The organism is Streptomyces sp. NPDC051018, from assembly GCF_044456085.1.
GTDB lineage: Bacteria > Actinomycetota > Actinomycetes > Streptomycetales > Streptomycetaceae > Streptomyces.
The window spans coordinates 1-55,977 of the sequence record NZ_JBITFN010000014.1; the positions used below are offsets into that span (position 1 = coordinate 1).

At 70.9% G+C, this 55,977-nt stretch carries 53 protein-coding genes and 1 pseudogene; 10 read left to right on the top strand and 44 right to left on the bottom strand.

The features are described 5' to 3' along the window. Positions 1-95: 95 nt before the first annotated feature. Positions 96-1,367 carry a hypothetical protein gene (locus ACIBCM_RS23155; RefSeq protein ID WP_399246098.1) on the bottom strand — a complete coding sequence of 424 codons (1,272 nt, stop codon included), beginning with the start codon at positions 1,365-1,367 and terminating at the stop codon, positions 96-98. A gap of 196 nt (positions 1,368-1,563) precedes the next feature. Next, positions 1,564-2,076 carry a ribonucleoside-diphosphate reductase gene (locus ACIBCM_RS23160; RefSeq protein ID WP_399246100.1) on the bottom strand — a complete coding sequence of 171 codons (513 nt, stop codon included), beginning with the start codon at positions 2,074-2,076 and terminating at the stop codon, positions 1,564-1,566. Positions 2,077-2,415: 339 nt separating this feature from the next. On the opposite strand from ACIBCM_RS23160, the pseudogene ACIBCM_RS23165 reads away from it, so the two are divergent. The 4 genes and pseudogenes from ACIBCM_RS23165 (at position 2,416) to ACIBCM_RS23180 (ending at position 5,131) form a co-directional block, all read left to right on the top strand. Then, positions 2,416-2,768: pseudogene (locus ACIBCM_RS23165) on the top strand (DUF317 domain-containing protein). A gap of 133 nt (positions 2,769-2,901) precedes the next feature. Continuing rightward, positions 2,902-3,177, top strand: coding sequence for a hypothetical protein (locus ACIBCM_RS23170; RefSeq protein ID WP_399246404.1), 276 nt, complete (start codon positions 2,902-2,904; stop codon positions 3,175-3,177). Positions 3,178-3,206: 29 nt separating this feature from the next. Next, positions 3,207-3,947, top strand: a complete 741-nt coding sequence (locus ACIBCM_RS23175) for a DUF317 domain-containing protein (RefSeq protein WP_399246406.1) — start codon at positions 3,207-3,209, stop codon at positions 3,945-3,947. Between the two features lie 356 nt (positions 3,948-4,303). Further along, positions 4,304-5,131 (top strand): hypothetical protein, encoded by an 828-nt coding sequence (locus ACIBCM_RS23180; protein WP_399246102.1) that lies wholly within the window; start codon positions 4,304-4,306, stop codon positions 5,129-5,131. Here ACIBCM_RS23180 and ACIBCM_RS23185 read toward each other — a convergent pair. The 5 genes from ACIBCM_RS23185 to ACIBCM_RS23205 form a co-directional block, all read right to left on the bottom strand. After that, positions 5,094-6,386: an IS256 family transposase gene (locus ACIBCM_RS23185; protein WP_399246104.1), complete on the bottom strand. Its 1,293-nt coding sequence runs from the start codon at positions 6,384-6,386 to the stop codon at positions 5,094-5,096. The genes ACIBCM_RS23180 and ACIBCM_RS23185 overlap by 38 nt on opposite strands. 137 nt (positions 6,387-6,523) lie before the next feature. Next, positions 6,524-7,237 (bottom strand): hypothetical protein, encoded by a 714-nt coding sequence (locus ACIBCM_RS23190; protein ID WP_399246106.1) that lies wholly within the window; start codon positions 7,235-7,237, stop codon positions 6,524-6,526. 82 nt (positions 7,238-7,319) lie between these two features. Further along, entirely contained in the window at positions 7,320-7,796 is a 477-nt protein-coding gene (locus tag ACIBCM_RS23195; RefSeq protein WP_399246107.1) for a hypothetical protein, read from the bottom strand. Between the two features lie 85 nt (positions 7,797-7,881). Further along, positions 7,882-9,606: a relaxase/mobilization nuclease domain-containing protein gene (locus tag ACIBCM_RS23200; protein ID WP_399246109.1), complete on the bottom strand. Its 1,725-nt coding sequence runs from the start codon at positions 9,604-9,606 to the stop codon at positions 7,882-7,884. Then, on the bottom strand, positions 9,603-10,049 hold the full coding sequence (locus ACIBCM_RS23205; RefSeq protein WP_399246111.1) for a plasmid mobilization protein: 447 nt from the start codon (positions 10,047-10,049) through the stop codon (positions 9,603-9,605). Before ACIBCM_RS23205 ends, ACIBCM_RS23200 begins: the two co-directional genes overlap by 4 nt. 809 nt (positions 10,050-10,858) lie before the next feature. On the opposite strand from ACIBCM_RS23205, the gene ltrA reads away from it, so the two are divergent. Further along, positions 10,859-12,658, top strand: coding sequence for a group II intron reverse transcriptase/maturase (ltrA, locus tag ACIBCM_RS23210; RefSeq protein WP_399246113.1), 1,800 nt, complete (start codon positions 10,859-10,861; stop codon positions 12,656-12,658). A 442-nt stretch (positions 12,659-13,100) separates the two neighbouring features. On the opposite strand, the gene ACIBCM_RS23215 is transcribed toward ltrA, so the two are convergent. The 5 genes from ACIBCM_RS23215 to ACIBCM_RS23235 form a co-directional block, all read right to left on the bottom strand. Continuing rightward, the gene (locus ACIBCM_RS23215) at positions 13,101-13,292 is read right to left on the bottom strand and encodes a hypothetical protein (protein WP_399246115.1); all 192 of its coding nucleotides are present in this window, start codon (positions 13,290-13,292) and stop codon (positions 13,101-13,103) included. Further along, positions 13,289-14,554 carry a DUF2637 domain-containing protein gene (locus tag ACIBCM_RS23220; protein WP_399246117.1) on the bottom strand — a complete coding sequence of 422 codons (1,266 nt, stop codon included), beginning with the start codon at positions 14,552-14,554 and terminating at the stop codon, positions 13,289-13,291. The genes ACIBCM_RS23215 and ACIBCM_RS23220 overlap by 4 nt, the downstream gene beginning before the upstream one ends. Further along, positions 14,551-15,243, bottom strand: coding sequence for a WhiB family transcriptional regulator (locus tag ACIBCM_RS23225; RefSeq protein ID WP_399246119.1), 693 nt, complete (start codon positions 15,241-15,243; stop codon positions 14,551-14,553). Before ACIBCM_RS23225 ends, ACIBCM_RS23220 begins: the two co-directional genes overlap by 4 nt. 124 nt (positions 15,244-15,367) lie before the next feature. After that, the gene (locus ACIBCM_RS23230; protein WP_399246121.1) at positions 15,368-16,126 is read right to left on the bottom strand and encodes an ATP-binding protein; all 759 of its coding nucleotides are present in this window, start codon (positions 16,124-16,126) and stop codon (positions 15,368-15,370) included. Then, positions 16,123-17,142: a hypothetical protein gene (locus ACIBCM_RS23235; RefSeq protein ID WP_399246123.1), complete on the bottom strand. Its 1,020-nt coding sequence runs from the start codon at positions 17,140-17,142 to the stop codon at positions 16,123-16,125. Before ACIBCM_RS23235 ends, ACIBCM_RS23230 begins: the two co-directional genes overlap by 4 nt. A 668-nt stretch (positions 17,143-17,810) precedes the next feature. On the opposite strand from ACIBCM_RS23235, the gene ACIBCM_RS23240 reads away from it, so the two are divergent. Further along, positions 17,811-18,677: a helix-turn-helix transcriptional regulator gene (locus ACIBCM_RS23240; protein ID WP_399246125.1), complete on the top strand. Its 867-nt coding sequence runs from the start codon at positions 17,811-17,813 to the stop codon at positions 18,675-18,677. Between the two features lie 95 nt (positions 18,678-18,772). Here ACIBCM_RS23240 and ACIBCM_RS23245 read toward each other — a convergent pair whose 3' ends face one another. Together ACIBCM_RS23245 and ACIBCM_RS23250 are read right to left on the bottom strand one after the other, a co-directional pair. Further along, a complete protein-coding gene (locus ACIBCM_RS23245; RefSeq protein WP_399246127.1) occupies positions 18,773-19,957 on the bottom strand; it encodes an amidohydrolase family protein in 1,185 nt (394 codons plus the stop codon). A 30-nt stretch (positions 19,958-19,987) separates the two neighbouring features. Then, the gene (locus ACIBCM_RS23250) at positions 19,988-21,106 is read right to left on the bottom strand and encodes an MAB_1171c family putative transporter (RefSeq protein WP_399246129.1); all 1,119 of its coding nucleotides are present in this window, start codon (positions 21,104-21,106) and stop codon (positions 19,988-19,990) included. A gap of 2,440 nt (positions 21,107-23,546) precedes the next feature. Between ACIBCM_RS23250 and ACIBCM_RS23255 the strand changes: the two genes are divergently transcribed. After that, positions 23,547-24,194, top strand: coding sequence for a hypothetical protein (locus ACIBCM_RS23255; RefSeq protein WP_399246131.1), 648 nt, complete (start codon positions 23,547-23,549; stop codon positions 24,192-24,194). Positions 24,195-24,223: 29 nt separating this feature from the next. On the opposite strand, the gene ACIBCM_RS23260 is transcribed toward ACIBCM_RS23255, so the two are convergent. From ACIBCM_RS23260 to ACIBCM_RS23370, 23 genes are all read right to left on the bottom strand, one after another. Continuing rightward, on the bottom strand, positions 24,224-24,991 hold the full coding sequence (locus ACIBCM_RS23260) for a class I SAM-dependent methyltransferase (protein ID WP_399246133.1): 768 nt from the start codon (positions 24,989-24,991) through the stop codon (positions 24,224-24,226). A 200-nt stretch (positions 24,992-25,191) separates the two neighbouring features. Next, entirely contained in the window at positions 25,192-25,842 is a 651-nt protein-coding gene (locus tag ACIBCM_RS23265) for an HAD family hydrolase (RefSeq protein ID WP_399246135.1), read from the bottom strand. Next, complete coding sequence (locus tag ACIBCM_RS23270) at positions 25,839-26,939, bottom strand: DegT/DnrJ/EryC1/StrS family aminotransferase (RefSeq protein ID WP_399246137.1); 1,101 nt, start codon at positions 26,937-26,939, stop codon at positions 25,839-25,841. Before ACIBCM_RS23270 ends, ACIBCM_RS23265 begins: the two co-directional genes overlap by 4 nt. After that, positions 26,936-27,985 (bottom strand): radical SAM protein, encoded by a 1,050-nt coding sequence (locus ACIBCM_RS23275; protein WP_399246139.1) that lies wholly within the window; start codon positions 27,983-27,985, stop codon positions 26,936-26,938. Before ACIBCM_RS23275 ends, ACIBCM_RS23270 begins: the two co-directional genes overlap by 4 nt. A gap of 69 nt (positions 27,986-28,054) precedes the next feature. Further along, positions 28,055-29,011: an aminoglycoside phosphotransferase family protein gene (locus tag ACIBCM_RS23280; protein ID WP_399246141.1), complete on the bottom strand. Its 957-nt coding sequence runs from the start codon at positions 29,009-29,011 to the stop codon at positions 28,055-28,057. 58 nt (positions 29,012-29,069) lie between these two features. Then, positions 29,070-29,747 (bottom strand): dTMP kinase, encoded by a 678-nt coding sequence (locus ACIBCM_RS23285; RefSeq protein ID WP_399246143.1) that lies wholly within the window; start codon positions 29,745-29,747, stop codon positions 29,070-29,072. Continuing rightward, the gene (locus ACIBCM_RS23290; RefSeq protein WP_399246145.1) at positions 29,741-30,571 is read right to left on the bottom strand and encodes an inositol monophosphatase family protein; all 831 of its coding nucleotides are present in this window, start codon (positions 30,569-30,571) and stop codon (positions 29,741-29,743) included. The genes ACIBCM_RS23285 and ACIBCM_RS23290 overlap by 7 nt, the downstream gene beginning before the upstream one ends. After that, the gene (locus ACIBCM_RS23295; RefSeq protein ID WP_399246147.1) at positions 30,568-31,137 is read right to left on the bottom strand and encodes an AAA family ATPase; all 570 of its coding nucleotides are present in this window, start codon (positions 31,135-31,137) and stop codon (positions 30,568-30,570) included. Before ACIBCM_RS23295 ends, ACIBCM_RS23290 begins: the two co-directional genes overlap by 4 nt. Next, positions 31,134-32,033 (bottom strand): nucleotidyltransferase family protein, encoded by a 900-nt coding sequence (locus ACIBCM_RS23300; RefSeq protein ID WP_399246149.1) that lies wholly within the window; start codon positions 32,031-32,033, stop codon positions 31,134-31,136. The genes ACIBCM_RS23295 and ACIBCM_RS23300 overlap by 4 nt, the downstream gene beginning before the upstream one ends. Next, entirely contained in the window at positions 32,030-33,169 is a 1,140-nt protein-coding gene (locus ACIBCM_RS23305) for a hypothetical protein (RefSeq protein WP_399246151.1), read from the bottom strand. Before ACIBCM_RS23305 ends, ACIBCM_RS23300 begins: the two co-directional genes overlap by 4 nt. Beyond that, the gene (locus ACIBCM_RS23310) at positions 33,166-33,996 is read right to left on the bottom strand and encodes a hypothetical protein (RefSeq protein WP_399246153.1); all 831 of its coding nucleotides are present in this window, start codon (positions 33,994-33,996) and stop codon (positions 33,166-33,168) included. Before ACIBCM_RS23310 ends, ACIBCM_RS23305 begins: the two co-directional genes overlap by 4 nt. Next, positions 33,989-34,780 carry an HAD family hydrolase gene (locus ACIBCM_RS23315; RefSeq protein WP_399246155.1) on the bottom strand — a complete coding sequence of 264 codons (792 nt, stop codon included), beginning with the start codon at positions 34,778-34,780 and terminating at the stop codon, positions 33,989-33,991. Before ACIBCM_RS23315 ends, ACIBCM_RS23310 begins: the two co-directional genes overlap by 8 nt. Beyond that, positions 34,777-35,481 carry a ribulose-phosphate 3-epimerase gene (locus ACIBCM_RS23320; protein ID WP_399246157.1) on the bottom strand — a complete coding sequence of 235 codons (705 nt, stop codon included), beginning with the start codon at positions 35,479-35,481 and terminating at the stop codon, positions 34,777-34,779. Before ACIBCM_RS23320 ends, ACIBCM_RS23315 begins: the two co-directional genes overlap by 4 nt. Further along, on the bottom strand, positions 35,469-36,326 hold the full coding sequence (locus ACIBCM_RS23325) for a dTMP kinase (protein WP_399246159.1): 858 nt from the start codon (positions 36,324-36,326) through the stop codon (positions 35,469-35,471). The genes ACIBCM_RS23320 and ACIBCM_RS23325 overlap by 13 nt, the downstream gene beginning before the upstream one ends. Before the next feature lie 43 nt (positions 36,327-36,369). Continuing rightward, entirely contained in the window at positions 36,370-37,197 is an 828-nt protein-coding gene (locus ACIBCM_RS23330; RefSeq protein ID WP_399246161.1) for a hydroxypyruvate isomerase family protein, read from the bottom strand. A gap of 103 nt (positions 37,198-37,300) precedes the next feature. Beyond that, a complete protein-coding gene (locus tag ACIBCM_RS23335; protein WP_399246163.1) occupies positions 37,301-37,996 on the bottom strand; it encodes a 7-cyano-7-deazaguanine synthase in 696 nt (231 codons plus the stop codon). Positions 37,997-38,009: 13 nt separating this feature from the next. Next, complete coding sequence (locus tag ACIBCM_RS23340; protein ID WP_399246165.1) at positions 38,010-38,621, bottom strand: phosphoribosyltransferase; 612 nt, start codon at positions 38,619-38,621, stop codon at positions 38,010-38,012. Then, positions 38,618-40,675, bottom strand: coding sequence for a hypothetical protein (locus tag ACIBCM_RS23345; RefSeq protein WP_399246167.1), 2,058 nt, complete (start codon positions 40,673-40,675; stop codon positions 38,618-38,620). The genes ACIBCM_RS23340 and ACIBCM_RS23345 overlap by 4 nt, the downstream gene beginning before the upstream one ends. Then, complete coding sequence (locus tag ACIBCM_RS23350; RefSeq protein WP_399246169.1) at positions 40,672-41,322, bottom strand: HAD family hydrolase; 651 nt, start codon at positions 41,320-41,322, stop codon at positions 40,672-40,674. Before ACIBCM_RS23350 ends, ACIBCM_RS23345 begins: the two co-directional genes overlap by 4 nt. Then, positions 41,319-43,127 (bottom strand): AMP-binding protein, encoded by a 1,809-nt coding sequence (locus ACIBCM_RS23355; protein WP_399246171.1) that lies wholly within the window; start codon positions 43,125-43,127, stop codon positions 41,319-41,321. The genes ACIBCM_RS23350 and ACIBCM_RS23355 overlap by 4 nt, the downstream gene beginning before the upstream one ends. A 40-nt stretch (positions 43,128-43,167) precedes the next feature. Beyond that, a complete protein-coding gene (gene folE, locus ACIBCM_RS23360) occupies positions 43,168-43,806 on the bottom strand; it encodes a GTP cyclohydrolase I (protein ID WP_399246173.1) in 639 nt (212 codons plus the stop codon). A 52-nt stretch (positions 43,807-43,858) separates the two neighbouring features. Continuing rightward, complete coding sequence (locus ACIBCM_RS23365) at positions 43,859-44,605, bottom strand: 7-carboxy-7-deazaguanine synthase QueE (RefSeq protein ID WP_399246175.1); 747 nt, start codon at positions 44,603-44,605, stop codon at positions 43,859-43,861. Next, entirely contained in the window at positions 44,602-45,012 is a 411-nt protein-coding gene (locus ACIBCM_RS23370) for a 6-pyruvoyl trahydropterin synthase family protein (RefSeq protein ID WP_399246177.1), read from the bottom strand. Before ACIBCM_RS23370 ends, ACIBCM_RS23365 begins: the two co-directional genes overlap by 4 nt. Before the next feature lie 302 nt (positions 45,013-45,314). Between ACIBCM_RS23370 and ACIBCM_RS23375 the strand changes: the two genes are divergently transcribed. After that, positions 45,315-46,724 carry a Twin-arginine translocation pathway signal gene (locus ACIBCM_RS23375; RefSeq protein ID WP_399246179.1) on the top strand — a complete coding sequence of 470 codons (1,410 nt, stop codon included), beginning with the start codon at positions 45,315-45,317 and terminating at the stop codon, positions 46,722-46,724. 626 nt (positions 46,725-47,350) lie between these two features. Here ACIBCM_RS23375 and ACIBCM_RS23380 read toward each other — a convergent pair. From ACIBCM_RS23380 to ACIBCM_RS23410, 7 genes are all read right to left on the bottom strand, one after another. Next, a complete protein-coding gene (locus ACIBCM_RS23380; protein ID WP_399246181.1) occupies positions 47,351-48,208 on the bottom strand; it encodes an SAM-dependent methyltransferase in 858 nt (285 codons plus the stop codon). Between the two features lie 65 nt (positions 48,209-48,273). After that, on the bottom strand, positions 48,274-49,482 hold the full coding sequence (locus ACIBCM_RS23385; RefSeq protein WP_399246183.1) for an acyl-CoA dehydrogenase family protein: 1,209 nt from the start codon (positions 49,480-49,482) through the stop codon (positions 48,274-48,276). A 32-nt stretch (positions 49,483-49,514) separates the two neighbouring features. Further along, positions 49,515-50,018, bottom strand: a complete 504-nt coding sequence (locus ACIBCM_RS23390) for a GAF domain-containing protein (RefSeq protein ID WP_399246185.1) — start codon at positions 50,016-50,018, stop codon at positions 49,515-49,517. Further along, complete coding sequence (locus ACIBCM_RS23395) at positions 50,015-50,632, bottom strand: GTP-binding protein (RefSeq protein WP_399246186.1); 618 nt, start codon at positions 50,630-50,632, stop codon at positions 50,015-50,017. Before ACIBCM_RS23395 ends, ACIBCM_RS23390 begins: the two co-directional genes overlap by 4 nt. Further along, a complete protein-coding gene (locus tag ACIBCM_RS23400) occupies positions 50,598-50,942 on the bottom strand; it encodes a DUF742 domain-containing protein (RefSeq protein WP_399246188.1) in 345 nt (114 codons plus the stop codon). The genes ACIBCM_RS23395 and ACIBCM_RS23400 overlap by 35 nt, the downstream gene beginning before the upstream one ends. A gap of 50 nt (positions 50,943-50,992) precedes the next feature. Then, the gene (locus ACIBCM_RS23405) at positions 50,993-51,430 is read right to left on the bottom strand and encodes a roadblock/LC7 domain-containing protein (protein ID WP_399246190.1); all 438 of its coding nucleotides are present in this window, start codon (positions 51,428-51,430) and stop codon (positions 50,993-50,995) included. A gap of 94 nt (positions 51,431-51,524) precedes the next feature. Then, positions 51,525-53,138, bottom strand: coding sequence for an ATP-binding protein (locus ACIBCM_RS23410; protein WP_399246192.1), 1,614 nt, complete (start codon positions 53,136-53,138; stop codon positions 51,525-51,527). Between the two features lie 308 nt (positions 53,139-53,446). Here ACIBCM_RS23410 and ACIBCM_RS23415 point away from each other — a divergent pair, with 308 nt between their 5' ends. Further along, positions 53,447-54,832, top strand: coding sequence for a hypothetical protein (locus tag ACIBCM_RS23415; protein ID WP_399246194.1), 1,386 nt, complete (start codon positions 53,447-53,449; stop codon positions 54,830-54,832). A gap of 33 nt (positions 54,833-54,865) precedes the next feature. Continuing rightward, positions 54,866-55,771 carry a phosphotransferase family protein gene (locus ACIBCM_RS23420; protein WP_399246196.1) on the top strand — a complete coding sequence of 302 codons (906 nt, stop codon included), beginning with the start codon at positions 54,866-54,868 and terminating at the stop codon, positions 55,769-55,771. The last annotated feature ends 206 nt before the right edge of the window (positions 55,772-55,977 follow it).

The window sequence follows — 55,977 nt, forward strand, 5'->3', positions numbered from 1 at the left end:
GCTTCACCGCCCTGCTGCGACAGGACGGCGGCGACGGTCTCTCACCTCCGCACGAGTTCACAACGCTTCACGGCGCACTGACACCACCCCCCAGGTCATGCCTTCGACAGGGGGACACAGTCATGCCGGGCCCGGAGGCCAGCGGCCCCATTGCAGGACCGCGAAAAAGATAACGGGGGGCGGACGGGGGCTATGGGGCCCAGGGTTGCTTCCGCTCCGGCGAGGGCTTCCTCGTGGGTTCCTGCTGCGAGGACCCGTACCGGGCAGGCACAGTCCCCTTGCCCGGTTTCATGCCCGGTGGTGGGTTCCTGGAGCCCGCGGACGTGGTTGAAGGCGTCGAGAGGGAAGTCGGCGTGCATGGCGTGCCAGACGCCCATGGTCTCCGCGCCGGTGAGGCCGGCCGCGACTTCCGGGCGCATCGGGGGGAGGACCCGGTCCTCGTGGGTGCGAACGATGAAGACCCGGTCGACGTGGTCGGCGGTGTCGCCTTCCGGCTGTTCACGGTCCAGCCAGGCCAGGGCGTGGCCGCGGGTTCCCGGACCCCAGAGGTATTCGGTCGGGTACTGCGTGGTCTCGAACCGGGCGTCGAAGTCCATCCAGTGCGGGTCCTCGGGGCGCTGGCCGGGCAGGGACGCCGTTCGGACGAGCACATGGCTCCAGCCGTCCCTTCCGTCGTCCTCGCGGAGTGTCTCGCCGGCGGCCAGGGAGGTGCGGCCGGTGTCGTCCCAGGAGATCACGGCGACCTCCCGGCGGACCGGTGCCGGATAGCGCCGGCCCCCTGGTGTCGGTCGGCCCCACAGCTGGTTGGTGAACTCGGCCAGGTCGCGCACTGCCTTCGCGGCCTCGACGGGGGTGAAGACGAGGTGCCCGCCGGCGTGCGCGATCTCGTTCCGGTACGGCACCAGCCCCTTCTCGTACCCGCGTGCCCGCTGGCCCCGCAGAAGCCCGGCGGCGCGCGCCCAGCCCATCAGGCCCTTCAGCATCCCGTTGAACTCGATGAGCTCACCGCCGACCCGCAGCTTCCACCGGGACCTCGTGGCCCCGCGGCCCGTGGGGAGCTGCTTCGGGAGGTCGGGAACGTCGTGCGGTGAGGTCACCGGCAGCGCTCGTGGATCCCGCGACCCGGTGACGTCCTCGAAGGTGACCTCGCCTCCGCACCACAGCGCGAACCGTTCCCGCAGAACTCCTTCGAGCATGAGGACCGCCCCGGTGCTCACCTGGGAGTAAACGCCGTAGTCGAAGACGCCGTGGGCGAAGCGGGACCGCAGGGCGTCGAACGGCTGGCGAACCGCCTGGGGGACCTGGTCGGCCAGGTCGCAGTCGGCGATCTGTTCCTGCTGGAAGCGCGCGGCGTCCTCGGGAACCATCTAGCCGCCCAGCCCATACGGGCTGAACGCGAGCGTCAGACGGTCGGGCTCCCGCAGCTCCCGCAGCGACCGGATCTCCATGGGCACACCCCTTCTTTCTGGGAAACACACCAGAATGCCCCAGAGCCGTGCACGACGCAGGCCCTTTACCGGGACGGCCGTTGCTGCCGAACGCCGGCCTCGCCGTAGGGTGCGGTCACTCGTGTCGTGGCCCGGGGACCGCGGCCGTACGGCCCGGGGCGATGGGCCATACGGACGGCTCTCCCGTGGAGCGCTCCTCCTGGGTGAGGACGCCCAGCTCCTGGCGGTGCTCGAAGGGGAGGAAGTCGAACGCGAGGCGACGGGCGACGTAGTCGGGGACGGAGGACGCCTGCCCGATCTGGGGGTCCTCGGTCATCCCGGCGGGCTCGAACCGGGTCCCCAGCAGGTCGCGCAGCAGATCCGGAAGGGGGACGCCGCACGCCAGCCCCCGGGTCAGCGTGGCGGACAGCACGTCGAGTAGCCCGTACAGGGTGGAGCCCTGCTTGGACACCCGGATCTCCACCCGCAGCGGCGCCCCGTCCGCGGTGTGCGAGACGGTCAGCGTCCCGGCCGCCGGGCCGACCGTGAAGCTCCGCGTCAGCGCGTGGAGCCGCCGCCCGCCGGTGCCGCCGACTCCGGCCGGCTTGTGGCCGCTCCGCCCGGTCACGACGCCTGCCTCGATGGTCATGCGGAAAACCCCTTCCCTCCCGGGCGGCGTGCCGCCGTCTCCGGGCCCTTCATGATGCTCACGGAGGGCACCCCAGTACCGGGGCGCCGCGCAGAGCCGTCCGAACGGCATCGTACTCGAACTAATGTTCCCATCTGGAGGGGTGTCGCCCCCTGGCGGGCGGGTGAAGGCCGTCCCGCTCGCGCCCGTCCGCGCCGGTGCGTACCGGGGCAACGCGCCCACCTTTGCGCCAGTTCGCCCCGGGCGGACAGGAGAGATCCCGCAAGGACTGGAAAAAGCGCCAGGAGCATGTCAACGTAGACGACTTCCGCGGAAACCCGCAGGTCAGGAGGTTTTGCCATGGCCGTTGACATCGTCCGGCCCGGATTTTCCACGACCGTCGAGGCCCTGCGGCTGCGCACCTGGCAGCTCGGCTCCGGCCAGCCGACCGCGGTGCTCGATCAGTTCACCGACGCCGACTTCAAGATGGTCGTCGACGACCGCGCCGACGTCCACATCAGCTCTCGCGACGGGCGTTTCTACCTCGGCTGGTTCCCCCACGGCCGCCCCGGCACCGACGGCGAGGGCTGGGGACTTGCCGTCACCGGCACAGCCGAATTCCCGGCTACCACGCCAGCTTCGACACCGAGACGCCGGCGCACATCGTTGCCGCCGCTGTAGCTGCGGTGATCGCCACGTCCCAGCCGCGCTGACCGGCCGACCGGGCCGTCCGCCCGCGGGCGCCGGGCCTCGTTCTTCTCCGGCCCGTACCCTGCCTCCGCACACCCACCCCTGTATATAGAAGGAGAGCCCTCGGTGAATCCGCATACTCCCGACGCCCCCGAGATGACGGTCGGCGCCCTGATCGACCACCTGTCCACCCTCGACCGGACCGCGCCGGTCCGGCTGGCGTTCAACCCGTTCTTCCCCATGGCCCACCGGGCAGGTGAAGTCGTCGAGGCCCGGGACGAGAACGGGAAGCCCGTGGTGTTCCTCGCAGACTCCGGCGATCAGCTCGGCCCGCTGCCCCCGCAGGTCGCGGTCCGGCTGACCTGGCAGGAGCCCACCGTCGCCCCCGCCCGCCCGCGCCGCAGGACCACCCGCCCCAGCACCGGGCAGTAGAAACCCGCCGATCACCAGGAGGCGCGCCCCTGAACCCGCACCACCCCCTCGACCCCTCTCACCCCGACCCGCCGCGCCCGCCCCAGTTCTGGGTCACCCCTCGTCACCTGGCCGGGGACGACGGAACCCTCGCCGAACAGATCGGCGCCACCCTGACCGGTGCCGGGTGGCGGATGTGGCCCACCAGCCGCTGCACCCTCCTCTACACCAGTCCGGACGATCTGTGCGGTGCCGAATGGGTCCGCGCCTCCTATCCGATCGAGCTCGGCGGGTTGCCGGTGGCCTGGCAGATCACCGCCCGCGCTCACCCGGACAGCGCCCTGCGCGAATGGAACGCGTACATCACCGAGGGCGCCCCTCACGAGGCCGTGGCCGACTTCCTTCTCGCCCTGCACGCCCGCACCGAACCCGCCACCGGCTTCACCGGACCCCAGACCGTCCTCGACGCGCTGCTCGCCCAGGGGTGGCTCCTTGACATCGACCACCCCACGACGACGGCCACCGCCCCGGACCTCGCCGCCACGGTCTCCCTCGAAGTGATCCCCGAGCACGTCTTCGACGCCGACCCCCGCCCCGGCCTCGCCGGCTGGCAGGCATGGGCCGACCCGGCCGTCGGCACCGGACTGCTGTGGTGCGCCACCTTCAGCGCCAGCGTCCCCCACGACCTCGTCGCTGCCTTCGCCTCCTCCCTCGCCTCCCCCGCTCCCGTACGGCGCCACATCCTGCCCGCGAGCGCCCGCCACCGGCTCACCGTCATCCCGTCCGGCTGACCCGGCCCGTCTCCCGGCGACCGTCTCCTGCGCAAGCACGCGGGTCGGCCTGATCTTCGACCGGGAACCGGCTCAGCGAGCACCGCGAGCCCAGCCGCCCTCACCGCCACCAACTCCTCACGGGAATGGTCCCCACGACCTCAAGGGACCGAACGCCGAGGCCGCCGAGAACGGCATCCGGACCGCTCGCCGACCCGGCGCGGATCGTCTTCCCCGAAGCGGAGCCTTCGCGCGAGACGCCCCTGCCCGGCCACTCGACAGCATGTGGAGAGAACATCACCCTGCCCGTCCCAGCACCACCACTGCCGACGTTCTGGCTCGGTGCGCATCGCCCGCACTGGCTCAAGCAGACCGACGTGCCGCTGTTCGTATCGAACCGCCAGCTTGCCCCTGTCCAGACGCTCCCACGAGCCCTCGGCCCGTGGGCACTCGACAGCGGCGGCTTCACCGAGATCACCAAGTACGGCGAATGGCGCACCACCCCCCAGCAGTACGTACGGCAGATCCGCAGGTACCGAGATGAGGTGGGCCAACTGGCCTGGGCGAGTCAGCAGGACCTCATGTGTGAGGACGAGGCGCTGCGTATGACCGGCCTGTCCGTCGACCGGCATCAGGACCTCACCGTCGCCAATTTTCTGACCTTGCGCTGGCTGGCCCCGGAGCTTCCGATCATTCCCGTCGTCCAGGGGTGGCTCCGGCCTCACTACGAGCGCTGCGTCGAGAAGTTCGCGGCTGCCGGAGTCGATCTCACGAAGGAGCCCCTGGTCGGCGTGGGCAGCATATGCCGTCGGCCCAGCACATTCACGGCGGGCTGGATCCTTGAGGACCTGCACGCCATGGGCCTGAAACTGCACGCCTTTGGGTACAAGAAGACGGGTCTCGCCACCTCGTGGCCGTACGTGGGCTCCGCCGACAGCATGGCGTGGTCGAAGGGCGGCCGGTACGAGCGCACCTGCGGCACCCACAACAGCGAGGCCAACTGCTTGACCTACGCCCAGGGCTGGCGCCGGGACCTCCTGGACCATCTTGCCGATGTCCGGGACACTACATCGGCCTCGGTGAACGGCGGCCGGTCACGGCCCACACCGTCCTCTGACGGCGGACCGCGGGTCTGTCAAACGAGCGGTGTAACTCGGGTTGTTGGAGTTACTGACGTGCTGCGGAGAGTCGGCCGTCGAAGGTGATGTCGAAGGCGTTGAGTGCGGTCTTCCAGCGCATGGTCCAGCGGGCCTGGCCCTTGCCGGTGGGGTCCAGCGACGTGATCGCCATGTAGACGCACTTCAACGCGGCCTGCTCGGTGGGGAAGTGTCCGCGGGCCTTGACCGCCCGCCGGATCCTGGTGTTCACCGACTCGATCGCGTTCGTGGTGCAGACGATGCGGCGGATCTCGGTGTCGAAGCGGAGGAACGGGGTGAACTCCTCCCACGCGTTCTCCCAGAGCCGCACGATCGCCGGGTATTTCTTGCCCCAGGCGTCGGCGAACTCGGCGAACCGGTCGAGTGCGGCCTCCTCGGTCGCCGCGGTGTAGACGGGCTTGAGGACACGGGCGATCTTGTCCCAGTCCTGGCGGGCGGCATAGCGGAAGGAGTTCCGCAACAGGTGGACCACGCAGGTCTGGACGGTGGTGCGGGGCCAGACGGCCTCGACCGCGTCGGGCAGGCCCCTGAGCCCGTCGCAGACCAGCATGAGGACGTCGTTGACACCGCGATTCTTGATCTCGGTGAGGATGTGCATCCAGTGCTTGGCGCCCTCGCCGCCGTCGCCGGCCCACAGCCCGAGGATGTCCCGACGGCCCTCGACGGTGACCGCCAGGGCCACGTAAACGGGCCTGTTGGCAACCGCCCCGTCGCGGATCTTCACGTGGATGGCGTCAATGAAGATCACGGGATAGACGGCGTCGAGGGGCCGGTTCTGCCATTCGGCCATGCCGTCGAGGACCTTGTCGGTGATCGTGGAGATCGTCTGGCGGGACACCTCGGCTCCATAGACCTCGGCCAGGTGGGCCTGGACCTCGCCGGTCGTCAGGCCCTTCGCCGCGAGCGAGATGACCATCTCGTCCACGCCGGACAGGCGCTTCTGCCGCTTCTTGACGATCCTCGGCTCGAAGCTGCCTTCCCGGTCGCGGGGCACGGCTATCTCGACCGGGCCGACGTCGGTGAGCACGGTCTTGGCGCGGGTGCCGTTGCGTGAGTTGCCGCCGTTCTTCCCGGCCGGATCATGCTTGTCATAGCCGAGGTGGTCGGTGATCTCACCCTCGAGAGCGGACTCCAGGAGGCGCTTGGTCAACTGCTGCAGCAGCCCGCCCTCGCCGGTCAGCTGAAGGCCCTCGGCCTGAGCCCGGCCCACCAGTTCGTCAATCAGCCGGTCGTCCACAGACTTCGCCGGCACCGCCTCAGACGGCTCGACGGGTTCGACCTCGGTCACGTTGTCGCTGGTCATCGATGCATCTTCCATGATCGGGAGTTACACCGCTCGTTTTACAGTCCCAGCTCACGCTCGACGGGGCGAAGTAGGGCCAGCCTCCGAATTCGCCAACAGCGTCGACTCCAGTCCTGCGGGGGCCGACCCGTTCGTGCTCAGGCCGCCGGAGCGGCTTTCGTGAGTGCCTTCTCGATGTGGGTGTCGACGAGGGCGGGGGAGCCGGAGACCACGACGAGCGCGGTCCCGGTGCGGACCGCGGTCTGCTTGACGATACTGTCGCGACCGCCGGTGGTGAATGTCAGCAGGTGCGACCACTGCTCGTCGCCGAGGGCAGGGGCGGGTACCTTCTGCGTGGCGACCTTCACGGGAGTGCTGCCGACGACGACCTGGTAGACGGGGCAGCCTGTCATGGCGTCGAAAATCCGGCCTGTCCCCGCCGACAGCCGGGCCGTGGTGTCGCTGTAGAGCTCGGTGGACAGCTCCGCGTCACGGCTGCCGGTGTAGGTGAAGACGGCCTTCGCGCGGCGGGGGAAGTCGAGCGAACCGCCAGCCCCGGCCTCACCGCCGAGCTGTTCGAGCGCAGGGCAGCCGATCACCGTCACATCGTCCCTGCCGGAACTCTGCCCGGCGTCCCGCTGCGGTTTCGGGACGTAGCCCTCACCGAGGTCCCCCGCGGTCAGCAGCCGCCCCCGCAACTGGTCCGACGAGAGCACGGTCGTGGGCCCGCTCTCCTCGTTCTTCTTGGGCGCCGTGGCCGCCGGGGAGGGACTGCTTCCGGTGGTCGAGGACGTGTTCGTCGAGCAGGCCGACAGGGCGAGCAGGGAAAGAGCGGTCACGGTGAGGACGGCGGAGGTGGAGCGGCGGGGCATGAGTCTCCCAGAGGTGGTACGGCAGGGCTCGGTGTCGACGTGCGGGGCGCGGAGCGAGGCGAGAAGGCGCAGAGCCTGGAGATCAGTGGCCGAGGAAACGGATCCCGTCCTGGTAGCTGGCGTGCTCCTCGGTCATGGGGCCGCTGTTGCGGTTGAACCACGCGGTATCCAGCCCCGTCTCGCGGGTCTCGTGCCCGGCGCGGCACCGCAGCCACACCCGGCCCTGGGCGTGGAGGACGATCCAGTCGCGGTAGCTCTCGCACCCGGAGCAGGTGACGATCTCGCCGTCCACGACCAGAGGCCCGGGCCAGGCCATCATCAGCCCGGCCATCTCCCGCTGCGACGGTGCGACGAAATCCGGCGGCAGGAAGTCGTCCACCACCACGGCGGGTTCCGCGACGGCCGGCTCGGGAACCGCGGCCGTCGCGGCTGCCCGCTCCCGCTCCTCCTCCTGGTCGAACTCCTCCAGAGGGGTCGGGATGCTCTGGAAGTACTCCCACATCTCCCGCCCGGCCCCCTGCAGTTCCCGCCGCTCCCGCGCCTCGCGCCTGCGCCTCAACACCCGTTCCCCTTCCTCAGCCCCTCGTGGACACCAAGAGCGTGCCCCGTGCATGTGTCCTGCTTCAACTCTGAAATCCTTGTACTCATCTCGCCTTCCGCCGTTGGGCAGAGCGCTTGGCGGGCATGTTGACCGGGCTCCGCGACGGCGTGCTCCTGGCGGCTGCCAGGGGAAGCACCGTGGCGTCGGCGGGGAGGCCGGCCATACGGCGCAGCCGCCACACCAGCACATCGGTGACCGAGTCGGCCGTCTCCAGCTCCCGGCGCCTGGTGGCTTCGGCGAGAAGACGGGCGGGGTCGTGGCCGGCGGCCTCGGCGTCGGCGAGAGTCGCGGCCAGCGCGGGCCAGCCCGCCTCGCCGAGAACCCGCACGGCCAGCTCCTGCGGCAGCGCGGACCGCACGACCGCGGCCTGCTGCCGCTGAACCGGCAGCGCAAGCCGACGGCCCCGTTCGTGGAGCACACCCAGCGGGCAGTCGGCGGCCTGGCGGTAGGCAGCGCGCAGGTGCCCAGCGGCCTCGCGGGCGGCGGCAGCCTGCTGCTCGTGCCCCCTCCGGGCATGCCAGTGAGCGGCGGCGGTCACCAGGAAGACGATCATGTCGATCACCATGGCCGTAGTCGCCCCGTCCTCACCCCGCCCCAGCGCCCGCCCGCCGTAGGCGAGCTCCCGGGCAGCCCGCCGCAGCGCCCGGTCATGCCCAGCGGCGGCCCGGACATGGGAGCGGGTCGCCCGCTCGAACGCGAAAGCCGCGTCTCGAAGCCGGCGGCGGGTATGCGCGGCGCTCGTCTTGGCCAGCGCGTCGAGGACTTCCCCGGCGGCGGCCAACTGCGCCGCCACCGCATGGTCGTCGCCCTGGTCCACGACCAGGACCGCCTGCCACACCGCCGACGCCGCCCGGCGCCGGGCCACCGCCGGACCAGAGGCCACCGGCTGGATCTCCACCGATGGCTGCTCCTCCGCGCTCTCCACCGTCGGCTCGACCGGCGCGGTCCAGCGTTCGCGGATCCGGGGGAGGCTGAGGTCGGGGGCCAGCTTGGACCCCGAGTAGAAGACCGGTTCACCCTTCCCGTTGCGGTCGTCGGGCAGGGCGACGGTGTAGCCGAGGAGATCCCCCGACGGCGCGACCCGGCGCCGTACGAGGAGCCCCGAGGCGGCGAGCCGGTCGAAGAACTCCTTCTCGTCCTGGGTGCCGGCCACGGCCCGGCGGACCGTCTCCCGCAGCTCCTCCCGCGGCGTGCGCTCCCTCTTCTCCCTGGTGGCTTTATGCCGTTCGGCGCTGGTCGGCCGTCTGGCCGCGGTTCCGTCACCGGCATTGAGGCGGCGGAGCCCGTATTCGGCTTCGAGGAGACGGGCTTCGGTTTGGGCGCGGGCGGCGTCGTTGTTGAGCCGGGGGGTGCGTCCGTCCTCGCGGGCCAGGGTGGCGATGATGTGGATGTGGTCGTCGGCGTGCCGGACGGCCGCCCAGCGGCAACCGGCCGTGTCGCCTTCAGGGGCGATGCCGGTTGCCGCGACCATCCGGCGGGCGATCTCGCCCCACTGCTCGTCTGTCAGGACCGGGTCCTCGGGCGCGGCCCGGACCGACAGGTGCCAGACGTGTGGCCTCCCGCGCCGGCCGGCTGCCTCGACGGGCTGGTCGAGGAGCTGCTGGAGATCGGCGTACGAGGCGCTGGGGTCGCGGCCGGGGTCGGGGGCGAGGCTGTCCCAGGCCGCAACCAGGTGCGGGTCGACGTGCTCCTCGTGCGTGCCGGGGCCGTACAGGTAGTACAAGAGGCCGATCGTGCGCGTCCCGCGTTTGTGGACCCGGGGGATCATGCCGGGCCCGCTTGCCGTACGCGCTGCTGAGTGAACTCCTCGACCCGCCGGGCCGCCCGGCGGACGGCCTGGAGCACTGCTTCGGTCTGAGGGGCGTCGGCTCCGGAGTTGAGGGTCTTGGCGACCTGGTTCAGGTTGTTGCCGATGTGGCCGAGGTGACGGCGCAGCGCGAAAAGCTCGGTGAGCATCTCGCGTTCTTCAGCGACCTCGGCGGCGCTGCGGGACAGGTCCCGCGCGGCTGCGAGAGCGGCATGGGCGAGGAAGCCGGACGGCGTCATGGAACACGCTTCAGCGGCGGCGAGCAGACGCTTCTTCTCGTCGTCGTTGAAACGGCTGGTGATCAGGTGTACGCGCTTGTCGGAAGGGCGCTTGCGCGCACGATTGCGTCGTGGAGCGGGCGGAGCGCTGTGCGTGCAGTACGGGGCGGGACACGGCTCAGGCATCTCCTCCCTCGGATGCGGTCCGCCCTCGGCCGCATCCGTCCGGACCTGCGCCCCCCGGCGCGGGTCCGGCCCTGTCCCTCCCGGGGCGGGGTACCCATAAGTAGTACTCCCGACGGGAGTACTACTTATGGGATAACTTGCTGTGCGACGTGAGGCCGCATTTTCAGAAGTGAGGTGGTTCTCGTGGAGAGGTTCTGACAAAGGATTTTCCTCCGAATCAGTGTCTGGATTCGTCCCCGCGCTCACATGCGTCGCCGGTGACGGCGGGGTGTGAAGCTGAGCGTTCACGCCCAAGGGCTCCTCGGCCATCGAGAGCCACAGGCAAGGGGAAGGCTGGACGGGCGAACGCGTGTGAACTCCTGGTTGATGCCTCGTGATATCGACCCCTGGGATGGCTGGTTCTCGCAGGGGAGTGGCCCGGTGCTGCAAGGCACCAGCGGCTTCCGGTGCAAGCAACACCGGAAGTAGGACACCGCTGGCCACGGGGTATAGGGAGCGCCCACCCCAGCCGCACCTTCGAGATGCGGAACACGGAAACCCTGTCGGGGTCCGGAATCGTCCGGTAAGCCGACCGTAAGGGAGGTCCAACTCCCCGGCAGGAACAGGATGGTCCAAGAAGCGAACGCCGGTTGGCCGAAAGGCTAGGGGAAACCGGGTGGCGGCCCTCTCCGCCTGCTGCCTGCCATAACCCGCCGGATACGGGCCCTGGGGGCCCGGCCCGAAAGGGCGCCCACGTGGACCAGGTGAGCCTTTGAAGACCAATGCAAAGGCGTCGGAACCAAGGGACAAGTTGGATGCCGGAGGCGCGTATGAGTAGCACAGTGGCGTGGACCGCCCGCACGCCCGAGGTGAACGGACCCGAGGGCTCTTCGCCCACACAAGCCTGGCACAGCGTCGACTGGGCCGGGTGTGAGCGGAATGTACGGCGGCTGAGGCAGCGGATCTTCAAGGCGTCGCGAGACGGGGACCTCAAGAAGGTCCGGAACTTGCAAAAGCTCATGCTGCGAAGCCGCAGTAACACGCTGGTCAGCGTGCGGCGGGTGACGCAGCAGAGCAGTGGTCGCAAGACCGCTGGCATCGACGGAGAGCGCGCCCTGACTCCGGCGGCGCGCGCCAAACTGGCGGCACACAGCCACCGGTCGGGCACTCCGTGGAAGGTCCAGCCGGTCAAGCGCGTGTACATCCCCAAGGCGAACGGGAAGCAGCGCCCGCTCGGCATCCCGGTCATCCGTGACCGGGTGCTCCAGGCCCGCGTGAAGAACGCGCTGGAGCCCGAGTGGGAGGCCCGGTTCGAGGCGAGATCCTATGGTTTCCGCCCCGGACGCGGGTGCCAGGACGCGATCTGTGCCATCCGGGCCTCTGCGCGAGGCCCGAAGGCGAAGCGCCGTTGGGCGCTGGACGCGGACCTGGAAGGGGCCTTCGACCGCATCAGTCACGACCACCTGTTGGCCGTGATCGGGCAGTTTCCCGCCAGGAACCTGCTTCGGGCCTGGCTGCGGGCCGGCGTGATGGAAAACGGCCGTTGGTCGCCGACCGAGGAGGGAACTCCTCAGGGCGGCGTCGTCAGCCCTTTGCTGCTGAACATCGCTTTGCACGGGATGGAAGAGGCCGCGGGATTCCGCTACGAGAACCACAAGGGGCGCGAGTCCCATACGGCTCCCGGAGCGCCCGTCTTGGTCCGTTATGCCGACGACTTCGTGGTGCTGTGCCACAACGAGGAGGAGGCGTATCGGGTCAAGGAGGATTTGATGGCCTGGCTTGCTCCCAGGGGTCTGCGCTTCAACGAGGCCAAGACTCATGTGGTCCACCTCGACGAGGGGTTCGACTTCCTGGGATTTACCGTGAAACGGCACGGTGACAAGCTGGTCATCGGGCCGAGCAAGGCGGCATGCAACAAGCTCCGGAAACGGCTGAGAACGGACGCACGCGCCCTGCGGGGCGGTCCGGCCAAGGCTGTTATCCGCACGTTCAACCCGGTGGTTAAGGGCTGGAGTGCGTATTACCGGGGTGTGGCGTCCTTTCGAGCGTTCTGCTCGATGGACTTCTACATGTTCACGCTGCTCTACAAGTGGGCGAAACATAGCCACTCGAATCGTTCGGGGCTGTGGATCAAGCGTCACTACTTCGGCCGGTTCAACAAGTCCAGGCGAGATAACTGGGTGTTCGGCGACCATGCCGGTGGCGCCTATCTCCAGAAGTTCGCCTGGACCACCTATACCCGTCACATCCCGGTGAAGGGTGCGTCGTCTCCGGACGATCCGGCCCTGACGGGCTACTGGCGGGCGCGTCGCCGCATCAAGGCGCCGCCGCCGATGGGGAAGACGAGTCTTCTCCTGGCAGCGCGACAGAAGGGCGTGTGTCCCCTCTGCCGTGAGGCGCTGATCGAAGGAGCCGAATACGAGCCGGACAATGTGCGCGAGTGGATTGCCTGGTTCTCGGCGTCGAGGAAGCTGCTGCACAAGCACCACCTCGTTTACCGGAGAGATGGCGGTACAGACGCACGAGCCAACCTCCGCCTTGTGCACGCCGATTGCCATCGTCAGCATCATGCGAACGACGTAAATCGGACCGTAAGTTCGTGTCCCGCGAAGCCCAAGTGGCTTGCTTGAGCCGGATGCGGTGAGAGTCGCACGTCCGGTTCTGAGGGGGCCGGGGCACAGTGATGTGCCCCGGCTACCCGACCGTCCTGAGGTCGAGTCGGTGTTCGGGGAACCCTCGTGGGAAGTGGCCGTGTTCGGGGGCGTCATCGGATGCGGACCTGCCCGGTGTGCAGCTGGTGGATGCGGGCCGCGAGTCCGGGCATCGCGTCGGGGCCGTCGAAGAGGCGGACGGGGGCGGTGGTCGTGCGTGGCACGAAGCCACTGCCAGCTCGAGCCAAGGACGGGGCGGCGTCTAGGCGTTGCCGGCGGGGCATCTGGTCCGCTCTCGCGGCGGCTTCGGCTTCCGGTGTCGCCCAAGGAGGCGGGATGGGGGAGTGCATGAAAGGGCCTTTCGGGGTGGTGGCCCTGCCGCTGGCGGGCCACCAGGTGGGGACCGGGGGAGGTGGTTGGTTCAGCCGCAGAGACGGCAGTTGTAGAAGTGCCTGGACAGGGCGCGGGCCATGTTCTGCTTCGCGGTGTGTGCGTGCTTCGTACTGGCCCGCGCGGAGGGCTGGCCGCGATGACGTTCGGAGTGGTTGCTCAGGTAGGTCACGTCGCGCTGGTAGTCGGCCTGGATGCGGGCGAACTTCTCGCAGGTCTTCACCGGGAGGAACTCCGTGTCGTGGTCGGGGTGGTGTCCTGAGTACGCAGGCGCTGCAGGACGGGGGTCAGGGCGTCATTGCGGACGGCGATCTGCTGGTCGCGCATGATCTGCCGGAGCTGGACCCGGGTCAGTGATTCATTGCCGTCACGGCTGAGGGCGCCGGGGACGTGGGGGAGGACCAGGGCGACGATCTCGTCCTGCGACAAGCCGGTCCGTTTGCTGCCGGGACCGGTCCCGGACCGGGGACCGTCCATGCCCGCTGCAGGGAGTGCCCGGTTTTCGTCTCGGGCCGTCCGGGACCGGACCGGTCCTGGGGGCCGGGGACCGGCTCTCCCGGGATCGGGGACCGGCTTGTCCTGGCGCCGGTCCCCGGGCTTCCTGCCGGGGAATCGCTCCGCGTGATCGCGTTCCGTCCCGGAAGGCGGCGGGGACGCGTTCCAGGTGGCAGCCCCCTGGAGGTCGGGCTTGGCGGCGGCCTCTGAATGGTCACCGCCGGGTTCGGAGACGGTCCCGGACCGGTCCGGGACCGCCGGGCTCCTTGTCCCGGTCCCGCTGGCCACGGTCCCGGCCGTTGCCTTCGGCTCGCTCCCCTGCGTGCCGTGGTCCGGGACCAGGGCCTGAGGCTGTGTTGCCGTGGTCCCCGTCCGGTCCCTGGGTTCCGGTCCGGGACCGTCCCTGCCCGCCTTCCGCTCCGTGCGGTCCCCGTCGTCCTGTGTTCCGGTCCCCGGTGGGGTGCGGTCCTGGTCCGGGACGGGGCCCGGCTTGACCGCGTCGGGGACCAGCACCGGGACCGGGTCCGGGTCCGGGACGATACCGGGGTGGTGGCGGGTGATGAGGATGTAGAGATGGGTCGCCCCCGCCAGGGCGAGCGGAGCCAGCGTGGACAGGATGGCGACGACGGTGTCGCCCAGCTGCAGGCCCTCCCGGGGGAGGGTCTGCTGGTTGAGCCGGACGGCGTGCACAGCGTTGGCCCAGATGCTGGCGACGGTGGCGCTGCCGAACAGCAGCCAGACGTAGGCGCGGGCCCGCAGGGGTGCGGTCCGCAGAACGAGCAGGGCGCGGACCCCGTAGGCGATGAACCCGTCGATCACGAGAGGGAAGAGGTAGGTGAGGAAGCCGCGGACGTGGATGGCGACGGCCATCTGCTGAAGAGCGTCGTAGGAGAGGGCGCATCCGGCTGCGCCCAGGGAGACGATGGCGGCGCGGTCCCAGGTACCGACAGGGCCTACCGGCAGGGGTGGAGCTGTGCTGCTGTGGGTCATGCTGCCTTTCCGAGTGCGGTGACCAGCTCCTGGGTGTGGATGTGCCGGGGGACCGGCACCGGAGTGGCGGACGCTGCCTCGTCGTTGCCGGTGCCGTCGTCCGGGGAGTCCGGAGCGTTGTCGGTCCCCTTGCTTGGCCCGGTGTCCTCGCTGGAGTCCTGCGTGGTCTCCTCGGTGGGGCAGGTGGCCCAGTACCGGTCCCGGGCGGCGACATCCTGGGCGGCTTCCCGCATCAGGTCCCGTGCGTAGTCGAGGTCGAGCTGCAGGGCGTAAGCGAGCCGCTTCGCGGTCCAGCCGCGGACGTAGGCGTGGCGGGTGAGCGCCTTCCGTTCGGCTTCGGACAGGGCGATGTCGCGGCCGAGGAAGGCGGCGCGGACGCGGGTGTAGTCGAGGCGGTGGCGGACATGGTCCTGCCAGGGGCGGCGCTCGGCCTCGGTGAGCCCGCCCCAGATGCCTTCCTTGATCCCGCGGCCGATGGCGTGGTCGAAGCAGGCTTTGCGCACCGGGCATCCGCCGCAGAGGGACTTCGCCTCGGCGACAGCGCGGTGGTCGCGGGGCAGGGGGAAGAACAGCCTGTCCGCGCGCTCGGGTTCGAGGCCGTGGCAGGCGCCGCGGGTGTGCCAGCTGTGATCGGCGATCCCCCGCAGCGACAGGGTCTGGTCTGCGGACTGGGTGGTGATGTGGCGCAAGGCGAAGCCCTCCAGGGCGTTTCCGCCGCCCGGACGATGGCACGGGCACGGCGGTGAAGGCGAGGTCGGTGGGAGCTGAACCCGGCGGTGGTGGCCGGTGCCGCGGGGATCCAGACGGGGCAGGTCAGCGCAGGTAGCGGCGGTCCGGACCGGTGATCTCGACAGCGGTGCACATCCCGGACAGGCGGGACAGGACACGGTCGCCGACCGCAGCCCGCAGGAGCTGCTGCGCGGCAACCCCAGGGGCCGGGACCGGGTACAGGTTGGTGGTGACGATGGTCGGGAGGTGGTTCTCCCCGCGCCACGCCAGCAGCCGGAAGGTCACTTCCTCGTTCCACGCGGTGGTCTTGGCTGCGCCGAGGTCGTCCAGGACCAGCAGTGGAATCCGCATCGCGTGCCGCAGTACCGCCTCGGTGTCGCTGTTCTGGCTGCGCATCTGGCCGTAGAGGTCGGCTGCCTTCACCGCGTGCCAGCGCACTGCGCACCCGGCGGCCGTCAGGGACCGGATCGCACCGAACGCCTGCCGCGTCTTGCCGGTGCCGGTCGGGCCCCACAGCAGCAGCGACGGTCCGGTGCGGATCTCCCGCCGCCCCGCCCGCCCGTACTGGGCATGACGATCTGCGGCGTACGGCGCGGTGGCCGACTCCGCGAGTGCGCGCACCCAGGCGGCGACCACCGGATCGTCGGCGTGCGCGTCCAGGTAGTCGGCGGGGATCCGGGACTGGGCCGCCTCCAGCGCCGGTGACCGCTCCGATGCCGCATCCTGGGCAAGCGGGGTACTGCTGGTGATCCCGCGGGCGGCGAGCTGTGCCTCCAGCCGCTGCCGCAGTCGGTCGGAGACGGCGGGCTGCGGATCGGAGGGGCGCGAGAGGGTGCGGTTCACAGCGGCCTCCCGAACGTCGCGGGCGGGGGAGTGGGGTTGAAGTACGGCGTGAAGGTACTGGAGGTGCTGGCCCACGGGCCCCCGCCGGAGGCGCCCGCGACCCCCGCGCCGACAAGTGCCGGCGCGTTGACGACCTCGTTCACCAGACTCGGCAGCACACTCGGGTGCAGGCACCTTGCCCGCAGCCGGTCCATCGCGGTGCGGATGTGCTCCGGCTCGAAACCTTCGTCCAGCAGCCCTTTGATCCTCCGGCCGAGCTGGCCGAGGACATCGCCTGGCGGGCGGTGCGGGAATCCCTTGGCGTACTCGGCCACCAGATCCTTCGCCGAGACCTGCCCCGGAGCCGGTGCGGGCGCGGCGCGCCCCGTAAGGAAAGATCCAGGATCCAAGATCCTGGATCCAGGCAGTGAGCCCTCACTGAATCCCCCCTCAGGTCGGTCCTGGCCTGCGCGTGTATCCGCTTCAGCGGACTGTGGGCGGGGATCCTGCCGTATCACGGTCCTGGATGCCGCCGCACTGACGGCGACTGTCTTCGCAGGGGCCAGGGTGGTGCCGGCGGGGGCGTCCGACGGCCCGGAGCGGCGGGGGTCCGTTGCGGAGGCCGGACCCGTCGGCGAGGCGGCAGCGGTGGGACAGACGCGCTCGGCGCACCGGCCGCAGGCCCGGTGACCGGCGTGACCGGGACAGCGGGGCAGCCGCGAGGCGGAGGGACGGTTGATCTTCTGGTGGCGCTCCCAGGTCACGATGTGGAGATAGGTGCGGCCGTCGCAGCCGGTGTAGCGGCAGATCAGCCCGGCCGTGGCGAGTTCGTCCAGGTCCCGGGCCACGTGCGCCGGTGTGTGCTCCGGGCGCAACGCCCATATGCGACCCGCGATGATCGCCGGATGGTCGCGATGGCGGCCCTCGTCGTCGGCCTGGGTGAGAAGGCCGATGAAGGTCAGGGTGGCGGTGAGAGACACCGACGCGACATCCTCGGACTCCCACATTTCCGGTTTGATGGTGCGGATCCGGGCCATCAGGCGGCACCCCCGGCGGGGGTCGTCGCAGGGCGGGCTGCCGCGCTGGCCGGGGGCGCCGACCTTCCGCGCAGGGCAGGAGGCATGCAACACTCTCCTCTGAGGTATTGCCACACCGGGTGTTCCTGAGGAAGGGGCCGGTGGGCAGTGGGCGTCTCGGGCCCTTGCCGGGGCACGAGACGCGATTCAGATCGGTCGGCGTCTGAGGGGTGCGAACTCTCAGGCGCCACCGTCGTTTTGACTTGGGGCACTCCTTGAAGGGGCGCGTTCGGCGCCGGTGGCCTCCTCACGCCGCGGTCGGTGCGTCCGGCGGTCCCGGGCGCGGGACCAGCAAGTTAGGCACACCCCCTGGGCACAAGTCCATACATAGCTCTAGTCCGCCGTACAGCTCTGAAACCCTTGAAACCGGCGAGAAGGGGGCGGAGTCGACGTTTCGTCGCCGCGGGCTGGCGGTGGGGGCTTCATCGGCGCTTCTTTCCCTGTGGGCCGGACGGTTCTCCCGGTCCGGCCTTGATACGGTCTGGGATGGACGTGCCATGGTGCTGCCAGTGCGACGGACGCGATTTCCGCACCACAGCGCAAGGTCACGCCAGGAAAGGTATCTTCTTGGAGTGACCTGATCAAGTGGTTGCGGTCTGTACTGGTCCGCGCACCCCGGGAGAACCGATATGCCCGTCCGTCTCTTCGATGCCCGCGCCTTTCGCGCCGAGCGTCGGGCAGCTGACCTGACCCAGCGTCAGGTAGCGGAGGCGGCCGGTGTGCAGGAGGCTGCTGTGGCCCGCTGGGAGAGCGCGACGACACAGCCCCTCCCGGAGATGCTGCCGACGCTCGCGCGGGTCCTCGGCAAGCCGATTGATGCGCTCTTCCCCCGGCAGGGGCCGCCGGATCTGGCCGATCTGCGGGCGGACGCCGGCTACTCGCAGAAGGACACCGCCGCGCTCACCGGCACCACGACGGCCAGCTCGCTCCGGAAGGCGGAGCACGGGGTACGGCGCCTGACTGCCGAGGCCGTGTCCCTCCTCGCCGCCGGGTACGGGGTGAGCGAGGAGGCTCTGCAGGCTGCCCAGGAACGCACCTTCGGGGTCGAGGCTTCCGAACCGGAGCCCGGTCTGCCGTCCACGCTGGCCGAGAAGATCGCGTTCATGCTGGAACAGACGTATCCGGACCAGAATGCTCCATCGGACGCGGACATCGCTTCCGGAATCAACCGGCATGCTGGGGCAACCGTGTTCACGGCGAGGGACGTTCGCGACCTGCGTACGGGAACACCCGTCGAGGCGCCACCGATTGTCCTCGACGGGCTGGCCGCGTTCTTCGGGGTGAAACCCCTGTACTTCCAGTCCGAGGACGCGGTCACCCGCCAAGTCGCGGAAGGGCTCAAACTGCTGGCCTCGAAACGCCGCGGTGACGTCGGACAGGTCGCCGCCCGGGGAATGGGCGCGGAGGGACTCTCGGCCGATCTCCTCGCCATCGTCAACAGCGTCGTTGAGGACCTCGCCCGTCGCCCCCGCCAGGACGGCAGCTCCCCGCAGTAGGTCCGCTCCCTGCGGAGGGAGCCCGATTTACCTTGGTGGGGGTGCCGCGCGCATGGAGCTTCGCGGCACCCCACAAGGCGGGGCGGGGTCTGCTGTCAGCCGTGGTCCGCGGCCAGCCGGGTTCCGCGGGCGATGACGGCGGTAACCGCCTTGAGGCGGGCCAGGTCCTGCAAGGGGTCGCCGTCGACGACCAGGAGGTCGGCACCGTAGCCGGGGGCGATTCGCCCGGCCGAGTCGCCGAGACCGAGGGCCTCGGCGGCCGTCTCGGTGGCCATCTCCAGGACGCGTCCGCGATCCAGTCCAATGTGCTCGTAGAAGGCGAGGCTGTCGGCGAGGCCGGTGAAGCCTGTCCTCTGCACGCCGGCGTCGGTACCGGCGATCAGCTTGACCCCGGCATCAGCCATCTGCCGGACGATCGCGAACATCTGCTCCGCCCGTTCGGCCCCGAAGATCTTCGGAAGCATGGGCCAGTGCTGGCTGATCGTCGGGCAGACGTGGATTCCCTGGGCGATGATCTCCTCGAGGACGTCCTTGCGCAGGTCGAAGCCGTCGGCGGTCATCCAGGTGCAGTGCTCCAGGGTGTCGACCCCGGCCCGTACCGCGGCGGCGATGCCGTCCGCGCCGTGGGCATGGGCGGCCACCGGCAGTCCCACACCATGGGCCTCGGCCACGAGGACGGCGAGGTCCTCGTGGCCGAACTGGGTTTCCCAGCTGGGCGCTCCGTCCTTCGTCAGACCGCCGCCAGTCTCCATGACCTTGATGACTCCGGCTCCGGCAGCGACGTTCCGCTTGACCAGGTCCCGGATCTCCTCGGCACCGGAGACCTCTCCGCCCAGGAAGTGGCAGTGCCCTCCCGGAGGGGTCACCGGAACCGCCGCGGACACGATCCGCGGCCCGGCCGTGGTGCCGGAGCGGATCTCACGGTCCAGCCGCAGCGCCAGACCGTTCCGGTCGCCCAGGTCGCGGACCGTTGTCACGCCGCTCGCGAGAAGCTGTGCGGCCCGTTCCTGCATCGCGGCGAACAGGACGGAGTCGTCGCTGGCTGTGAGCGCGGCGACCGGATCCGGGCTGCCGTCGAACGCGAGGTGCACATGGGCGTCGATCAGCCCCGGCACGATGGTGCCTTCCGGGAAATCGAGATGCGGTGTTCCGGCGGGTACCCGCGGCGCGACCTCGGCGCGCGATCCGACCGCGGTGATCGTCTCCCCGTCGGTGAGGACCGCGCCGTCACGGACGTACGAGCCGGGTGCGGTGAGGACGCGTGCGGCGGTGATCAGCATGTGGGGGTGCTCCTTCGGTTTCTCTTCGGTTCAGGCGGACACACGGAGTGCGTCGGCCAGTTTGACCAGCTGCCGCGCATCGGCCTCGCGGCCGTCGGCGTCGGGTGCAGCAAGGGGAAAGGCTGTTCCCGCGGCCCGTGCCCCGGTGCCCGCCTTCGCCGTGGCAGCGCGCAGCCTGCGGGCCAGCTCCGGAGGATCGAGCGCCAGGAGGTCATCTCCGGAGGACGCGTACAGGTGCGGGCTGATACGCAGGAGGCCGTCGCGGATCTCGACGATTCGCCGGTGATAGCGACGGTGTACGCCGCGGGCCCGCAGACGGCCGGCCCAGGTCGGCTGCGGTTGCAGGACCGTGTCCGGGTAGGTCTCCGAGAGCAGGCGCCACAGCGGTTCGAGCCGGCGATGGGTGCGGCGACGGCTCAGCCACAGACGACTGGCGGAGTAACGCGACCACGCACCCAGATACGTGATCCCCAGGACAAAAGCCATGATGGACACGACCAGCAGCGCCTCGACGGCGTTCAGCAGACCCTCGGGGATGGCACCCCCTGCCCAGCGGGTGACGACGAAAACCGCGCGGACCGCGCAAGCGACCGCCATCCCCGACATGCCCCAAGCGGCGATCCAAAGCCCCGTCGAATGGGGCCGGCGAGATGCCCGGGCGTAGTGACGGGTCCACATCCCTGCGGCCGCCAGAGCGTACGTCATGTACAGCCCGGCCACGAGGTAAAAGCCCGCGACCTGGGAGACGGTCATGTCGGCGGTCGAGAAGGAACCCGCCAGCTCCTCCTCTGGCACGGCGACCGCACACAGCGTGATGACTACGGCAACGGCGAAGACCAGACCGGCTTCTCGGCGCGCCCGGCGCTGCCCCGCCGACTCGTCCGCAGCGGAGTACAGGAAGAACGCCATGAGGAAGTACAACGTGGCCAGCAGCAACAGGTTCTGGACCAGCTTGGCCGCGCCGTGGAAGGCGACCATGTCGAAATCTTCGGCACTCTGCGGCATCGTCAGCGGATACGAAGCAGCAGCACTCAGCAGACACAGGGCAAGAGAGCGGAGTGGGGCGTTGCGGGGATCCCGCACGAGCTGGGCCAGCTTCCACAGCACCGCGGCGAAGAGGCCCGAAAGGAAAACAATTCTCAGGACCATCCTCGGCGACCTCCCAGAGCGCTCTGGACACGTCGAAGAGACGGCTCCTCAGCAACAGGAAGTGGAACGCGTTCAAGCGCAGAATCCCATTCCATCAGGATCGTCGCCGCCAACTCCACCATGCACTCCTCGTCATCCCCGAAAGCACACCGGTGCATGACGCGCCGCACCGCCTCCGGCTCCAGACCGATCAAGGCCGCACAGTCCTCAGCTGAGCCAGGATCCCGACGTGGGGAATTTCGCTGCTCCCAGTCGGACATGATGATGTGCCCGATCTCGTGCAACACAATATGGTCCTTATGAAGCCGGGTTGTCCGATCCTGGTAGAGGATCACGTCCACGTCCGCTGTCTCCACCCACAGGCCCGACGGCCCCGAAGCGGGGAGCGCACGGGCCTCAAGCTGAATGGGACGTCCCCGCTGGTTGGCCAACGCCCGGCACAGCTCCTCAACGCTGAGCGGAGGCTGGATGCCGAGATCCTGCAATTCCCGTCGCAGCGCGCGCTGAAGATCACGCTCGACTCCCCTCCGTACACGCACCTTCGGCAGTAGGTGCTTTCGCCACCACATCCGCTTTCCTCTGAATCGATTACGCGAATGGAATTCTTCTGAGCCTGATTTTGGAGTCCTAGCCAAGAGCTGTCGGAGGGACGACAGCGCCGGACGGTACCGGATGGCGCCAGAACCAAATGGCAAATATTCTTGAATGGATACTACGAGCCAGGCCGGTGGGCAAAGAACTGGCAATCTTGAATCCTTGAAACGCCCCCGGTCGCACAATCTGGCCCATTACTTGCTGAATGCATCGAACCTAGAATCCTGTTGATCATCCGTCAACCGGGGCATGTCTCAAAAGTGCCGGTCGCGGGGGAGGGTGGCTTGGGGTGGTTGCTGTGGCTGCGCCTTCGCGGTCGGCCTGGTCGCAGCCTCCGCCTCAGCTGATGGTCCGTCAGTGCGACTGACTTTTGTTCAGCCTGCCGTGTCAGGTGCGAACCGGTTCCGCACGGTCAGAGTCCAGGGGCGCGTGGCGAGAAGGGTCGCTTCCGGTAGGTGCCGCTCGCGGCTGCGCCTACCTTGTCCCTGCCGCGTTTGGCAGCCCCGCTATTCGGGGCTGCCAAACGCGGCGACGCGAGCCTCTGCGCAGATCGTCAACCTCGAAATCAAGAAGTGTCGTTGGCGCGCGACGAAGAGGGCGACTGCGGCGGTGAGACCGAGCCTTGAAAGCCGTGCCCTCCTCGGGGACGCCCACACCTGCATGGCGGATCTTCCCACCCACCAGGGGCCTGACCTGCGGCGGGCGCTGCAAGAGAAGAGCTGCCGTTTTCAGTCTGCCAATTCAGAGTGGGGGCGAATGCCAAGGATGGGTGGTGCTCGGCGCGGAGTGCCGTCGCGGGTACCGCTGCTCGGCCAGGATGCTCATCGAACGGACGGGTCTGGGTGACACGCATCCGATGCTCGCTGGGGTTCACCACTCCGTTTCACGCCAGGCAGGGTGAAGCCACGAGTACCCCAGGCTGAATTCGGAGACCCCATCTGGCGCCGGGCGTGACCTGGGGCGTTCACTGCAGCCCCGGCCATCGGGCGAACGCTGAGGGCCACCACGGTACACCTGCAAGACCGCAGCCATCTGGGCTGCTCTCTCTCAGCAGGCGAGGTAGGGAAGTTGCTCACGAAAGTGCGACTGCCCGACCGGAGGATGGCCGGTTTCGCACCCATCGTGGACGCAGGTCTTGATTGCGACCTGGGATATGGTGCACCGGTTCAGCCTGATACCTGGGGTTTGCTCCAGTGACGGGGCAGTACCTGCATAGATGCAAAGGCACTGGCCGACTTGTACGCCGATAGATGCTCGTGCCCTGGGAGTCCGGCCGTTCCGGTGCGGGAAGGGAAGGCCGGGGCGGTTGCGTGGCGATCAAGATGACGGCGAGCACAGCAGGGCGAAGCAGGGGAACCGGGCGCGGGCCTGGTGAGCCGAAATCGTTGTTGCGGTCCCTGCTGCCCACCGGTCACGTGCTTTCCGTCCCGTCGATCCGGGGGCGCGGCGCAAGGCCAGTGAGCCCAGCTCCTTCGCAGTGCTTGCGGATCTGGCCTGAGTGTCTCGGTCAGGGAGCGGGACATCTGCAGGTTCGGGAACCGTTCTCGGACATCCGGTTCGTGCGCCGATGACCTGGCCGAGAGGAGGCTGGGCGCTTCGCCGTATATCTGCTGCATCGTTGAGGAGCCGTTGCAGCGGAACGCGGTACTGCTTGTCGGGCAGGGAGTTCGCAGTGATGAGGGCGACCTGCCACGTCGGGAGGCCCGCGGTCAGCGGAGTGTTCTCCCATCCGCCGTTGGGCATCAGGTCGAGCAGGTCGCTGCAGGCCAGAGTGGAGCTCGCCAGCCGACCGCATGAGCTGTGAGATGTACTCCGTACCGTCACACGGTTCGATATCGTGGTGTCGGTGCGGATGATGGATGCCGAATTCAGTTCCACCACTTTCGTGGTCCTCGACGTCGAGCTGCACAGTCAGCTTGGCGGACTGGTCCCGACAGCGGTTGCGGCCCTCGCGCTCAGCGGCAAGGACTGGCGGCCGCTGTGGCGGGTTCACCGGGACATCCAGGAAGAACGAACGCTGTTTTCGGAAGAGCCGCGCCTGCCCCGGTTGCCTCATGACCTGCCTGGGGGATCCGCAGGGCTCGCCCTGCGGGAGGTCGAGCGGCATCTGACGGCGCAGCCGCACCGGATCGTTGCCGCTCTGGGCTTCATCGAGGCCGCACTGCTGCATAATGAGCGAGCCGCCTGCCCGCGTCTTGCCTCCCTCACTCTGTGGGACGCGGTCGCCCTGGCGCGGAGGGTGTGTCCGGGCGTCGAAGGAGGGCTCGAGCCGCTCGGGCAGAACCTGGGCGTGCACCTGCGCCCGGGCCGGCGCCCGGCGACTCAGGAGGCATGGGTTGTGACCCAGGTGTTTCAGCGTGCGGTCGAACGTGGTGCGATCGAGAGCCGCTGGTCGACGCTTGCCCAGCTGGAGGACATCGCCGGAACGGCACCGAAACCGGTCGAGGAGAAGTACCTTCCCCCCTCGGCTGTTCAGGGTTCGTTGTTCGACTGACGACTCGTGGCCTTGGCCGGGACCACGAGTCACACGCGTCGTGCGATGACGACACACCGTGTGCTGTCCTCAGAGATGGGGCTGCCGTCATAGCCGCCGAACTGCCCCTGCACCGCGAAGCCGGCCTCGACCAGCATCGCCCCCAGTTCCTCAGGTGTGTAGAGGCGAGACGAACTGCGGAGCGGATCAACGCGGCCGTCCTCGTAGCGGGTGGACATGTGGCTGTTGAGTCGGGCGGTCGCTGGATCCCAGGTGGTACGTACGATGGTCGTCGCCGCCGGGCCTTCGAGGACCCGGGTGCCCACTTTGGTGGTGGCGCTGTGGGGCGGGAAATGGTCCATTCCCAAGAAGGCACCGGGACGTAGAACTCGGGCGATTTCCTCGAAAACGCCGAGGTCTTCCCTGGTGGTGTCGAGGAACCCGAAGCTTCGCAGCATCAGGGCGGCATCGACGGATGCGTTTTCGAAAGGCAGCGCGCGGATGTCGGCGCGTAGGAAGCGCGGGCGCTGGCCACCGGCGGCATCCGACGAGATCGCGTGCGCAAGCATGTCGGCGGACAGATCCACCCCGACAGCGCGCGGGAAGCCGCGCTGGGTGAGCTCGTGCGTGTGGCGACCGAAGGCGCAACACAGATCGAGAATCGTCTGGTTGGGCTCAAGACTCAGGTAGCGGATGTAGAAGTCGACGGTGCGGCGCGTCTTGGTGCGGTTGTGGTGGCTGTACCGCTGGAGGGGGTTGCGGCCACGGTAGTTCGTGATCCACCACGGTTCTTGATCAGTATCGGCATTGCGGGGCATGTCACTCCGAAGGACGGCCGGGCCAGGGGGGGCGGATGAGCTGCCGCTCCGTGCCCCGGCGGGGGATGCCAATCCGGGGACGGGGCACGTCGGCAGCCACGTCGGCGGAACAGCCGGGGGCGGGCTGATTCCGGTCATCAGACGGGCGCCGCTGCGTTGCCCCTGTCCAGCCTGCGGGGCCCGGCGGAGGCAACGCGGGCTCACCCCGGGATACGGCCGGGCATGGGGACGAGTAGGCCGTCGCGGACGGCGAGGACCCGCATGCCCGCCTCCAGCGCGGACGTGAGGCCGTCCGGTGCGTCGTCCACGGCCAGGCACCGGGCGGGGGCCCGCCCGATCAGCCGGGCGGCCTCCAGGTAGGAGTCGGGGGCCGGCTTTCCCCGGGCCACCGACTCGGCCGTCACCACGACCGGCAGGAGCGCGCCGAGGCCGAGCCGGTCGATGACGGGATGGATGAGGACTCCGGCCGCGGCGGAGGCGACGGCCCGTGGCAGACCCAGAGCATCGGCCCGGCGCAGGAGGCCGATCGTGCTGTCGATCAGCCGCGGCGGCGGGCCGTTGAGGAGTAGGCCCTGGCTGGCGGGCACGATCTCCTCGACGGGCAGGGTGCGCGGGCCCGCGAGTCGGGCGATGATCTCACGGATGGGAAGCCCGCAGTTCAGGGTGTACCACTGCGGGTCGACGTCCACGCCGTACGGGGCCAGGGCGTGCTGGAGCGCGCTCAGCCGGATCTCGGCGTTGTCGACGACGGTGCCGTCCCAGTCGACGACGACACCCTCGACGTCCTGGAGCAGCTCGTCCACCGTGGGCTCGGCCGCAGGGACGAGCGGCGGCGGGGGGTTCGCAGTCATTGGCCCTCCGCCCAGGTCTTGGCCTCGCACCGGATGGTCTCGGCGAAGCGGCGCAGGTCGGCCTCCATGGTCCGTTGCTGGAGGGTGACGGCCAGCATCCGGTCCACTGCCTCGGCGGCGCGCGGGCAGTCGGCCGGGCTCAGGTCTTGGCAGGCAGGGTGCTGGTGCGCCGCCCGGAGCCGGTAGGTGCCAACCGAGTTGGCGACACCAGCCTCGGCTAGGCGGGCGCTGAAGTCCCGGGGGCGGTCGAGGTCCACCCGCCACAGGGCGCTGTAGCCGTTGGGAGTATCTCCGGGCCCCGGGGCGTGCACGGTGAGCCCCGGGGTGTCGCCGACGAGGTCGTAGAGCCGGTGGGCCTGCTCGCGGCGCCGGGCCACGGCTTGGTCCAGGCCCTTCAGGTTGAGCCGGGCGAGCGCGGCGAGGGGTTCGGCCAGGCGGTAGTTCATCCCGCGTCGGCTGGCGGCCGGTGCGCCGGGGGCGGGGGTGAGCCAGTGTGTGCGGTACGCGGCGGCGCGCTCGGCGAGGGTGTCGTCGTCGGTGAGAAGGTAGCCGCCCTCCCCGCAGGAGATGATCTTGCCGTCCTTGAGGGAGAAGCAGCCGATGCTGCCGACCGTTCCGGCCGCCCGGCCGCGGGTGGTACTGCCCTGGGCCTGGCAGGCGTCCTCGATGACGTGCAGGCCGGCCGACTGCGCGTATGCGGCCAGGTCGATCAGGCCGTCGGTGCGTCCGGCCAGATGGACGGGGTTGATCGCGCGGGTGCGCGCGGTGGTCTTGGCGGCCACGTCGGGCAGGTCCATGCCGCGCCCGTCCTCGGCGGTGTCGACGAAGACGGGATGGGCACCGACGGCCGTCACGGCGGACACCGTCATGATCACGGTGGCGGAGGGGAGGAGAACCTCGTCGCCGGGGCCGACGTTGCAGGCGACCAGCGCGGTGTGCAGGGCCGCCGTCCCGGAGGAGACCGCGATGGCGTGCCGGACCCCGTGGACGGTGGCGAGTTCGGCTTCCAGGGCGGCGGCCTCGGCGCGGCCGGCCGGGTCCGGCATGCGGTCGAGGGGCGCCTTCAGTGCGGCCAGGGCCTCCGAGGTCGTCGTCACGCCGGGCTCCCGGAGGTCGTGGTGTCCAGCACCCGGTCGAAGTCCATCAGGGGCCACATGTTCACGCAGTCGACGCTGAACAGGGCGCAGTCGCTTCCGCAGCCGGAGGGCTTGCCGAACAGCTCGGCCGCGTCGGTGCCCTTGATGGTGCGGTGGCGCTCGGTCGGCGTGGCGGCCATCTTGAGGGAGGACGGGCAGTCCCAGAGCGAGCCGTCGGGCTCGGCGAAGTACAGGGTGTCGCCGCCGAAGCAGCCCTCGACGGCTCCCCGGAGCTGGTGGACGGCGGAGGCGACCTGACCGGGGTAGGTGCGGGGCGGCAGCTGGAGGGGGAGCCCGGAGGCGTAGAGATGGTCGAACTGTTCCTCAAGGAGGGGAAGTTCGGCGTCGGTGAGGAACAGGGTGTCATGGAGGCTGTGGCCCTGGGGCAGGGCGACCGGCTGGGGCACGGCGTAATCGCAGCCCAGATCGGCGGCCAGCTGCGGCACGCCGGTGATGTCCGGCAGGTTCAGCTTGGTGATGACAGTGTAGAGGCCGACCCGGGGCCGGACTGACGGGCCGCGGGCGGCCAGCAGGGTCTTGATCCCGCTGATGACGCCTTCCCAGCCGTCGCCGTCCTTGCGGGGCGGGCGCCAGGCGTCGTTGTAGTCGGGGTCGGTGGAGTCCAGCGACACGGAGACGCCGTCCACGCCCAGCTCCACCAGACGGCGGGCCATGTCCAGCTGGTTCAGGGCCACGCCGCTGGTGCACACCACGACCTCGAGCCCGCCGCCCTTGAGGATCTCGATGAGGTCGAGGATCGGCCGCCACATGAGCGGCTCGCCGCCGGCGAGGAACACCCGCCGTACGGCCGAGCCGGGGAGGGTACGGGCGAAGGCCATCACCTGCTCGGTGGGCAGATCGTGGGGCGAGAAGTGCGACAGCAGGCCCGGGGTCTTGTCGACGCGCTGCTCGTCGAGCCAGGTGAAGTAGCAGGGCTTGCACTTGTGCGAGGCGCAGTAGGAACGCAGCGCCCACAGCAGGCTGGCGGTCCTCGGTATCGCGGTCATGGTCTTCCCTCACGTAGTCGGAGCACAGCGGGGCCGCCGCCGCTGCTCGTCGGCTGGTTGGACGGGTGTTCAGCCGTGCCAGGGGCTGTCGGGGCTCTGCAGGAGCCGTACGCGGGCGTGCTGGGCGGCGAACTCGTCGGCGCGGGTGTGCCGCTGCTTCCACAACACGGCGAGCCAGCGCAGAGCGCAGGTGCGCTGGGCGGCGAGGAAGAGGTGGCGGTTGGCGGGGGTGACGCCGAGGTCGGGCAGGAGCGTGATCCAGGTGCTGTCGGGGATCTCGCGGGCGCTGATGTGTTCGATCAGGTCGGCGGCGTCGAAGTGGACGGTGCTGTGCCCGCTGTACTCGAAGTCGACGCAGGGACTGGAGGCGCCGTCGCGCAGCCAGTTGAGGAGGTTGGAGTCGCCGCGGGAGAGCACGGCTGGGGTGGGGGTTTCGCCCACGAGTTCGGCGTCGCCGCTGGCGTGCCAGGCGGTGAGCAAGGCGCGCATGTCGGCGGTCAGCGGGTCGTCCTCGTGACCGGTGAGGAGTTCGGGCCAGCTGCCGGTCAGGCGCAGCATGTAGTGGGTGCCGGAGTCGATGCGCTCGAGGTCGGCGAGCAGCCCGGACAGGGGCACGTCGTGGAGGCGCTGGGTGGTGTGGGCCAGGCCCTTGAGGGCGGCTTCGTGATCGGGGCTCTCCAGCAGCGGCGTGCCCTTGAGTAGCGTCATGCCGATGGCGGGGGTCGTGTCGTGCTGGTCGAGCCACAGCGGGCGGGGGACGTCGCTGACGTCGTGCTCGGCGAGCAGCGTCAGGGCCGCCCACTCGCGGTCCACGCGCCGGCGGTGGTTGCCCTTGGCGTAGAGCTTGACACAGATGGGCCCGGCCTCGGGGTCGTCCCAGGCGTAGACGTGGTTCTGGAAGCCACCCGTGAGCGGGCGCAGGCCGTGGCCCTCCAGCACTTCCTTGAGGCGGGTCTCGCTGCAGGTGCAGACCTCGCGCAGGTCGGTGAGGAGCTCGGCGGGCGGGGCGAGGCGCGTGGGGTGCATGCGGGGTACTCCGTGACGTCTGGTGGTCGGCGGTACGGGAGAAACGGGTCGGTTCGCTCTACTGCATGGAAGAACTGTGCTCGGCCGGGATGGGTATCGGGACGCGTTCGGCGAGCGCGTCGATGACGGCCCGGTGGACCTGGAGGGGCGTGAGCCCGAGGACGTCGACGGTGACCAGGCCCGGGTCGTCGGCGTCGAGGTGGGCGTAGGCGTCGTGGACGTGGCGCAGGAAGGCGTGCTGCTCGGCGGTGTAGGCGCGTCCCTCGCGTTGGGCGGCCCGGGCGATGGCCTCGTCGGCGGGCAGGCGCAGCCACACTGCTACGTCGGCCGACAGCCCGGACATCGCGGAGACGGACCGCAGCCACCCGATGCCGTCCGCGGGGCGGCCGGTGTGTTTTTGCAGGAGGGTGGCGAGGCTGTACGACTCGATGGTGTGGGTGCCGCGGTCTTCGATGACCGTCTGCCCGGCCGTGAGGGCGGGGGCGATGTGCGTGGCGACGGTATTGGCGCGGATCGCAGTGGCGAGCATCGTGTCGGTGACAGCGCTGCCGTGCCGGGAGAAGGGGTCGCCGCTGGCGAAGAGGTCCAGGAGCGTGCTGCCCAGGGTGTCCTCAGTGCGGGTCAGGTTGTCGGGCAGGTAGTTGACCGGCACCTTCTCGCGGGTGAGGAGTTCGGCGAGGAGCCGGGACTGGGTGGTCTTTCCAGCTCCGGGCAGGCCCTCGAACGCGATCAGCATGCCGGGCTCCCCGATGTGGCCGACCACGGGGTGCCCGCGGTGGTGGTCGCGAGGATGCCCAGGACGGCGTCGCGTAGGCCGGGCGCCGTCGCGATGGTGGTGAGCGAGGCGGGGGTGTGGGGTCGGCCGTCGGTGTCCAAGACGACGGCGCCGGCCTCGCGGGCGATGATGGCGCCTGCGGCCATGTCCCAGTCGTGGTTGCCCAGGGTGATGGCGGCGTCGAGGGTGCCGTCGGCGACGAGGGCGAGGTCCACGGCGGCGGACCCGAGCATGCGCACGCGCTGGGCGTGCTCAGCGAGAAGCGCCTGGATGGCAAGGGCGACGCGGTTGCGCTCGGGGCCGTCGGGACCCGTCCCGTAGTCGCCGACGGCGATCATCGCCTCGGGCAGCGTGCTGGTGCCGGCGGCGCTGATGCGCTGGCCGTCGCGGTAGGCGCCCAGGCCCTGGGCGGCCCAGTAGCGGCGGCCGATCAGGGGCAGATGGATGACGCCGAGGACGGGCACGCCGTGGTGGACGAGCGCGAGGGAGATCCCGCACAGCGGCAGGCCGCGGATGAAGTTCGCGGTGCCGTCGACCGGGTCGATGATCCAGTAGGTGTCGGCGTCGACGTCGCCGCCCTCCTCCTCGCCGACGAAGCCGATGCCGGGGGCCCCGTTCAGGAAGGCCTTGCGGGCCTCGCTTTCGATGGCGAGATCGACGTTGGTGACCATGTCGCGGTCGCCCTTGGCGGTGATCAGGTCCGGGGTGAGGTCGAGCAGCTGCTGCTCGGCCCGTTCGGTGACCGAGCGGGCGAGGTCGAGCAGCACCGGGAGGTCGGGGTTCATGTGGTGAGGGCTCCCTTCGGAGCAGGTCGGGTGGGCGGGTGCTCGGCCATCAGGTAGGCAAGGGTGGTGCGGGTGCAGTCCGGGACGGAGGCGCTGGTGTCCAGGCGCAGCGTGGGGACGGTGATCGGCTCCGCGGATGCCTTGAGTCGTCGGTGGAGTTCGGGGTCGCGGTTGGCGGCTGGGTGGGTGCCCGCCTGCACATCCATGTGTAGGCGGGCGGCGGCGACGTCGTCGGGGCAGACGCATTCGATGATGCGCAGCGGCTGGCCGGTCCCCTCGGCCAGCCGCTTCACGTCCTCGACCTGGTAGCGGCGTGAGCAGGTGCGGCCGTCGAGGACCACGGCCGCGCCCGGGTGCTCGCCGAGGTGCCGGGCAGCCGTCAGGTGCATTACGTGGACGCAGAAGTCGTCCTGTTCACGGGTGTAGGCGACCAGGTGTGGACCGAACAGCGCGTCGCGGATCCGGTCCTTGTCGAGGAACAGGGCCTTCGGGCCGAGCGCACGGGTCAGTTCCCGGGCGAGGGTGGTCTTGCCGGTGCCGGGCAGGCCGGCCAGTTGCACGATCACCGGGCTGGCTCCCCTCGGCCCGGCCCGTCACCGGCCACCGGCGGGCCGGGAATCAGGTCGGGCAGGTGGGTGTGCAGCACCGCCCAGCCCGCACGCACCAGCTCCGGAACCTCCGCCCCGACCTCGCGGGAGAGTGCCGGGTCGGCCAGGGCGAGGCGGGCGGCGTCGGCCAGACCGCTCCAGCGCGAGCGCGCGGCAAGACGGGCGAGCGTGTGCCACAGTGCGTCCGCCCGGGCGAGGACCGGCAGCTGCTCTCCGGCGTCGGGGCCGTCGCTGGTCTCGGTCCGGGCCAGCGCGGCCCGTACGCCCGCCGGGTCGGCGGTGTGGCCCAGGCTGGTGGTGATGTCGACGCTGACGGTGGGCGTCAGCGCGTCCCCCGTGGCCCGTCGGCGTGTGTGCGCGCCGCGCCCTTGATCCGTGAAGCCGAGCTCGGCCAGGACGTCCAGGGCCGTGTCCAGGTCGGCGGCGCCGACCAGGAGATCGATGTCGGTGAACTGCCGCAGTCTGCCGGGCGGGTACAGGTTGGTGTAGGCGAGGCCGTTCAGCACCGCGACAGGGACGTCGCGGCGGGCCAGCACTTCCACGATGCGGACGGCTTCACCGTAGTGGAGCCGGTTGTGCAGCGCGTTGGCGCGCACGATCTGGCCGAGGACGGAGCACATTGCGCGGGACAGGTCGGCGTCCGCGCGGTTGTGGAGCAGATGGTCGGCCAGCAGGCAGACCAGTTTGGCGTCGATCGCCGCCTGAAGCGCCGCACCCAGCGCGGCGGAATCCAGCTCGGCCGGGGCGGCGACCGGGCGGGGATCGCACAGCCACCGCAGGACTGCTGCGCCGAGTCCGGCGGCGCCGGGCAGCCCCGGTGGCGCGGCGGGGATGGGCATGGTAGTGGCGTTCACCGGTGCGCCTCCGGGCCCGTGTCGAGGAGTCCTGCGACGGCGTCGGCGAGGGCGGCCGGGTCGCCGTCGGCATGGATCCGGTAGCAGGGCAGTTCGGCGAGCACGTCGACCACGCGGCCCAGGTCGCGGTCGGTGACGGCCGGGTCGGGGGCGGGCCAGAGCCAGTGGTTGATGTGGGAACTGGGCCCGCGGCCTGGATCGGTCATGAACAGGCGGGTGCGCAGCAGCTCGGCGCGGGCCTCGGCGCGCCCGACCTGCTCGACGCGCACCGTGGTCCGGTCGAGGTCGAGCTGGGGGAAGACCAGCATGGCCGGGCGGACCGAGCCGAGCACGCGGCCGTCGCCGGACAGCAGCCGGGCGAAGTCCCACGGCTCAATGGGTACCTTGGGGCGGCTCGCCCACCGCTGTTCGGCGGGCACCGCCCGCTGCTCGGCCGGAACCAGGTCGGCCAGGTGCGGCAGGGCGCTCAGCGTGCCGATACCGGCCCGCAGCCGCGCGGGCCACACGTACCCGGCGAGCCGGCCCTTGTCCTCGGTGCGCAGCAGGAGCCGGTCGTTGGTGACGTAGTCGGCGCCGAGGCGGTGCAGGCAGGACAGCAGGGTGGTGGTCTTGCCGCGGCCTCGGTGGCCGGCGATGACGACGCCGCGCCCGCCCCGGGAGAAGGCCGCGGTGTGCGCGTAGACCGCGCCGTTCTCCAGTAGTTGGGCGGTGATGGCCTGCCGGGGCAGCCGCGCCGCCCAGTGCAGCGCCGCCGACTCCTGGGCGCATCGCACGGTGACCGTTGACTGCTGGGTGTCGGCCACGATCAGGGTGTGCAGCGCCTCCACCCAGAAGGCTTGGCCGCCGGGCCGCGCGAGCACGGCGGCCATCAGGCGGGGCCCGATCTCGATCGTGGGCGCGTCGGCGAAGCCCTCGACCTCTTGGTACGCCAGGCCGTCGGCAACCAGGAGGTCGATCTGCCAGCGCGCGCCGGGAGTGCCGGTCTGCTCGTAGGCGTACAGGGTGCCGGTGGCGTGGGTGAGGGCGGTCTTGGAGTTGGTCCGCAGACAGACGCTGGCCTCAGCTTGGCGGAACGTGGTGTCCCAGACCTTGCCCGGCTGCTGGGTAAGCAGTTGGTCGGCGGCGCGGATGGTCACGGGCGCTTCCCTGCCTGCTGGGGCTGAGCCTGGGGCAGATGCGCGCGGGCGGCGTCGACCAGCCGGGCCAGCCGGTCGGCGGACGCGGAGGTGTGAAGGGTGACGAGACCGGCGGGGCCGACGGCCTTGTGCAACCACGCCGACTCGACGGCCTGCTCCCCGCGCCCCCAGTGGTCCCGGCCGTGCCGGGACCCGGTCAGGGCGAAGCCGACCTCGGCCCGGATCGCGGTGATCTCCACCGGCGCGCTGGAGCGGTACTTGATCTCGGTGTGCTGGGCGGCGTGCCGGCTGGTGTGCCGCTGCTCGGTGCCGGGCAGGTCGGTGTAGATGTTGAACACGACGGCGGGTCCGTCCAGGATCGAGGTCTGGTGCCAGGCTCCGAACGGCACGGCCACCAGGTCGCCGGGCCCGCGCGCCTGCCAGTTCAGCACCGGGATACCGGACAGGTCGTGCCAGGCGGTGATCATCAGTACGCGTCCGGACAGGACTTCGAATATCTCTAGCTGGGCCGGGGTGTTCCAGTGGCCGATCGAGCGGTTGAGTTCGCCGCCGGGCAGCTGGCCGGGCCGGTAGGTGCACAGGTCGGCGAACCACTCGGCGCCCAGGGCCCGGGTGGGCGGGAGGATGTCGCGATGTGCGGTGTAGAGGACCGGGTCGGTCCCCGCGTCGCAGGCGGCGCGGGCGGCGCCGTGGTCGGCCAGGTAGCAAGCTGGGGCGTTTGCTGCCGTGGCGAGCAGGTCGGACAGGTGGCGGTCCACCCCGTTGCCCGCGGTGTCCAGGAGGGCAGTGCCCGCAGTGGAGGCGGGGCCGGTGGGCAGGTCAGTCATGGGAAGCGCTCCGTGAGATCGGCTTCGCAGCGGCAGCACCGTGCAGGGAGACCAGTAGGGCCGGCAGTTCGGCGTGGTCGGCGAAGTCGGGGACGCGGGGCCGGGCGGTGGCCTCGCGGCGAGGGTTGTAGTGGACGGCGTGGCATCCGGCGCCCAGAGCACCGTCCACGTCGGTGAGTGGGTCGTCGCCAACGTGGACGATGCGCTCCAGCGGCGTGCCAGCCCGCTCGGCGACGGCCGCGAACACCTCACGGCGGGGCTTGGCGACCCTCAGGTCGCCGGAGAACAGCACGTCGTCGAAGCGGTCCAGCAGGCCGAGATCGGTCAGTAGGAGCCGGTGCACGTCCGACGGCGTCGCCAGCGTGTTGGACGTCAGCACCAGGCGCCCGCCCGCGGCCTTGATCGCGTCCAAGGTCGCGATGGCCCCAGGGATCGGCTGCGGGCAGGCCCGCAGCACCGCGTGCGTGTGCACCGCGAGCAGCAGCTTCAGCAGATCGGGCGTCTCCCGGTCGATGCCGAGCTCGTCGAGCACCGCCCCGACCTGAGCCTCGACGTCCGGCTGCGCCCCGGTCGTCCGCTGCTGGTGCGCCGCCTCCTTGCGGGTGCGCCCCACAATCTCGCTCAGCTTCTCCGGCGCGGGGTGGTGGCCGTAGACGTCAAGGACGCGGCCGAACTCCGTGAGCCGCCAGCCGGCCGCGGCCTTCCGGTCGCCGTTGGTGAGGAGGGTGCCCCACAGGTCGAGGCTGACCGTCCACCCCGACAGGGGCAGCGCCGAAGGGGTCACCGGACACCTTCGTCCGCACGCGCGATGGTGCGCTGGCTGCGGATCCACGCGGCGGTCGAGGCCGGGTCGGCGCTGGCGAAAAGCAGGGAGCCCGCCACGACGCCGGTGGCCCCGGCGGCGACGAGGTCGGGCACGGTGTGCTCGCGGATCCCGCCGTCGGCCAGCAGGGGGATGTCCGTGCCGCGCCGGTCGAGGATCTCGCGGATGACCTGCATGCGCTCCAGGGCTTCGGGGACCATGCCGGTGCCCTTGGTGCCCAGAGGGGTGCCGACCATGGTGACGGCGTCGACGGATTCGAGGAGGTCCTCGACGTACTCGGGCGCCAGGTCCAGCGTGAGCGCGAGGCCGGCGGCCTGGCCTCCGGCGCGGATGCGATCGATCGCCTCCAAGGCGCCGTCGGCTTCGGCGTGGACGGTGATCAGGTCCGCGCCGGCGTCGGCGAACGCCGCGGCCAGCTCGGCCGGGCGGTGCGCCATCAGATGGACGTGGAAGGGAACCGTGGTGCGGGGGCGCAGCGCGCGCACTAGGTCGGCAAAGAAGATCGCGTCGCGGGTGAAGGACGTGTCGGAGGCGTCGAAGTGGAAGGAGTCGGCGTGAGGGCCGATCCGCGCGACCTCGGCGGTCAGCGCTCCCAGGTCGGCGGACCACAAGGAGGCGTCGATCACGGTCCGCTCGCGCGGCCAGTCGGTCAGGAAGGACACAGGGAACTCATCTCGTCGAGGTTTCTGGGGCGGGGCGCGGGCAGGGGTGCGCGGAGCCGTCCGGTGATCGCGGCGGCCATCTCGTCGGCCACCTCCGGTGCTTCGCGCAGGCCCACTTGGAGGGGCAGGACGCGTGGGCGGTGGGCGTCGAGCACCTGCCGGTATGCCGCCTCGTACCGGGGGAGGAACAGCAGGCGCTCGATCGCGGCGGGGTTGCCGCCTCCCCGGCCGCGGGCGATGGCGCGTTCGCGGGCCAGCGGCCAGGGGGTGTTCAGGAAGACGGCCAGGTCGGGGTGGAGGAACCAGGGCGCCACGATGTCGTGCAGGCGCTGAAGGGTCTCGTCCGCGGGGGCGTCTGGCTGGGTCTCGGTCAGGACGGTCAGTGCCCAGGCGATCTTGGAGTAGACGCCGTGGTCGATGATGACGACGTCGTGCTCTGCCAGCGCCGGCTCGTAGAACGTCTGGTGATGGTGGGCTTCGCGGCACAGGCGCAGCAGGACGTCGACGGTGGCGTGATGGGCGAGTGCGTAGCCGCCGGCGCCGGTGCGGGCGCGCAGGGGCTGCGTTTCGAGGACCTCGGACAGCCGTCCGATCGTGCCGGGGCGGGGCCCGTAGTGGAGGACGGCCACCGTGAAGCCCGCGGCCCGCAGCTGGTTGCCGGCCAGTTCGGCGGTCGTAGTCTTGCCCGCTCCCCAGACGCCTTCGGTGCTGACCAGGAGCCCGCGTGCGCCGCCGATCCGCCACGCGGAGGGACACAGGCCGACCGGTGCCAGCGGTCGGGCCGACGGGACGGGGGCGGGTTGCAGCGGCGGGCCGACGGCGCTGCCTTGCGTGCCGGGGCGCATCGGGGCTCCTCTCCAGGCAGTTGACGGGCGGGATACGGCAGGGTCAGGCGCGGGCGGTCAGAGAGGGCAGCCAGTCGAAGTCGACCTTCGCGTCGCGGGTCGGCTCGTACTCCAGACCGATCCAGCCGTCGTAGCCCGCGGCGTCGATGAGCGCGAAGAAGGCCGGATAGTCGAGGACACCGGAGCCGGGGCGCCCGCGTCCGGGGGTGTCCGCGATCTGGAAGTGCACGATGCGCCCCTCGTGGCGCTGCAGCAGAGCGGGGATGTCCTCGCCGTTACGGCCGTGGTGGTACAGGTCGCACAGGAACCCGGTGTTCGACAGGCCGGCGGCTTCGTTCACGCGGTCGGCCATGGCGACCGTCGCGTCGGCGTCGCTGAGCGGGTAGTCGGGGGCCTCCTGGCGGCTGATGGTCTCCAGCACCACTGACGCCTTCACCTGGTGGGCGGCGCGCGCCGCCGCCACCAGGTTCTCCAGAGCGAGCTCGTCCTGGGCGCCGTGGTCCGTCTCCGGCTGCCGGTTGCCGTAGAGGGCGTTCAGGACGCGGCAGCCGGTCCGGTCGGCGAAGTCGACGGCGGTGGCGATGCTGTCGCGGAACTGGTCTGCGCGGCTGGGGACGGACAGCAGCCCGCGGTCGCCGGCGCGCATGTCGCCCTCGAGGAAGTTCATCGCGACCAGCTGCAGGCCCGCGTCGCTCAGGGCGGCGGTCAGGGCGTCGACGTCGCGGTCGGCCGGGACGGGGGAGTCGAAGGGCCACCAGATCTCGGCCGCCTCGAATCCGGCGGCGGCCGCGGCGGCGGGCCGCTCCAGGAGCGGCAGGTGGCCGTAGAGCATGGACAGGTTCGCGGCGAACTTCAGGGCGCCGGTGTTCATCGTGGTCAGGTCTCCGTCCGGTGGCCCGCAAGGCGATACCGCCGTGCGGGGCTGGGGATGTTGGTGTGCTGTTCAGGGGCTGGAAGGGCGCTGCGGGTCCCGGCTACACCGAGGCGCCGGCCGTCTTCAGGGCGGCGAAGAACTCCTTGGCCCGGTGGATGGGGTAGGTGCCGTCGCGCATGGCGCCCACGTAGTAGCTCTGCACGCGGTCCCACTCCCAGGGGTTGGCGGCGAACTCGCCGGTGATCTGGTTGTTGGCCAGGGCGATCCACCGGCGCAGGCAGCTGGAGCAGCGCCCGCAGTGGACGCGCCGTCCGCCCGGCTCCATGCACGAGAAGGTGTCCAGCAAGTCCCTCACGGGCAGGCCGGCCTTGACGTACCAGCGCACGATGTCGGTCTTGGTCATGTCCCAGAAGGGGCTGTCGACCTTGATCGGGCGACCGGCGAACTCCGAGAGGGCCTCGCTCATCCGGGCGAAGGCGGCAGGGCTCTTGTCGAGCGTTTGGTCGCCCCTGACGCCGACGCACCAGATGGTGCCGGCGCCGTCGTTGGAGGCGAGCATCGCGAAGTAGATGTTGCGGAACGGGATGAGCGGGCGGGTGTTCCAGCTGGACAGGTCCAGCGCGGTGCTGACCGTGAGGTCGATGCCGCACCGTTCGGCGAGCTCGCGCACGCAGTCCAGTTCCTGCTCGCGGAAGTGGTGGCGGATGTCGAAGTACACCGCGCGGGGCTTGCCCAGGTAGTGCCAGGCCGGGAAGGAATCCAGCCCGGCGGAGTACAGCAGTACGTCGTTGCCCATCGGGTTCTCCGGTTCAGCTCGGGTCGGCATCGGTCACGACAGCGGCACGCGGCGCGGGCACCTGGCTCTGGGCCGCCGTCGGCGTGCCTGCGGCCGAGGGTCCGTCCCCCGTCTCCCAGGGGAAGATCACCCAGGTGTCGGTGTGCTCGCCGACGTAGTCGATACGCTCCTTAGGGGCCTTAGGGGCCTTAGGGGCCTGCCAGTTGGCCAGGTTCACCGTCAGGACCGCTGTGCGCAGGCGCCGGACCCCAAGCGCCTGTACCATCCGGCGCGTGCGCTCCAGCGTGGCTCCGCTGCCGGCGATGTCGTCGATCAGCAGGACGTCCCGTCCTGCCAGGTCGCCAAGGGAGGCGGGGTTCTTGTACGCGGGGGCGCTGGTTTTGGCCGCGTTGACGCCATCCGTCGCGGTGTGCGTGACCTCGATCGTCCGGACATCGCGGATGCCGAGCTGATGGGCGATCATCACGGCCGGGATCATCCCGCCGCGCATGATCCCGACGACGGTCTCCGGCATGCCGTCACCGGCCGCCCGGACAACGAGCTCGCGGACGATCGCTTCGATTCCGCCCCAGGCCAGACGTATGGGGGCCCGCGTAGAGGCGGGCGGGAGGGTGGGTGTGGTCACGGAAGCTGCTCCTCACGGTGGGCGCCCGGCGTGCTGGGCACGCGGACCTGGTGCCAGGCAGGCAGGAAGCGGTCGACGGCCAAGGCCCAGATGCGGTGGACCTCGGGCTGAAGGTCGGTGGGGACGGCGATCTCCACCTGGGCCGCGCCGACAACGCCGGGGCGGTGGTGGGCCGCGAGGGCGTGTCGGCCGCGGTCGCGCAGCTGCACGGCCAGCCACACCCCCGGCGCCGCGCCGGGCAGATCCACGGTGATCCGTACGCTCCGACCCGGCACGAGCTCACCCGGCACGTGAAGGCGTACGGCCTCGTGGGCGGGTGAGGTGGGACGGTCGGCCACCAGGCCGCAGCGCGGGCAGGTGATATGGATCCGCTCGACGGCGCCGGGCAGGGGCCCGGACCACACGGTCCGCTCCAGCGGGCTGCGGCAGTATCCGCACGGGCCGACGGCAGCCGGTCCGTGGGATCGGGTGTGGGTGGCGGTCGCGGCGTCGGTGAGCTGGTCGAGCATGCCGAAGCGGGAGTGCTCGCTCATCTCGGACAGGGCCTTCGCCCAGCTGGTGGCGTGCCGGTCGAGATCGGCGGGCAGGTCCGGCAGGGGCCCGTACCCGGCGCGCAGCGACTTCTGGACGAGCTGCAGCGCGGCGAGGGCGCTCTCCCGGGTGGCTTCGCGATGACGCCGCATGACCTTGAGCCCTTCGACGACGCGGGTCTTGGGGTGGTCGGCTGCCATCGCCCATGCGCGCAGGTTGCCCTCGAACAGAGCGCCGGCGTCGAGAGCGGTCAGCCAGCCGGTCAGCTCCGTACGCAGGCCGAGCGCCGCCCCGAGCCCGTCGGTGACCTGTGCCGCGTCCTCGGGTCCGTGCCAGATCCCGTCCCGGGTCACCAGCCCCACCGGCCGCCCGTCGGGGGAGGACGTGGTGAGGAGAGCGGGACGCCGGACGGGCCAGAGTGTGAGGACCGGCGCCGTGCCGGGTTCGGGCGCAACACCGAAGGAGTGGTCCGGGTCGCCGAGCAGGAGGTATCCGCTGGTTCGGCCCACGGTGTCGTTGAGGTCGGCGGTGACGGCCCCCAGCGGGCGGCCGGCGGCGAGCAGTCGGCTGGTCAGGTGCGCTTCGGCGGTCACGGGCAGGTCCTGGTGCACCATGCCGATCACCGCGGCCGGATGCCCTTCCAGGGCGGCGTGGGCGAGCGACACGCTGGAGGGGTAGTGCTCGTGCGGGTCGAGGATGAGTGCTGTGCACACGAACAGCGCCAGCGTCCGGCACGCCACATCGCGCAGCAGCAGGGGGGTGAGCGTGCCGCCCGCGCGGCACCGGCCCGGGGTGCAGCCGCCCGGCACCGGTGAGCCGGTGCTGTCGAGTTCCCGCTCTCCGGTCAGCCCGCACACGCTGTAGGGGCCGAGGATGGCGTGCGATCCGGAGCCGTGGGCCTCCACCACGGCGGTGCGCCACCGGTCGCCGACGGCGGTGTCCAGGGCGGTGCGCTCGTCGAGGACCCGCCCGCATCGGGCGGTGCCGGTCAGCCCGTCGAGAAGTACGTCGTGCGCCTCGGGCCGCGTGGTGCGGGCGGCCAGGATCTTGGCGAGCGAGAAGGCGATGCCCGGAAGGTCGACTCCGGTCAGCAGCCCGACGCGTATCGAGCGCTGGGACCAGGTGTGCAGCAGCGGGGCCAGGGAGGCCAGGGAGCAGGTGTCGGCCTGGGCGGCGAGCAGCACGCTGCCGCCGTCCGGGACCGGCACCGTCAGGGCGCCGTTCAGGGCATCGACGTGGACGAAGCCGCGGCCCAGGGCTCGGGCGGCGCTCTGGGCGAGCCGGCTGGTCGCGCCGACGCCGACCACGAGGCTCCCGTCGGCGGGGGCGGCCGCGGTGGTGAGGGGCGACTGGGCTCCGTAGAAGGCGGCGACGTCCGCCCAGCGGGCGGCCCGCTGCGGGTCGGCCGACCGCAGCAGCGCGATCTGTCCGTCTTCCAGGTGCTTGCACCAGTCGGTGAGGTCGTCGGCCCAGCAGATTCCGTTGGGCAGGTCCGGGGCCGCGACCGGGTCCAGGGTGGTCATCCGCGGGGTTCCCCTTTCGTGTCCGGTGTGGGTGTGGGCAGGGTGATGCCGCATGCGGCCAGGTCGGCGATGAGCCCGGGGACGGAGACGAAGCGGACGGCGCGCAGTCCGACGTGCCGGGCGGCGATGACGTTGGTGGGGTTGTCGTCGGCGAAGAAGATCTCTCCGGCGGGCACGCCCATGGCCTCGATGGCCAGCCGGTAGGCCACCGGGGAGGGCTTGATCACGCCGAGGTCCGCCGAGTTGATCAGCTTGTCGAAGGCGTCGAACCCGAGCCGGGCCAGGTCCGCCTGCAGCCCGGTGGTGTTGTTGGTGAAGATGCCGACGGGAATGCCCTGGGCACGGACGCCCTTGAGGACGGTCACCGCGTCTTCGTCCAGCTGACCGGGGTCCTTCGCCCACACCTCCACGGCGGCGCCCGCGTGCGATCCGAACTCGGCCACCAGGTCGCCCCGGACGGCCTCCAGCCACTCCTCGTGGCTGTAGACGCCGTAGTTGGCCAGCGCGAATGACCCGTTGTAGGCGATACGGCGCAGGGTCCCCGGCGGCAGGCCGACCGCCTTCTCGGCTTCGGCGCGGCCGTTGCCCCGGAAGTGCTGGACGACTCCGCCCAGGTCGAACAGGGCGGCTTTCACGGGGGTGTTCATGCCGACTCCTCGGTGGTGGAGGCCAGAGCGCGGGCGAGGAACGCGGGCGTCGGTTGGGCGGTGAAGTCCGCGAGGGGGATCTCGAGTCCGAAGGTCTCGTTGATGCGGTGCAGGAGCTCCACACAGGCCAGGGAGTCCCCGCCGCCGGAGAAGAAGCCGCTCGTCGCGGTGGCGGGCTCAGTGCCGGTGGCTTGCCGCCACCACACCCGGACCGCGTCCGGTAGCGGCACGGCCGAGTCGGCCGGGGCCGTGCCGTCCGCGGAGGCCGACGGAGTGCCGGGGGAGACGAGGGCGGCGAGCGCGCGCAGATCCGGTTTGCCGTACCCGGTCAGCGGGATCGAGGGGTGCAGGTGGATGCGGGTGGGGACGGCGGTCGAGGGAAGCAGGCCGGCCAGGTGCGCGCGCAGTGCCGTCTCGGTGATCCGGCCACCGGGGACAGCCGCGTGCAGGGCGAGGACATCCCGGCCCCCAGCCGGTTCGGCGAGCGCCGCCGCCGCGGTTACGCCGTCGAGGGCCCGCGCGGCGGCTTCGACTTCCTCCGGCTCCAGGCGCACGCCGCCGAGGTTGAGCTGCCGGTCGATCCGGCCCGCGTACACCAACTGCCCGTCGCCTCGCCGCCAGGCACGGTCCCCGGTCCGGTACACGCGCACCGCCCGGCCGTCGATCGTGAGCGTGGGGAAACAGCGGTCCGTACGGTCGGGCAGCCCCGCGTACCCGTCGGCAAGGCCCACCCCGGCCAGGTGCAGGTGACCGGGCTGTCCGTCGGGCACGGGCTGGTTGTCTTCGTCGAGGAGGTAGTCGTCCACCCCGGGCACGGGCGAGCCGAGCGGCGCCGACTGGTCGTCGCCCGTGATGTGCGGGGCGACGTGGGTGGCGATGGTCGCCTCGGTCGGGCCGTACGCGTTGGCGACCTGGTGCCGATCGATCCAGTAGCGGAAGCGGGCCGGGGCCAACGCCTCGCCGCCGACGACAAGCAGCCGCAGCTCGGGCAGCGTCACCTCCGGTAAGGCCGCGAGCATGGTCGGGGTCATCGTGGCGACCGTGACCTGCTCCCCGGCGAGCCACCGGACCAGTCCGATCCCGGGGACCCGCTGACGGCCGTGGGGAACGCACAGGGTTCCGCCGACGGTCAGGGCCAGCAGAGTCTCCCAGAGCACGACGTCGACCGAGGCCGCGGCCAGTTGCGCGATCCGATCCTCCGCCGTGATCCCGTATAGATCCGCGAAGTCGGCGATCCGGCGGGCCAGCCCACCGTGCGGGAGCACCACGGGTTTCGGCGCGCCCGTCGACCCGGAGGTGTGCAGGATGCATGCGGTCCGGCCGCCCGCGGCCGCGGTGAACTCGGGGCCGGATTCGGGCAGGTGCCCCGCCTCCGCAGCGGGGAAGGCGACGGCCGGTTTGCCGTGCGGCCACCAGCCCGGTATCGCCCCGCCCGTGTGGACCAGCAGATCCGCGCTCCCGGCCAGCAGGCGCAGCCGGGCCGGCGGGTGGTCGAGGTTGACCGGTACCGCCACCGCCCCGGCTCGCCAGATGCCCAATAGGCACCCCACCCAGTCGGCGCCCGGCGCCAAGCCGATCGCGACCCGTCGCTCTCCGCGGCTCCCCGCGACGGCCGAGACGACGGCGGCCACCCGCCCGGCCCGCTCCCACAGCTCCCCGTACGTCACACTCTCCTCACCCGAGCGCACAGCGCAGACGAGGGCACGATCCTGAGCCCGCCCAGCGATGTGAGAGAGCACCGAACCTGCCGCAGGACCGAGCGGTGCCTCGGCGCACGACGGAACGACAGCCGGTGATGTGGACATCAGTTCACCTCCTTCCTGGTCTGCTCGACGGCGTCCGAGGTCAGGCCGAATTCCATTGAGCGGCGGCGAGGGTGACGAACTGCTGGTTGAGCACCGGTTCGGTGGCGAATCGGCCACCGGTGTGCACGGTGGTGGTGCGGGCGTCCTCCATCCGCACGCCGCGAATGCTCATGCACAGGTGCAGGCCGCGTACGACGACGCCGAGGTCCTTGCGTCCGGTCACGCCGGTGAGATGCTCGGCGATCTCGCGGGTGAAGCGTTCCTGGACCTGGAGGCGGCCAGCGGAGTGCTGGGCGATGCGCCCGAACTTCGACAGGCCCACCACCTCGCCGTCAGGCACGTATCCGGCCGTGACCTGCAAGTTCATGGGCAGCATGTGGCGTTCGCAGAGCGACCACACGCTCATTCCGCCCACGATGACTAACTGGTCGCTCAGCTGGGACTCGGTGAAGCAGGTGGCCATCGCGGCGCCGTCCGGCGACAGGAAGTCGTCCCACCAGGCCGCCACACGGTCCGGGGTGCCGATGAGCCCCTCGCGGGCGGGGGCCTCGCCCAGCGCGATCGGGACCTGGGAGATCAGGCTGGCGACCCGGGCGGTGTCGACGGCCGCGGAGGGCCGGCCGGGAACGGGGAGGGCAGCGTCCAGAGCAGTGTCGGGGTCGGCAATCGAGGTCGTCATGGGCTTCTCTCGCTTCCACGGGCTGGGGAACGGGTCAGGCAGAGCCGGAAGGTCAGCGGCCTCGCGCGTCCGCGAAGGCGAGCGCGTGCAGTCGGATGGTGAAGTGCCAGCGCCGGACCGCGACCGCATCCGCGAGAGTCCGTGTCGTGGCGGTGATCGCGTCTGCGGTGGTGCCCTCGGGCATCACCCACACCGGCGCGAGCCGGTGAACGTCGGCGAGCTCGGCGATGCGGTCGAGGTCGGCCACCGAAGACGCGACGAACTTGAACGCCGCCCGCCCGGACGCCACGAACGCCTCCAGCGCGGCCGGCACCACGCTCTTGGCCTCGTCCATGCCGAAGCTTGCGATCTTGGGCGAGACGTTGAAGCGGACCCCGTCGACCAGCAGTTCGGGCGTCGGCGCGATGGTGCCGTTCGTCTCGAACTCCACCCGCTTCCCGGCGGCCAGCAGCGCCTCCACGAGCGGCACCAGGCGGGCCTGCTGGAGCAGCGGCTCCCCGCCGGTGATCACGACCAGCTCCACCCGTGAGGACGTGGCCCAGGCCACGAGCTCGGCCACCGTCTTCTTCGTCGACTCCACGCGGGGGTTGAACTGGGACCAGTCCCAGGTGTACTTCGTGTCGCACTTGGTGCAGGTGAGGTTGCACCGGGACAGACGGATGAACAGGGCGGGGTGCCCACAGCTGGGACCCTCGCCCTGGAAGGTCGGCACCTCGACGCCGAAGCACTCGGCGACGATCAGCCCAAACGCGGCGTCGGTCGCCGCCAGGTCGGCGCTGATCGGCGCGGGGGCGGTCACTGCGCCTCCACATCGAAGCGGGCCCAACTGCTCGTCGTCTCGCGGACGAGGACGGCGACCAGGCGGCCGTTGACCGCCGGCTGGAGGTTCTGGATGAACCAGCCGGCGAGAAACTGGGCCAGGCGCTCCGACGTCGGCTCGAATGGCAGGACCTCGTGCAGGTTGCGATGGTCCAGCTCGGTGCCCAGGAACTCCTTAAACGGGGCGAGCGCGCCGAAGTCCGTGACGAAGCCGGGCTCCTCCAGTGTGGGCGCAGTCAAGATGACCTCCACTTCGTAGCTGTGGCCGTGCTGGCGGGCGCACTTGTGGTCGGGCAGCAGCCCGGGGAGGCGGTGGCCGGCCTCGAAGGCGAACTTCTTGCCGATGGTGAATCCACCGGGCGGAAGCGGAACGGAACCGAGGTCCATGATCATCCTTCGTGAGTCGTGTAGTGGGCGGCCCCAGCCGCCAGAGGAATTCCCACAGAGGCAGGTCCGCCAGGGGGACGGGCCCTGGCGCGTCGTGCGCACCGGCATCGTGCCGGGAGCGCTGACGGGTCGGCGGATCGGCCGGATACCCGGCTCCCGACATCGGCCGACTCCCACGATGCGCCCGAATCTGACCTGTCGTCATTGCCGGTCATCCGTAGGAACATTGACGGGTCTGCGCAATGTCCGTCCCGGAGCCATGTCGTCCTGGACGGTCCAGGGACCTGGGGGAGGGGCGGGCAGTGGGCGGGGTTACCCGAAAACGTCGTGCGGAGATCCAGCGGGAGGCATCCCGGATCCGCGCTCAGTGCCAGCGCGAAGGGCACGCCCAGGAGCGGATCGTCACGACCCTTCGATCGGCGCTGCCGGAGCTGACGGCATTGGAGGCGTGGCGTCTGGCTCTGGGGTGGTCGCGGCCCCAGGCGATCCGGGAGGTGGCCGCCGTCTACCTGGCCGACGGCCTGCTCCCGCCGAACCTGACCCAGGCCCTGCTCTGCCGCTATGAGCACGGCCAGGCGGATCCCGGAGACGAGTACCGGCTGATGATCTCCCGGGCGTACGGGGCCCGTCCCGACCAACTCGGCCTGGCGACACGCTGCCTGTGGTGCAGCACCTGCGCGACTCCGCCGCCACTCCACTACGGTCAGCATCAGCGCGAAGAGATGAACATCAGCCGGAAGGAACCCATGACCACCGCCAGTGGGCTGCCCGCCATCCGCGAATCCGTCCAGTGGGCCGTGCTGGACGCCCCGGGCGGCTCCCCGGCGCTCGTTGCCCTGGCCGAGGCGGCCGTGGAGCACTACGCCTTCAACTACAGCAAGCATCCGCCGGCTGTTCTGCTCGAAGAGGTCCGCGGGACCCGCAACCTGCTCTCCACCGCGACGGCAGCGGCTGACCGCGAGACCGAGTACGGTCTTCGACGGCAGGTCGGCTGGCTGTCGGCCCTCCTGGGTAACTTGGCCTACCATCTGGACGATCGCGCCGGGGCCCGCACCCACCTCACCCTGGCGGGCGCTCTCGGCGAATCCACCCAGGAGAAGGCGCTCACCGCCTGGGCCAGTGGCGCGCTGGCCATGGTCGCCACCGCCCGCCGCGACTGGGACCACGCCCGCCGCCACGCCGAATACGGTCTTCAGCACGCCCCCGAGGGTCTGCGCCGGGCACAGCTCCTGGGCTGGGCGTTGCTGCCCGCGCTCGCCGCCCTGCAGCGGACCCCAGAAGCCGACGACGTGGTAAGCGAGAGTGACGAGATCATGCGTTCGGCGGCCGAGCTGCCGGGGCGCTTCGGATACGACCGCGCCGAGCACCGTCTTCACGTAGCCGAGGCCTACTTGACGCTTGAACGGTGCGACCGAGCTGCCGACGTCGCGCGCGAGTCGATCGCCGCTGCGCCCGCCGAGACGCCGGCGTGGGTCGCGGCCACGCTCGTCCTCGCGCTCGCCGAGGCCTGGGACGCACCGGATCAGGCGGCCAACCGTGCGCTGGGCGTGCTCGACCTGATCCCTCCGCCGAGGCTTCGCGCGACCGCCCGGAACCGCCTGACCCGTCTCGGCCGCCTGCTCGACAATTCGACGACGGCCTCGGCAACCGAGCTGGCCGAGCGTTTGCGAACGCTTCCGGCCCCGATCCGTGCCGACGGGACAGCCGCGTAGCCTCCTGGTGTGGCCGAAGAGGCGTACGCAGGCCACGTCTTTGGTGTTCACCGTGCCGCCTCCAGCCGCCGTAGGACGCGATCCGCGTCCACGGCCCTGAAGCTGCTGTACTGCTCCAGGGACCGGGTGTAGAAGGAGACCGCGCCCTTGCCGTCCGGAGGCGGCCATGCTCTGGCTGAGCAGCTCCAGACTGCGGGCGGTCCACTGCCGGGAGCCGTTCTCGGCGAACTCCCCCTTGGCCTGCTGCCCGTCTGTTCCGCTTCCGAGTGGTGGCCCGCCAGGGAGTGCGCCCGGCCGAGAGGCTGCCTCCGCTGCTCGGCAAGCGCGCGTCGTGCCGATCCCCCGGGCACCGAGTTCCCGCAGCAGTCTCACCTTCCGGGCCAGGTGAGCGCCGTGGCTGACGGGAGATGGAACCCGGCCCACCGGGTTCAGGTTCCCGCGCAGCCGGTTCCCATCCTGCTCCGCCAGGTGGACGCGTGCGGTCGTTGGACCACCCTCCGCGACGCCGCTGGGAACGTGGTCAGGGCCGCGTGCAGCAGCACCGCCGTTGGCTGCGTGACGGCGCTCGGCGCCGCTGTTGTCCCACCGCGCTTGTCGGAGAGTCAAGGGAGCCGGGGTGAGACGGGTCATAGTGCGGTCCAGTCGGTTGGCTTGAGGGCGAGTGCGCCGTAGCCATGGATTTCGGTCGGGGGGATCTGCTTGGTGTCGGGGTCGGGCTGTCGCCATTGATGGACGGGGGTGATTCCTGGTGGGACGAGGGCGAGCCCGTCGAGGAACGAGGCGATGGCGTCGTGGTGGCGGGTGCGGGCCCTTATGGCTTGGCCTGCGAGGAGGGTTTCTGCGCGGCGCATGGTCTCGGGTGCGAAGTCGTCGGTGGTGTGGCTGACGGCGACGGCGCTGCCCGGGGGCAGGCCGTCGATCAGGGTTTGGACCAGGCTGTAGGGGTCGTCCTCGTCGGGGATGAAGTGGAGGACGGCGATCAGCAGCAGCATGACGGGGCGGGTGAAGTCGAGGTGCTCCCGCGCGGTACGCAGGATCAGGTCGGGGTTGCGCAGGTCGGCCTGGGCTGCGGCGGTGGCGTCGGGCCGGTCGCCGCGCATCAGGGCTGCGGCGTGGGCGACGACGACGGGGTCGTGGTCCACGTACAGCACCCGGTAGGTGTCGGGCTGGATCCCTTCGAGGATGTCGTGAGTGTTGGGTCCGAACTGGGCGGGGTTCCCGCAGCCCACGTCGAGGGCCTGGCGGATGCGCAACTCCTTGGCCGCGTAGCGGGTGACCCGGTTGTGGAAGGCGCGGTTCTCGCGGGCCATGAGCTGTGGGTCGAGTCCGAGGCCGGCCATCTGGGCAGCGATGTCGAGATCGCTCTGGTATGCGTCGCGGGCTGCGGGACCGCCCTGGTAGGCGCTGTAGAGGCGGGCGGTGCTGACGCCTTTCGGCGGCGGGGTGGGGTCGTCGGGAGCTGCGGGCGTAGCAGGTGCGGGCATGAGGGTTCTCGCAGGGGAGGCCGAGGGTGAGGGTTGAGGGTTCTACGTGTGCGGGGTAGGGGGCGTCAGGCGGTGGCCGGGTGGGTGAGCGGGAACCCGGTGGGCAGTGTGCGGGCGAATCGGCGGGACCATTGCGGCCGGCCTGGGGTGAGGGCTTCTTCGGCGAGGCGGTGGAGCTGGATGTCGCTGGTGCCGGCGGGGGGTTCGATGCACTGGGCGTCGCGGTGGTAGCGCTCCATGGGCGTTTCGGTCAGGAGTCCGGCGGCGCCGTGGGTTCTCATGCCGAGTGCGGTGGCCTGTAGGGCCGCGGTGACGGCCTGGTACTTGGCGGCGATGAGATCCATGTCGCACGGCTGTCCGAGGTCTAGCCGGCGTGCGGCGTGGTAGACGGCAAGCCGGGACACCCGCAGCAGGGCGTCGATTTCGCCGACGCGGGCGCGGACCACGCCTTCGTCGGCGATCCGCGGGCGGCTGGTGACGTGGGTGGTGGTCTGGTCGAGTGTGGCGCGGTGGATCCCGAGGGCGACGGCGGCGAGGTTGAGCCTGCCGCACAGCACGCTGGAGGAGTAGGCGACGTCGAGTCCTTCGCCGACATCTCCGATGCGGTGGTCGTCGGGTATCCGGACGTGGTCGAGGACCAGTTCGCCGAAGGAGAACCCTCGAAGACCGAGGCGGGGTGTGTGGGGAGTGAGGTGGACACCTTTGCGGTCGTGCTCGACGAGGAAGGCAGTCAGGTTCCGGCTTCCCCGGTCACTGCTGGTGCGGACCACGACACCGTGAAGGTGTCCGAGGTGGGAGTTGCCGACGAACACCTTGCGCCCGGCCAGGACCCAACCCTTGCCTTTGCGACGGCCGGTGGACCGCATGCCCAGGACGTGGCCGCCGGACTCGGTCTCGGTGACGGCGATGGTCGGCAGGAGCGTGCCGCCGGCGATCTGAGGGAGCCAGGTCCGCTGCTGTTCCGGGGTGCCGAAGTGGAGGATCTTCGCCACGCCCAGGATGGATGCCTGGACGGCGGCTCCCATGGCGGCGCTGCGGCGGGAGATCTCTTCGATGACGCTCGTCCTGGCGGTGTGTCCGGCGTCCATGCCACCGTGGGAGGCGGGGATGGTCACGCCGATCCAGCCCTGGCGGGCCATCAGGTCCACAAGGTGGTGTTCGACGGTGCCGGTGGCCTCCATGTGCGCGACGCGGGGGGTGATCTCGTTGTCGGCGAACTGCTCCACACTCTCGCGCAGCTGATGGTGGTCATCGGACAGGAGGCCGTAGGGCATGCGGTTCTTCCTCTGCTCCGGGCGGGGGCGGGCTATCTGACAGGCGTGTGGGTGAGGGCGTGCCAGGTGCGGTCGCGGTGTTCCTTGACGAGCTGGAGGGTGGTACGGGCGGTGTCGGGCCGGTGGGGGGAGGTATCGACGATGCAGACGGTGCCCAGGACGAGGCCGGTGTCCGGGTCGATGAGGGGTGCTCCGGCGTAGGAGCGGATCCCGACCTGGTCGACGACCGGGTTGCTGGCGAAGCGGGCGACGGTGCACACATCGGGCAGGACCAGGGCGGTGCGGCGTTCCACGAGGGATGGGCAGTAGCCGTGTTCCAGGCTCATGGTCCGGTCCACCTCGGGCAGGGGGGAGCCGGGGGGCGGGGTGTGCAGGCCAGCGAAGAACTGGCGGTCGGTGATGAGGTTGACCATGGCGTACGGGGCGCCAATGGCGTCGGCGAGGTCGCCTGCGAGGCGGTCGAGGGCAGGAGAAGGGGTGAGGACGAGGCCGAGTTCGGCCAGGCGACGGGCGCGCTGGTCGGGGCTGGAGGTCACAGGTCGGCTCCGGCGGTGGCGAGGGTCCGGGCGTGGCGGACGAGGTGGATGAGGGTGGTGGCGGCGGAGCGGGTTTCGCGGGCGTCGCAGGCGATGATCGGCACCTGCGAGGGGAGGTCGAGCGCGGTGCGCAGGGCCGGTTCGGGATAGCGGTGTGCGCCGTCGAACTCGTTGACCGCGACGATGAACGGGATGCTGGCCTGCTCGAAGTGGGCGATCGCGGTGAAGCAGTCCTGAAGGCGGCGGGTGTCGGCCAGGACGACCGCGCCGACAGCGCCTTCCGACAGCGGGCCCCAGGTGTGGCGGAACCGGTCCTGGCCGGGGGTGCCGAACAGGAAGAGGACCATCGGCGCTGGGGTGGTGAAGGTGATGCGGCCGAAGTCCATGGTGACCGTGGTGGTGGTCTTGCCCTCGATGCCGGACAGACTGTCGGTGCCGGTGCTGGCGCAGGAGATCGTCTCCTCGGTGCGCAGAGGGGGGATCTCGCTGACGGCGCCGACCAGGGTGGTCTTGCCCGCGCCGAATCCTCCGGCGATGACGATCTTCAGCGTGACCGGGGGGCCGGTGGCGGCTGTGGTGTCAGGCGGCGGAGAACTTACGGTCGAGAGCGACAAGGAGGGCCTCCAGGAACTGCGGGTTGCTGCCGTCGGCGACGGCCGGGGTACACAGGACGAGCGCGCCCTGGTCGAGGAGGTCGGCGGTGATGACCTTGGTGACCTGGACGGGCAGCTGGAGACCGGCGGCGATCTCGGCGACCGACGTCCCTCCGCTGCGGCACAGCGCCACGGCCTGGGCGTGTTCGGGGGCGAGCCGATCCGGGGGCGGCTGCGGGCCGGCGCCGATCAGCGATTCCAGGCGCAGCGGGTAGCGGGGGCAGGTCCTGCCGCCGGTCAGGCCGTAGGGGCGGACCCGTGGCTCAGACACCGGTCGGGGGATGCTGTGGTGTTCGTCGGCAGGGGCGTGCTGTAAGGCCGTCACGAAGCCGGACTCCCCTCGGCGGTCCGGTCGGGGGTGGTCAGGTGCTCACCGACCCGTCTGACCAGCTGCCCCATTTCGTGCCCGATCACGCCCGCATCGGCCCCGGGGCGGGCGCGGACCGCGAGCAGGCTGCCGTGGCCGGCGCCCATCACGAACAGCAGGTAATCGTCGTGCTCGATGACCGCCTGCCGGACCTCGCCCGTGGCGGTCGTGCCCAGAGGGCCGGGCGCGGACATGCCGAGTGAGTGGAGCCCGGACGCGAGTGCGCCGATGGGGTCCGCGTAGTCCCTCGGGAGCCCGGCGAAGCAGCGGGTGACCCCGTCCCGGGACGCCAGGACCGCCCACCGGGCCTCCCGGGTCACGGTCAGGAATCGCTCCAGGAGCCAGCCCAGGTTCCCGAGTTCCTCGGCAGCTTTGCGCGCTGTGGTGGGCATGGTGTGGTCGTACGGCATGACGGATCTCCGATTTGCCCCGGCCGCCAAGGCCCGGGCATGTAGGTGGTGGACGTAGTGCCGTGGTTCCGGCTGGTCAGGAGGGCGGAAAACGGTCCGGGCCGTGGGTGTCGGCACGCTGGCGGCCGGCGCTGAAGGCGCCCATCAGACCGGCGGTGGCAGGCCCCGGATCCTCCCGCGCCGTCCGGGGGCCGGGAACCTCCGGCCCAGCTCGCCGGGTGCGCCTGGGCAGTTCGGGCAGTTCCCCGCCCGCCGCCGGTGCACCGGGCGTTGTGCCGTTTGCTGCGGGCACCGGCTCGGCGGACGGGACGGGCATGGCGGAATCTGGGTGCTGCAGTGTGCCGAAGCCATGCCCCGTCGACCCCGGACGGACGGGCGTGGGGACGTGATCGAAATCGGCGTGGGGATATGAGAGCGGGGGCTGCCGGGACGGTTGACGGGGCCTCTGGTGAACGGGGGCCGGGTCCGGCGGGAAGGCCGGGCGAGTGGCGGAGGTCGTTGGTGCGGTTATGGTGATCAGGCTGTGGGGCAGGATGACCCGGGCGGTCGTCCCGCCCGCGGTGTTGCCCTCCAGCCGGACGGTGATGCCGTGCTGGCGGGCGAGGAGCGCGGTGACCAGCAGCCCGATCCGGCCGTCCTGCAGATGCGTCCGGACATCCTCGGGACGCGGGTGCTCCAGCAGCCGGTTCGCCCACTCCAGTCGGTCGGGCAGCAGGCGCAGCCCCCGGTCCTCGACCTCGATCACCAGCCCGGTCGCCGCATGCTGTGCCTGGACGAGCACTTGGTGCTCGTGACTGAAGTACAGGGCGTTCTCGATCAGCGCCGTCAGCAGGTGCACCACGGCCGGACCTGCGTGCGGCACGACCGCGATCGGCTCCCGGGGGAAGGAGGCGCGGGCCCGGCTGAAGTCCTCGGTCTGCGCGATCGCCGACCGGATCGCCGTCGAGACCAGCACCGGAGTTCTCGCCCCGGGCAGGGTACGGCCGCCCAGCACCGCCAGGCTCTCCACATAGCGGCGCACCAGCGTCACCGTGTGGTCCACGCGGAACAACCCGTCCAGCAGCTCCGGATCCTCGGTGTCCCGCTCCAAGTCGTCCAGCACGCCCAAGGCCCGCGTCACCAAAGAGGTCATCCGCGGCGCGATGTTCGTGATCACGGCCGCCCCCGGATCCCTCTCCTCCCGTACCACCTGTGCCGTGTGATGTGCAGCCTCGCGCCATGTCTGGGCCAGCAGACTCTCCATCGCGGCCAGAGGATCCGCCGCCACCTGCGGCATCGGCACCAGAACCGGCACTTCTGGTAACCGGCCTTCCCGGGCCGCCCGTAGCACCCCGGTCATCTCCGCCCGCCCATGAGCGACCGTGTGCTTGTAGCGCTCCAGCCACGCGGCGACCTGCTGCCGCTCCCGCAGCGCACGGTCCTCACCCGCCACCAGTTCACGGGTGTGCGCAGCAGCCGTCCGCCAGGCGCGGGACCGGCCGAACGACATCGCCGCGACCGACGCGGACACCGCCCCCGCCACGGTCCACCCCGGCCCCAGCCCCGCGGCAGCCGCCCCCCACGCCACGGACGGCACCACCGCCCCCGCCGCCAGCAGCGCCGCATACCCGCCGTTCGGCCGCATCCGCCCCGGCCCGCCCCGCAGGCGAGCACGTCCCCCGGAAGCCTGGGCCCGATCGGAAGTCGCCACTACTCAAGTCCTCACGTTGAAGGGAAGGCCAGCCCTGCCGTCCGGTCCGTACCGGTCCGTCGGCGGGGATGCGGGAAGACGAACAGGGGGTGCGGGTGCCGGACACAATTCGGTGATGCGGCAGCGTGCGCCCCACCCCCGCCAGCCGGCAACCCGGCAAAAACACGGAAACCGTGCTCGGATGCTGTGTTCCGTGACCTGTAATGGAAACCCCGCGACCATCCGTGACAACTCACGGAATCTCAGACAGGGTTGTGGGCCCGGTCACTACACTCCAGCGAAATGATCTCGACCGCGGAGGGGACGAGATGCCCGACCAGCACCCACCCGCCTGCGCGAAACGCCAGCGCGAACAAGGCGGACACCGCACCGTCCAGGAAACCGCCGAAGGCATCGCCGCCTGCTGCTCCGTCAGCCTCCTGCGCGCCCACCGCCTCGCGCGCGGCTGGACCCTGCGCCAGGCCGTCGACACCTACCGCCTCATGACCCGCGACAACCCCACGGCCCCCCGCATCGACCAGGAACAGCTGCGCCTGTGGGAGACCCACCCCGACCGCCGCCCCCGCGCCGCCACCATCGACCTCCTGTGCGCCCTGTACCGTGCTGACGCCCGCACCCTCGGCCTCAGCACCTACCCCGGCACCGGACCTTCCGACGACGAACCTGAGGTCCGCGCCCCGGAATCGGAGCGCCGGGCAGGCCACGGGCTGCCGCCGGCGATGGCGGGGGACCGGCTCGACGAGATCCTCAACCATTCCCGCCGCAGCATCGAACAGACCCTCGCGCGGGCCACCGCCAGCCCCCACCAGCTCGACCTGCTCGAAGAACGCCTGCTCCACCTGCGGGCCGACTACCTCGTCACCCCGCCGCAGGACATGCTCGGACAGCTCCTGCCCGAACTCGACGACCTGCGCCTGCTGGCCTCCGAACGCCAGCCCGCGACCGTCCAGATGCGCCTTTCCGAGTTCACCGCCGTGCTGGCCACCCTCATGGCCGATGCCCTCATGCGCCTGGGCCGGCTGCGCCAGTCCCGCGCCTGGTACGCCACCGCCCGGGCGGCGGCCGACGACAGCACCAGCACCGACCTGCGTGCCCGCGTCCGCGCCCAGGCCGCGATGCTCCCCTACTACTACGGCCCCCTGACCGCGGCCGCCGCGCTCGCCCGCGACGCCCGCATCCTCGCCCGGCACCGCCCCACCCCCACCGCAGCCCTCGCCGCCGCGGCGGAGGCCCGCGCCCTTGCCCGCCAGGGCGATGCCGCCCGCGCCGCGGAAGCCATCCGCACCTCCCGCGACACCTTCGACCGCGCCGGTGCCGACGACCCCGACGACGCCTTCGCCTTCCCCCGCCGCCGGCACCTGCTCTACCTCAGCGGCGCCCTCACCCACCTCGGCCACACCCGCCAGGCCCACGCCGTCCAGCAGGAAGCCCTCACCCTCTACACCGGCCACCAAGGCATCGACCCCGCCCTCCTCCAGCTCGAACAGGCCATCTGCCTCGCCACCGACCGCCACCTGACCGAGGCATGCCGACTCGCCGCCGCGGCCTGCCTCCGCGTGCCCCAGGGCCAGCGGACCGCGATCCTCACCGCCCGCGCCCACGACGTCCTCAACACCATCCCGCCCGCCCTGCGCACCGCACCCGCAGCCCGCGAACTCGGCGACGTACTCCAGGTCACAGCCACCTCCAGGTGACACAGCCCGCCGGGCTCGGGGAGCCTGGGCACCATGACGCCAACCCCGCTGCCCGGCGGCTACACCCCCGCAGAGCTGACCGGCCTCATCGCCCGAGCGGGCCGCGCACTGGGGCTCGACGGCCACCAGCCGCACCTGCTGCGCGGGCACACCAACGCCGTCGTGCGCCTCGGCCCCGCCGTCCTCAAGATCGCCCGCAAGGGCACCCCTGCACCGGCCCTGGAGCACACGGTCCAACTCGTCCGCTGGCTGACGGACAGCGGCTTCCCCAGCGTGCCCCTGCACCCCGGCGTCCGGCAGCCCCTGCAACTCGCCGCCGACGCCCCGGCCACCGTGTGGACCTATCTGCCCCAGCCCGCCCGGCCCATCATCGCGGCCGACCTGGCCGCACCGCTCGCCGCCCTCCACCGCCTCTCCGACCCGCCCGTACCGGTCCGGCCGCTGGACAACCTCGACGCGATCCGCCGCTCCCTCACCGCTGCCCGCACCCTCGACGCCGACGACCTGGCCTTCCTCCGCCACAGGACCGACCGCCTCGAACACCGCCTGAAGGACGTGCGGTACGAACTCCCGCCCGGCCTCGTCCAGGGCGACGCCCAGCACCGCAACGCCCTCCACGACACCGCAGCCGGACGCACGGTGCTGTGCGACTGGGACACCCTCGCCCACGGCCGGCCCGAATGGGACCTGGTCACCGTCGAGATCCACTGCCGCCGCTTCGGCCACGGACCCGCCCACTACACCGACTTCGCCACCGCCTACGGCTTCGACGTCACCGCCTGGCCCGGCTACCCGGTCCTGCGCGACATCCGCGAACTGCGCATGATCACCACCAACGCCCGCAAAACAGCCCACACCCCCGGCTCCCTCGCCGAAGTCCGCCGCCGCATCAAAGGACTCCGCGAGAACGAGCACGCACTGCCGTGGAACATCCTGTGACCCGGTGAGTCCGGCGACGGGGGGAAGCACGCTCGCGGCACGTCCGGGGCGGCGGAGGGAGATACGGTGAGCGCAGCGGCCGACGGCTCGGCCCGATTCGCGGCCAGCGCGGAGGCGAGCAACGTCGGACCCGCCGTCATGGAACAGCTGACAGACCGCCCGTTCCTGTGCGGCGGGCTCGCCGGGCACAAGGGCCTGCGCGCCTG

Excerpts from the sequence above, each read along its gene's own strand:
- ACIBCM_RS23155 (WP_399246098.1), bottom strand. The coding sequence starts at position 1,367 with ATGGTTCCCGAGGACGCCGCGCGCTTCCAGCAGGAACAGATCGCCGAC.
- ACIBCM_RS23160 (WP_399246100.1), bottom strand. The coding sequence starts at position 2,076 with ATGACCATCGAGGCAGGCGTCGTGACCGGGCGGAGCGGCCACAAGCCG.
- ACIBCM_RS23170 (WP_399246404.1), top strand. The coding sequence starts at position 2,902 with ATGACGGTCGGCGCCCTGATCGACCACCTGTCCACCCTCGACCGGACC.
- ACIBCM_RS23185 (WP_399246104.1), bottom strand. The coding sequence starts at position 6,386 with ATGACCAGCGACAACGTGACCGAGGTCGAACCCGTCGAGCCGTCTGAG.
- ACIBCM_RS23190 (WP_399246106.1), bottom strand. The coding sequence starts at position 7,237 with ATGCCCCGCCGCTCCACCTCCGCCGTCCTCACCGTGACCGCTCTTTCC.
- ACIBCM_RS23200 (WP_399246109.1), bottom strand. The coding sequence starts at position 9,606 with ATGATCCCCCGGGTCCACAAACGCGGGACGCGCACGATCGGCCTCTTG.
- ACIBCM_RS23205 (WP_399246111.1), bottom strand. The coding sequence starts at position 10,049 with ATGCCTGAGCCGTGTCCCGCCCCGTACTGCACGCACAGCGCTCCGCCC.
- ltrA (WP_399246113.1), top strand. The coding sequence starts at position 10,859 with ATGAGTAGCACAGTGGCGTGGACCGCCCGCACGCCCGAGGTGAACGGA.
- ACIBCM_RS23220 (WP_399246117.1), bottom strand. The coding sequence starts at position 14,554 with ATGACCCACAGCAGCACAGCTCCACCCCTGCCGGTAGGCCCTGTCGGT.
- ACIBCM_RS23235 (WP_399246123.1), bottom strand. The coding sequence starts at position 17,142 with ATGGCCCGGATCCGCACCATCAAACCGGAAATGTGGGAGTCCGAGGAT.
- ACIBCM_RS23240 (WP_399246125.1), top strand. The coding sequence starts at position 17,811 with ATGCCCGTCCGTCTCTTCGATGCCCGCGCCTTTCGCGCCGAGCGTCGG.
- ACIBCM_RS23245 (WP_399246127.1), bottom strand. The coding sequence starts at position 19,957 with ATGCTGATCACCGCCGCACGCGTCCTCACCGCACCCGGCTCGTACGTC.
- ACIBCM_RS23250 (WP_399246129.1), bottom strand. The coding sequence starts at position 21,106 with ATGGTCCTGAGAATTGTTTTCCTTTCGGGCCTCTTCGCCGCGGTGCTG.
- ACIBCM_RS23260 (WP_399246133.1), bottom strand. The coding sequence starts at position 24,991 with ATGCCCCGCAATGCCGATACTGATCAAGAACCGTGGTGGATCACGAAC.
- ACIBCM_RS23265 (WP_399246135.1), bottom strand. The coding sequence starts at position 25,842 with ATGACTGCGAACCCCCCGCCGCCGCTCGTCCCTGCGGCCGAGCCCACG.
- ACIBCM_RS23275 (WP_399246139.1), bottom strand. The coding sequence starts at position 27,985 with ATGACCGCGATACCGAGGACCGCCAGCCTGCTGTGGGCGCTGCGTTCC.
- ACIBCM_RS23280 (WP_399246141.1), bottom strand. The coding sequence starts at position 29,011 with ATGCACCCCACGCGCCTCGCCCCGCCCGCCGAGCTCCTCACCGACCTG.
- ACIBCM_RS23285 (WP_399246143.1), bottom strand. The coding sequence starts at position 29,747 with ATGCTGATCGCGTTCGAGGGCCTGCCCGGAGCTGGAAAGACCACCCAG.
- ACIBCM_RS23290 (WP_399246145.1), bottom strand. The coding sequence starts at position 30,571 with ATGAACCCCGACCTCCCGGTGCTGCTCGACCTCGCCCGCTCGGTCACC.
- ACIBCM_RS23310 (WP_399246153.1), bottom strand. The coding sequence starts at position 33,996 with ATGACTGACCTGCCCACCGGCCCCGCCTCCACTGCGGGCACTGCCCTC.
- ACIBCM_RS23325 (WP_399246159.1), bottom strand. The coding sequence starts at position 36,326 with ATGCGCCCCGGCACGCAAGGCAGCGCCGTCGGCCCGCCGCTGCAACCC.
- ACIBCM_RS23330 (WP_399246161.1), bottom strand. The coding sequence starts at position 37,197 with ATGAACACCGGCGCCCTGAAGTTCGCCGCGAACCTGTCCATGCTCTAC.
- ACIBCM_RS23335 (WP_399246163.1), bottom strand. The coding sequence starts at position 37,996 with ATGGGCAACGACGTACTGCTGTACTCCGCCGGGCTGGATTCCTTCCCG.
- ACIBCM_RS23345 (WP_399246167.1), bottom strand. The coding sequence starts at position 40,675 with ATGACCACCCTGGACCCGGTCGCGGCCCCGGACCTGCCCAACGGAATC.
- ACIBCM_RS23350 (WP_399246169.1), bottom strand. The coding sequence starts at position 41,322 with ATGAACACCCCCGTGAAAGCCGCCCTGTTCGACCTGGGCGGAGTCGTC.
- ACIBCM_RS23355 (WP_399246171.1), bottom strand. The coding sequence starts at position 43,127 with ATGTCCACATCACCGGCTGTCGTTCCGTCGTGCGCCGAGGCACCGCTC.
- folE (WP_399246173.1), bottom strand. The coding sequence starts at position 43,806 with ATGACGACCTCGATTGCCGACCCCGACACTGCTCTGGACGCTGCCCTC.
- ACIBCM_RS23370 (WP_399246177.1), bottom strand. The coding sequence starts at position 45,012 with ATGGACCTCGGTTCCGTTCCGCTTCCGCCCGGTGGATTCACCATCGGC.
- ACIBCM_RS23380 (WP_399246181.1), bottom strand. The coding sequence starts at position 48,208 with ATGCCCGCACCTGCTACGCCCGCAGCTCCCGACGACCCCACCCCGCCG.
- ACIBCM_RS23385 (WP_399246183.1), bottom strand. The coding sequence starts at position 49,482 with ATGCCCTACGGCCTCCTGTCCGATGACCACCATCAGCTGCGCGAGAGT.
- ACIBCM_RS23405 (WP_399246190.1), bottom strand. The coding sequence starts at position 51,430 with ATGCCCACCACAGCGCGCAAAGCTGCCGAGGAACTCGGGAACCTGGGC.
- ACIBCM_RS23415 (WP_399246194.1), top strand. The coding sequence starts at position 53,447 with ATGCCCGACCAGCACCCACCCGCCTGCGCGAAACGCCAGCGCGAACAA.
- ACIBCM_RS23420 (WP_399246196.1), top strand. The coding sequence starts at position 54,866 with ATGACGCCAACCCCGCTGCCCGGCGGCTACACCCCCGCAGAGCTGACC.